The following is a 57671-nucleotide window of genomic DNA, read 5'->3' on the forward strand; positions in this document are numbered from 1 at the left end:
CGTATCCTTATCCAATTTTTCGTTGGACTCCAACACTTTCCCACTCCATAAAACATTGTCGGCAATAATATACCCACCCGATGGTACCCGATCAATGATCATGGAATAATAATTCAGGTAATTTTCTTTATCGGCATCAATAAAAACCAGATCAGGATTAACAGACAAACCGGGAATTAATTTCATAGCATCGCCAATCATATATTCGATCTGAGCCGACCAATCCGATTCATCAAAATAACCACGAACTCTCTTCTCCAGTTCTGCATTTTTATCCAGCGTAATTAATTTACCATCTTTAGTTAAACCTTCAGCCAAACACAATGCCGAATAACCGGTATAGGTACCAATTTCCAAAATGGATTTTGGTTGAATCATTTTAGAAAGCATACTTAATACTCTTCCCTGAAAATGACCCGACAGCATCCGCGGCATTAACACTTTGAGATGAGTTTCCCTGTTGATTTTACGAAGTAAATCGCTTTCACCACTGGTGTGAGAACAACAATATTCGTCCAAAGCTTTACCAATAAATTCCATCAGGCTTTTGTAAAAATTAATTTACTAAGGTTCGATTCGGCATACACTTCATTGGCCACATGCAACACATCGCCCGAAGTGATTTTATCTATTTTTTTATAGACTTCCTTTAACGTTTGAATTTTGCCATAAACCAATAAACTTTTCCCGGCAGATAAAGTCCTGTTTAAACGGTTTTCATCCGACAATGCAATTTGACCCTTCAGCTGAATTTTTGCTTGTTGCAATTGAGTTGGACTAAGTCTGTTTTGCTTAAACTTTTTAATTTCAAGATTCACTAAATCCTCACATCGTTTTAGATTTTTATGATCCGTTCCGAAATAAATCATAAACAATCCTGTATCGGAATAGGGCAAATACGAAGCTTCTGTATTATAGGCAAATCCATTTTTTTCGCGGAGAATTAAATTTAACCTGCTGTTCATGGCATTCCCTCCCATTACATTATTCATTAAAATAAAAGCCGGACGCCATTTATTTTCCCTTTCATAAGCTTCACCGCCAATAATGTAATGATCCTGAAAAGTGGAATAATTTTTTTTCAGTTTAAAATTAGAAATGGTTTCAGGTCGTACTCTTCCTAAGCGTACAACACTCTTTTTAGTAACAGAAAAATATTTTTTTACCAGCGTTTTTACTTTGCTTTCAGATAATGCACCGGTAATGCTTAAGGTCATATTCTCTGGAATATAATTGCGCTCGAAAAAATCCAAAACAGTTTTTCTTTCAAACGATTTCAACGATTTTTCTGTACCAAGAATGTTATGTCCAAGCGGATGGCCCTTAAAAATATTTTCTTCAAACTCATCAAAAATCAATTCCGAAGGAGAATCCTGATACGATTTTATTTCATCTATAATCACCGTTTTTTCCTTCGTAATTTCCGCAGCCGGAAAAACCGAATTAAAAACTACATCAGAAATTAAATCCAATCCACGCTCCAGAAATTGCTGATCAAACGATCCGTAAACCACGGTTTCTTCCTTGGTGGTGTACGCATTTAATTCCCCGCCAACCGCATCGAGTCGACTAATGATTTCAAGACTCTTTTTCGATTTGGTCCCCTTAAATAAACAATGTTCAATATAATGGGCCATACCTTGTTCATGATTCAACTCATCACGCGTGCCGGCGCCAATGGTTAAACCGGCATGTACAATAGAAGAAGAGGTATCAGGTAGAAAAACGACTTTAAGGCCATTCTTTAATTCAAAAACGAGGGGAGCAGTATTCATGATGCAAAATAAATACAAAAAGGGGCCTGAGCCCCTTTTATTTTATAATTGTTTAGAAGAATTATTTTTTCAAAAGATCCCGGATTTCGGTCAGTAATTTTTCTTCATTGCTAGGCTCAGGTGCAGCAGCAGGTGCGGCAGCGGCTTCTTCTTCTTTCTTTTTAAGATTATTCACGCGGTTCATTGTTTTTATCATCATAAAAATGGCAAAAGCAATAATTAAAAAATCAACAATGTTCTGAATGAAATTTCCATAATTCATAAATACAGCTTCCTGGGTAACTTTTCCACTGGCATCAACAACCGCATCAGAAATCTGAAATTTTAGTTCTTTAAAATCCACTCCGCCTAATACATAACCAAGTGGAGGCATAATAACATCATTCACCAAAGAGGAAACAATTTTTCCAAAAGCTCCACCAATGATTACACCGACCGCAAGATCAACAACGTTTCCGCGCATCGCAAATTCTCTGAATTCTTTAAATAATCCCATAATGATTTGTTTAGCAAGTATTTAATTTAAAACATCTGCCAAAAATAACAAAAAGGAGGTTCTAAAAACGGGGAATAAAGGTTTTCTTTAAAAGATGAAAAAATCGTTGACTCAAAACGGCCTGACCAAAAATCAAACCTCCCACCGAATCCATTAAAACGATTAGTCCCAATAAAGTAACCCATAACATTACCGGATTCCAAATCCCTGAAACAATGTTATAAAATGAAAAATAGCACACCGTAACACCAAATAAGGTTCCCACCAGGTAAAAGAAATATTGAACCCAAACTGGAGGCACCCAGGTTATGGGCTGCTGATGCACCGAACGCGAAAAGGCCTCATTTTTCTTTCTACGTTCTGCCCGGCGTTCTTCGCGGCTATTGGGTATGGGAGAACTTTGTTGGTGACCTCCATTTAACTTTTGATCGTAATGAAAGCGTTTAACAGGGTCCGATAAAGTTTGGTAAGCATCGTTCAATACCTGAAAAAAAGCATGGGCATTTTCTTCCCGGTTTTTGTCCGGATGGAAACGCTTAGCCTTGATTCTGAAGGCTTTTTTCACCTCCAGATCACTAGCCCACTGATTAATACCAAGTATCTTATAGTAATCGTACTCCATCCTTCTAAAATTACTAAATTCACTAACACAATAAAAGTAACGGGCCATAAAAAGATATTTTCAATGCCTTGAACCTTTTATTGAATTAAGGGTACAGATACAAAAACAACAAGATGTTTAGTCATCCGAAAATATGGACCTTCATTTTCGCTCTTCTTTTCACCCTAACGGGTGATGAGGGATTCTGCCAGGTGAATCAGAATGAAAAGGAAAAGGAAAAGAAGGAAGAAAAGAGCAACATGCAGAATGCAGCAGGTAACAGCAATCCTGTTATGAATAATTCCATTCAGGAAAATAACGTGGTTTTACCTGCCATCAATGAACCCTCGCGCACTGCACAATCCAATGTGTTTTACAACAAGCAAAGCAATGCCTATAAATCAGCCGTAGAGTTCAACCAACTCGACGCGAAAGCCTGGTTGGGTTATTATGAATCGGAACGTTATTCATTTTACACAAAAACTTCTAACGACATCAATGCCGAAAACCAGGAAAAGCTGAATGAAATCATCAGCGAAATGGGAAAATATGTACCCAATTCGTTTGAATATAATTACGCCAAATACCTCAATGGAAATCACGATGTAAACCTCTTCGGTTTCCTTGCCAGAGCTTACGAACTCAATCCAAAAGCCAGCGAATTGTACGATCAGTTTATAGCTTATTACGAACTCACCGGTAATGCTTCAAAAAAATCAGAATGGTGTAAAAAGCTCAATGAAAGCGGAGAGTTTTCGAAAGAGGTAATGGAATTTAGCTATAATCTTTTGGCAGGATTACCAAGTAATGCGGTACTCATCACCCATGGTGAAATGGACACCTACCCTACTTTTATCTGGCAAACAGTAAAAAAATTCCGACCCGATGTTTTAGTGCTGTATATCGATCTTTTAGAAAAATCAGATTACAGAATAAAAAAATCGCAGGAATTAGGCTTTAGTTCCAGTATAGATCCGGTTTCAAATAAACCATCCTTTGTGCAGGACATTTGCCAGAAAATATCACCAAAGCGACCTGTATACCTTGCAACCACACTTGCGCCGGAATTATTAAAACCAATCAAAGAGCAACTGTTTAATACCGGACTTGCCTTTCGATATGCACCGGGTGGAATCGACAATCTTGCAGACCTGGAAACAAACTGGGAACGAAATTTTAAAACGGAAGAATTAAGAAAAAAAATAAGCCCTGGAACCATTGCATCTAAAATCAACATGAACTATGTACCGGGACTACTTTTATTAAGTGAATCATTAAAACAAAAAGGGATGAGCGATAAGGCAAAATTAGCGGAAGAATTAGCCTTAAAAATCGCAGCAGAAGGAGGAAAAGAACAACAAGTACGTACACTATTAAATAAAAAATAATCACATCACCGGGTGATGGGAATTTTCGGAAGGAACTATAAAACAAAGACCGATGAGGATCTGATGCAGGCTATTGTAAAAGGAGATAGTCTTGCCTTCGAGGAGCTGTACAACAGATACAGCAAGCCGATGGTAAACTTCTTTTGCCGTATGCTGTGGAAAGACAAAGAAAAGGCACAGGATTTTATGCAAGATCTTTTTACCAAGATTGTACATAAACCTGATTCCTATGATGCTTCGCGGTCATTTAAAACATGGATCTATTCCGTTGCAAACAACATGTGTAAAAACGAATACAGGAAACAAGAAGTACGGAAAAACACAGTGAACATGGGTCACGAAAATTTTTCTGTAATAGATGAGGCAGCAGATCAATCGAAAAAAGTTGACCATGCCGCATTCAACGAATTATTGCATAAAGAATTGGAAAATCTTGAAGAAATACAACGCACTACTTTTTTATTACGCTATAAAATGGATTTATCCATTAAAGAGATCGCAGAAATAACAGAAGCATCAGAAGGAACAGTAAAATCCAGGATTTTCTATACCATTAAAAAATTATCTGAAAAGCTCAGAATGTTTGATCCCAAATTGAGCAACGCCTATGAAAAATAATTACCCAACATATGATCCAAACGACATTGAATCGCTTCTTCACCATAAAGCATTCGATGAACTATCTTCTTCAGAACAAGATTTTGTTTTAAGTCTTGTTGAATCGAAAGAGGAATACGAACGTATGAGAAATACAATCGTAAACATTGAAAAAACATTTTCATTCGAAGATGTTATCGAACCTGAAGATTATGTTAAAACCCAATTACTGGATCGCTTTAAACAACAACATCAACATAAATCAACGTTTTGGTCAAGGATAGGTCAAACATTATTTCCATCAGGGAAAAATATTTTGCTCTCACCCGGATTTCAGCTTGCAGGATTAGCGCTCATTATTGCCGTTACTGTAATATGGTACCAACAATCAGGAAACATAGGAAACACTGAACTTGCCCAGCATAAATCCTCTGCAAATGATGAATATGATCTTGTTTCCAAAGACACTACAACAAATACCGAAATCCTTCAACCTACAGCACCCCTCGAGGATGAAAAGCTAATGGAAAGTCCGGCTATTGCAGAAGAATCCGTTATTGATAATCGCGTTACTTCAGGCGAAAGTGTGGAACTAAAACCAAATGGGCTTATAAGCAATGCAAAAATAGCTGAAGCTGAAATTGATAGAATGGACGTGAATCAAAACAGTGCTATCGAAGAAAAAAGTCTGGCAAAAACAATTAATGTCGCCAGAGAAGAAACAGTGACTGCAAATGATGATTTCATTTCAACCGAGAATGTTTCGGATGTTTCCACGTCAACGGAAAGAAGCAAATCATCCAAAAAATCAAAAGACGCAACTCCCGGTAAAAACGATAAAGCTAAAGAAACGGTGGGCTATGAAACCTATTCTTCAGGGAGCACCTCTAAAGATAATTTTGCTTCAGATAAAGAACAAAAAGGAACCAATGCAGGGAAAAATCCTGAGCTTTTAGAACTATTATTTACGGCGCTTTAATTCATAAATCTCCAGCGAATTCCAAAGAATAATGTTCGGCTGAGCATTGGATAAGCCGGTATTGAGAAATAATTTCTTCCAAATAATCCCTCAGTCACGTGTTGTACAGCAATGTAACTGGTCACCTTATAAATATCCGCTTCAAAAAACAATCCAAACAAGGGATAATTCCCTACTGAGACTTTATCCTGATAGTAAAATGAGGATAATGCAGGGTTATAGGCATTGGCATAATACTTAGAGAAATAATTAAAATCTAAACCGGTTTTATAACTCATACTCCAGGCTTTTCCCTTAAACATGAATTGAGATTTGGCTGCAAAACCTGGAACTCGAAACAAAGGCGAATTATCTGTTTTCTGAACCAATACCTGATTGCAAAATTCCCAGTGCTTACCTATAGCTAGACAATTTTTAATTCTTAAACCGGCATTAAAATTTAAGTCCGTCGATTGATTAAATACAGAAGCACTGTCGAGATAAACTCCATTCTGTACTGCCTGGCCAAAAACCGAAATTGCCAATGCATTTCCTTTTCGAAATACTATTTCAGATCTAAAGGTTGTAACAGGTGTAAATACATTGGCCCACTGATAGTGATTAGAAGAATAAAACAACGTATTTATGGAAGGATGATTCTTTACTATTGCCAATGAAAAATCAATGATGTTTTCTTTGGCCAATATTTTCCGGCTATAATTTCCTTTTAAATTAAAATCATCACTGTATTCTCCATAAAGAAAAACTTCTGCAGATAGATGTAGCTGTTGAATGGAGTCTGAATATTGAACATAAGAAAACAAAGCCTGATTGACCGACTTGCTATAAAACGTTAGATTATGATAATTGCTTTGATAATTTTTGCCAAGAATTCCACTACTCCACTTTTTGTTTTTTATAGTAAATCCCAAACCTGAATTTATTCCTTCTGTACTGGAGGCGTCGTCCGTTCGCAGGGAATCAATGAATATATCTGAAAAATAAGACTCAACTTTTTCATCCGAGAATTGATGCTTCATAAATTGATAATTTCCAAAAATTACCAATGAAAAAATGTTTTTCCCCTTATTTAACCGAATTGAATTATTAAAATCGATATTCCAATTGTATTGCTTACTGATAGCAGAATTTAATCCTGTTAAATAAAGTTTATCGTTTCGATATACATTGTCCATAAACAAAGTATCATCCACACCTCCATTTTCCTGGCGGTAAGCATTCTTATAGGATAGAATCACCTCCGATTTTAATGTTTGTTGCCCCCCCCCATACCTTAATCCGGAAATTAAATTCGAATTTTCCGAAAGCTGGTGATTATAATAGCCTTCAAATCTGTTTCTATTGAATTCAATAAATCCTCTTAGGTTGTTTCCTATTCTTTGTGAATGACGAATATAAAATGTTTGACTTTTATTGGTCCCGATATTAAAATGTGCTACAGTTTGGGGAATATCGCTTAATACAAATGTGTTTTGCGTTGTCGGAAGAAAAAATGAGGAACTGTTAATACGGAATTCGGGAACTTGGGCAATAAAATTTACAGAAGGTGAACCAGGATTACCCAAATTAGAGTATAAATTTGAATCGGATACCACTTGGAAGTATAATGAAGCCGTATCATGAATTATTTTTTTACCCTGCAAATAAATTCCGTTATCCCTAAATACTGCCGAAGAGTCGGTTTGGGAAAATCCGGAAGACATTAGAACAAAAATAAGTAGGAAAGAAAATCCAACTTTCATCATGGGACAAGTATAAAAAGAAAAACCCCGAACACCAATAAAGGTATTCGGGGTTTTAGAAAACCGGCGACGACATACTCTCCCAGGTGTTACCCTAGTACCATCTGCGCTATTGGGCTTAACTTCTCTGTTCGGAATGGGAAGAGGTGGACCCCAATGCAATAGTCACCGAAAATTGTAAATATCATAATATTGAAAGAGGATAAACTGAAAAGTCTGGAACTGAACAAAACGGAGATTAAAAGCTTACGGGTAATTAGTATTGCTCGACTTTGGCCTTTCAACCTTTACATCTGCAACCTATCAACGTCATCATCTTTGACGACCCTTAAAAGAAGTCTCATCTTGAGGCAAGTTTCGCGCTTAGATGCTTTCAGCGCTTATCTCAACCGAACATAGCTACCCTGCGATGCAGCTGGCGCCACAACAGGTACACCAGAGGTTCGTCCGACTCGGTCCTCTCGTACTAGAGTCAGGCCCCCTCAAACTTCTAACGCCCACATCAGATAGGGACCGAACTGTCTCACGACGTTCTGAACCCAGCTCGCGTGCCACTTTAATCGGCGAACAGCCGAACCCTTGGGACCTTCTCCAGCCCCAGGATGTGACGAGCCGACATCGAGGTGCCAAACCATTCCGTCGATGTGAGCTCTTGGGAATGATCAGCCTGTTATCCCCGGAGTACCTTTTATCCTTTGAGCGATGGCCCTTCCATGCGGAACCACCGGATCACTATACCCTAGTTTCCTACCTGCTCGACTTGTCGGTCTCACAGTCAAGCGCCCTTATGCTATTACACTCTACGCACGGTTACCAAGCGTGCTGAGGGCACCTTTGGAAGCCTCCGTTACTCTTTTGGAGGCGACCACCCCAGTCAAACTACCCACCACACACTGTTCCCGTTTCCGGGTTAGACATCGAATAATTAAAGGGTGGTATTTCAACGTTGACTCCACCACGCCTAGCGACGCAGCTTCAAAGTCTCCCACCTATCCTACACATCAATTACCCAACGTCAATGTGAAGCTATAGTAAAGGTTCACGGGGTCTTTCCGTCCCGATGCGGGTAAGCGGCATCTTCACCGCTGCTACAATTTCACCGAGCTCACGGCTGAGACAGTGCCCAGATCGTTACACCATTCGTGCAGGTCGGAACTTACCCGACAAGGAATTTCGCTACCTTAGGACCGTTATAGTTACGGCCGCCGTTTACTGGGGCTTCGATTCAATGCTTCTCTTACGATGACATCTCCTCTTAACCTTCCAGCACCGGGCAGGTGTCAGGCCATATACATCATCTTTCGATTTAGCATAGCCATGTGTTTTTGTTAAACAGTCGCCTGGGCCTATTCACTGCGGCCTCCTCTTGCGAGGGAGGCGCTCCTTATCCCGAAGTTACGGAGCTAATTTGCCGAGTTCCTTAGCCGTGAATCACTCGAGCACCTTAGGATTCTCTCCTAGACTACCTGTGTCGGTTTGAGGTACGGGCGGAAATGGTCTATAGTTTAGAAGTTTTTCTTGGAAGCATGTTTGGGGTCATTATCAACTCTCCACGAGGGATTGCTGTACTATCGAGTTTCAGACTCACTGCGGATTTGCCAACAGCAAGTAACCCTACGCTCTTCAACGTACTATTCCGTAAGTACGCAGACCTTACACTTCTCCGTCACTCCGTCACAACCATACCGGTACAGGAATATTAACCTGTTGTCCATCGACTACGCCGTTCGGCTTCGCCTTAGGTCCCGACTAACCCTGATCTGATTAACATGGACCAGGAAACCTTAGTCTATCGGTGAGCGGGTTTCTCGCCCGCTTTGTCGTTACTTATCCCTACATTTTCTTTTCCAGACGCTCCAGCATACCTCGCGATACACCTTCGACGCAGACTGGAATGCTCTCCTACCAATTTTTCAATTCCATAGCTTCGGTACTATGCTTAATGCCCGTTTATTATCCACGCCCGATCGCTCGACTAGTGAGCTGTTACGCACTCTTTAAATGAATTGCTGCTTCCAAGCAAACATCCTAGCTGTCAAAGCAATCGGACCACGTTAGATCAACTTAGCATAGATTTGGGGACCTTAGCTGATGGTCTGGGTTCTTTCCCTCTCGCCCACAGACCTTAGCACCCATGGGCTCACTGCCGAGTATATCATAAAGCATTCGGAGTTTGTCAGGGTTTGGTAGGCGGTGAAGCCCCCTAGCCCTATCAGTAGCTCTACCTCTTTATGACTCAACCTCGACGCTGCACCTAAATGCATTTCGGAGAGTACGAGCTATTTCTCAGTTTGATTAGCCTTTCACCCCTACCCACAGCTCATCCGGAAGCTTTTCAACGCTTATCGGTTCGGACCTCCATTAGGTGTTACCCTAACTTCATCCTGGCCATGGGTAGATCACAAAGTTTCGCGTCTACCCCCACTGACTATGCGCCCTATTCAGACTCGCTTTCGCTTCGGCTGCGCACCTGAAGTGCTTAACCTTGCCAGTGAGGAGTAACTCGTAGGGTCATTATGCAAAAGGCACGCCGTCACAACACGAAGTTGCTCCGACCGCTTGTAGGCGTACGGTTTCAGGATCTATTTCACTCCCCTGCTCGGGGTACTTTTCACCTTTCCTTCACAGTACTAGTTCACTATCGGTCTCTCAGGAGTATTTAGCCTTACCAGATGGTTCTGGTAGATTCAGACAGGATTACACATGTCCCGCCTTACTCAGGATACTACTAGGTAATATGTATATTTCGTATACGGGGCTATCACCCTCTATGGCAAAATTTTCCAAAATACTTCTACTATATACATATAGTCCATGACGTAGTCCTACAACCCCAAAATTGCCGAAACAATTTTGGTTTGGGCTAGTCCCCTTTCGCTCGCCGCTACTTAGGGAATCACTTTTGTTTTCTTTTCCACCGGGTACTTAGATGTTTCAGTTCTCCGGGTTAGCGCTATTGCGATACTGCAGCACAGTACCAGGTTGCCCCATTCGGAAATCTTCGGATCAAAGGTCGTTTGCACCTCCCCGAAGCTTATCGCAGCTTATCACGTCCTTCATCGCCTCTGAGAGCCAAGGCATCCACCATACGCCCTTAATTGCTTTTAATTACGTTATTAGTTTTGTTCGGTTCTCAAACTTTTCAGTTTATCATTTCAATATTTCAAAGAACTTTCCCTAGCATGAATCACTTCATCTAGAAATTGTGGAGAATAACGGATTCGAACCGTTGACCCCCTGCGTGCAAGGCAGGTGCTCTAGCCAGCTGAGCTAATTCCCCCAACATAATGTAGTCCCGAGCAGATTTGAACTGCTGACCCCTACATTATCAGTGTAGTGCTCTAACCAAGCTGAGCTACGGGACTAATTACTCAGACCCTCGTACCCAGTCATTTAGATTACACTCGTCTGAGTTGGGAAAGACAAAAAATTCGAAGAAAGTAAAGAGACAGAAAGCAGATCTACATTGTAGATCAGGAGAACATTACTCTAGAAAGGAGGTGTTCCAGCCGCACCTTCCGGTACGGCTACCTTGTTACGACTTAGCCCCAGTCACCGGTTTTACCCTAGGCCGCTCCTTTCGGTCACGGACTTTAGGCACCCCCAGCTCCCATGGCTTGACGGGCGGTGTGTACAAGGCCCGGGAACGTATTCACCGCGTCATGGCTGATACGCGATTACTAGCGATTCCAGCTTCACGAAGTCGGGTTGCAGACTTCGATCCGAACTGAGACAGACTTTAGAGATTAGCATCACGTTGCCGTGTAGCTGCCCTTTGTATCTGCCATTGTAGCACGTGTGTAGCCCAAGATGTAAGGGCCGTGATGACTTGACGTCATCCCCACCTTCCTCACCGCTTGCGCGGGCAGTTTCTTTAGAGTCCCCACCATTACGTGCTGGCAACTAAAGATAGGGGTTGCGCTCGTTGCGGGACTTAACCCAACACCTCACGGCACGAGCTGACGACAGCCATGCAGCACCTCGCAAATTGTCCGAAGAAGGGCTAGTTTCCTAGCCTGTCAACTTGCGTTCAAACCTTGGTAAGGTTCCTCGCGTACCATCGAATTAAACCACATGCTCCACCGCTTGTGCGGGCCCCCGTCAATTCCTTTGAGTTTCACCGTTGCCGGCGTACTCCCCAGGTGGATCACTAAACAATTTCTCTGGGACACTGACCGTATATCGCCAATGTCAAGTGATCAACGTTTACAGCGTGGACTACCAGGGTATCTAATCCTGTTTGATCCCCACGCTTTCGTGCCTGAGCGTCAATAATGGCTTCGTTAGCTGCCTTCGCGATCGGTGTTCTGTGTCATATCTAAGCATTTCACCGCTACATGACACATTCCGCCAACGTCAACCATATTCAAGAACTTCAGTATCAATGGCAGTTCCCTCGTTGAGCGAGGGGCTTTCACCACTGACTTAAAGCTCCGCCTGCGCACCCTTTAAACCCAATGAATCCGGATAACGCTTGGACCCTTCGTATTACCGCGGCTGCTGGCACGAAGTTAGCCGGTCCTTATTCCTAAAGTACCTTCAGCCCCCTACACGTAGGAGGGTTTATTCCCTTAGAAAAGAAGTTTACAACCCATAGGGCCTTCATCCTTCACGCGGCATGGCTGGTTCAGACTTGCGTCCATTGACCAATATTCCTCACTGCTGCCTCCCGTAGGAGTCTGGACCGTGTCTCAGTTCCAGTGTGGGGGATAACCCTCTCAGGCCCCCTACTGATCGTAGCCTTGGTGAGCCGTTACCTCACCAACAAGCTAATCAGCCGCATGTCTATCCTTAACCGCCGGAGCTTTAAGAACCAAGTGATGCCACTCAGTAATATTATGGAGTATTAATTCAGATTTCTCTGAGCTATCCTCCTGTTAAGGGTAAGTTACATACGTGTTACGCACCCGTGCGCCACTCGCCACCCAGTATTGCTACCTGTGCTGCCGTTCGACTTGCATGTGTTAGGCCTGCCGCTAGCGTTCATCCTGAGCCAGGATCAAACTCTCCATTGTAAAAGAATTTAATTGTCAACGAATGAACTCCTCAAAACTTGAATTGAATCAGGTTTGTGCTTTTTTCTGTCTCTTAACTTTACTTCAAATCTTCAAAGAACGTTAGATATATAAGAGCCTCACGGCTATATCTGACTTTCAGAACTAAATCCCTTGTTTCGAAAGGGGCTGCAAAGATATGCAGCTTTTTGTAATCTCCAAAAAAAAAGAAAAATATTTTCGATTTTTTTTTCGTTTTCGAATTCAGGATTTAAAGAACTTGCTTTCGTTTTCGAAAGGGGCTGCAAAGATAGTTACGTTTTCTATTTCTGCAAATTTTTTCTGCTTTTTTTTTCTGAAGCAGTGGCCTTTCGTTCAAAGCGGGTGCAAATGTAGCGTCTTGTTTCTAATTTGCAAAAAAAAGATTAAAAAAATATTAAGTCACTGTAAATCAGTCGCAACTTTATTGATTAGGGGGTTGAAACTGATACAGGTAGGGTTTTACCATTAAACAACTTATAATGGGTAAGTGCAAAGTCTACAATAAAAGGTGCGATTTCCTCCGGTTTATGGGGGGCTTTAAATTCAGGAAATGCCTGATTCTTCATGTCAGTCTCTACTGCCCCTAAGGCAAGCGAATTGCAATGGATGTTTTGATTCTGGTATTCTACCGCAAGACACTCAGTTAAACAAGATAATGCGGCCTTGGAACTACTATAAAATAACATACCCGGAAATTTTAATGCACCTGACACCCCTCCCATACTACCAATTGTTGTTACGGAAGCCCCGGGCAAAATCAATTGATCAATTGTACGTATTAAGTGAAAAACACCATATACATTCGTCTGATAGATGTGATGAAAGTCCTCTTCGGTTAGTAAATGGAAATCCTTCTTTATAAGTAATCCAGCTGTAACAATAATTGCGTCGAGTTTCTTTTCGTAAGATTCGAATTGTTGAACCATTTTTTCAACGGAATCCGCATTAGAAATATCACACTGAAGGGTGTATAGATTATTCTCCTTTAATTCAATAAGAGGATTCAAATTTCTGCTAGCTGCGAATACCCGGTTGCCTTTGCTCAATGCTACTTTCACTGTTTCAAATCCAATACCCTGACTACAGCCTACAACTAAAACGTTTTTCATACTTACCTAAAATTGAAGGCACTAAAATGTGAATATTTCCTGAGTTTTCAACAGTTCTATCGTTTTGTTCTAATCTGAACTATTTTTAGTTCCCAATTCAGATTTTTCGATGTTTTTAATATTTGATACCGAAACCACAGGTTTACCGCAGGATTACAATGCTCCGATTGAAAGGACAGAAAACTGGCCGCGTGTGGTTCAAATTGCCTGGCAGATTCATGATATAAAGGGGAAGCTCATAGAGGTAAAAAACTTTATTATTAAACCTGTTGGCTATTCGATTCCTTACAATGCAGAAAAGATTCATGGAATTTCTACGGAAAGAGCATTAAAATCGGGTGTTGATATTGAATTTGTATTCGAGGAGTTTAATCAGGCTATTGCCCATTGTGAGTTTATTGCTGGTCATAATATTGAATTTGATATTAAAGTTTGGGGTGCAGAATTCGTTCGAGCAGGTTTGCCTATTGGAATGCTTCAAAAAAAGTGGGTTGATACGAAGGATGAATCCACCGAGTTCTGTGCAATTCCAGGAGGAAAAGGCGGAAAATTTAAATGGCCTACATTAACTGAATTACACCAAAAGTTATTTCAATCCGGATTTAGCGAGGCGCACAATGCCAGTGCTGATGTGGAGGCAACTACTCGTTGCTTTTTAGAATTGATTCGATTAAATGTAATCACTCCTGCCCGTCTCGGATTTGGCAATGAATTTTTACATGAATTCAGAATTGAAAATCCGAATCCGATAGCGCTTATTGGTTTAAATATTCAACCCTATCAACCACTTAATTCTGAACAAAAGGAGAATACAGAAATTAATTTATTTGAAACGACAAGCTCGGAAGATCATAGCGAGCTTTTAAAAGATATTTCATTCTCTCATTTACACAATCACTCCCAATATTCCATTCTTCAATCGACTTCGGAAATTAATAAGTTGGTAAAAAAAGCAGCTCAATTAAAAATGCCGGGTATTGCACTTACCGATACCGGAAATATGATGGCTGCTTTTGAATTTGTTAAAGAAGTGTTCTCTTATAACAAAGGAGTAGATTCAAGAAGAAAGGAAGCGGAAGCAAAAGGCGAATCGTTTGACGAAATAAATTTAAAGCCAATCGTAGGTTGCGAGTTTAATATTTGCAGAAATCATCTCGACAAATCGACAAAGGATAATGGTTCTCAAGTGGTATTATTAGCCAAGAATGAAAAGGGATATCACAACCTGGCTAAAATGTCGTCGATCGCTTTTGTTTCAGGTTTTTATTATGTACCACGTATCGATAAAGAAGTTCTACTCCAATACAAGGAAAATTTAATTGCAACCACAGGTGGATTATATGGAGAAATCCCTAATCTGATTCTGAATGTTGGAGAGGAACAAGCGGAAACAGCTTTTTTGTGGTGGAAGGAACAATTCGGAGAAGATTTTTATGCTGAGTTGTTAAGGCATGGTCAGGATGAAGAAGAAAAAGTAAATGAAATTCTATTAAAATTTTGCCATAAACATGGTGTAAAATATTTTGCTGCTAACAATACCTACTACCTCAACCAAACGGATGCAAATGCGCACGATATTTTACTTTGTGTAAAGGATGGTGAAAAGAAAGAAACCCCTATTGGAAAAGGTAGAGGATTCAGGTACGGGTTTCCGAATGACCAGTATTATTTCAAGTCGCAAGAAGAAATGAAAAGCCTTTTTGCTGATCTTCCTGAAGCCATTATTACCACCAATGAGATTGTTGCAAAAGTAGAGCCCTATAAACTTGAAAGAAATGTATTGTTACCGAAGTTTGAGATTCCGGATGAATTTAAGTTTCCGGAAGACGATGAAGATGGGGGTAAACGAGGGGAAAATGCTTATTTAAAATTCCTCACCTATGAAGGTGCAAAAAAGCGATATACTGAAATAACACCGGAAATTCAGGAGCGTCTGGATTTTGAATTAGCAACCATTGAAAAAACCGGATACCCCGGGTATTTTTTGATTGTACAGGATTTTACAACCGAAGCCCGAAAAATGGGCGTAAGTGTGGGTCCGGGTCGTGGTTCTGCGGCGGGTAGTGCTGTTGCTTATTGTATAGGAATTACCAACGTAGATCCCATTAAATACGATCTACTCTTTGAGCGTTTTTTAAATCCGGAACGCGTATCACTCCCCGATATTGATATTGATTTTGATGATGAGGGTCGGGATAAGGTTATTGATTATGTAGTAAAAAAATATGGTGCCAATCAGGTGGCTCAAATTATTACCTATGGTACCATGGCTGCCAAATCTGCCATACGCGATACAGCCCGGGTGTTGGATTTACCTCTACCCGATGCCGATCGCATTGCGAAATTGATTCCTGATTTATCGCTGGGAAAAATCCTTGAATTGAATGAAACTGAACTGAAGGAAAAACTGAGTGGGGAAGATCTTGAGATGGCCCAACAACTCAGGAAAATTTCGACGGGTCAGGACCTCTCTGCTCAAACCGTTCAGCAAGCAAAAATGCTGGAAGGATCCTTACGGAATACCGGTATTCACGCCTGTGGTGTAATTATTACTCCGGAGGACATCACCCGTATTGTTCCTGTTGCTACAGCAAAGGATTCTGAATTATACGTAACCCAATTTGATAACTCGGTAGTAGAAAGTGCCGGTCTCTTAAAAATGGACTTTTTAGGCTTAAAAACCCTAACCATCATTAAAGATGCCTGCAAAATTATTAAGGAACGTCATGGTTTAGATCTTGATCCGGACAGTTTTCCGCTGGATGATACCAAAACCTACGAATTGTACCAGCGGGGAGAAACGAATGGTACGTTCCAGTTTGAAAGTCCCGGAATGCAAAAGTATTTGCGGGAATTAAAACCGGATACATTTGCCGACCTCATTGCGATGAATGCCTTATACCGTCCGGGTCCCTTGGAATACATTCCAAACTTTATCCGGAGAAAGCATGGTCAGGAACCCATCACTTACGATTTACCGGAGATGGAAGAATACCTGAAGGAAACCTACGGTATTACAGTATACCAGGAGCAGGTAATGCTTTTATCGCAGAGTCTTGCGGATTTCTCGAAAGGAAAAGCAGATGAGTTGCGTAAAGCAATGGGTAAAAAAATCAGAGCAAAGCTGGATGAATTAAAACCACTTTTCATTGAGAATGCAATGAAGAAAGGTCATCCGGAAGATCGTTTAAATAAAATCTGGACCGACTGGGAAGCGTTTGCATCTTATGCCTTTAACAAATCTCACTCTACTTGTTATGCCTATGTTGCCTACCAAACAGCATATTTAAAAGCTCATTATCCGGCAGAATACATGGCTTCTGTTCTCACTCATAACATGAGTGATATAAAAAAGGTAACCTTCTTTATGGAAGAATGCCGCAGAATGAAAATTCCGGTATTGGGTCCGAGTGTTAATGAGTCGGAATTAAAATTTACGGTTAACGACAGCGGTGCAATTCGTTTTGGATTGGGTGCGATTAAGGGGGTTGGAGAAAATGCCGTTGAAGCCATTGTGCAAACCAGAAAAACTGAGGGTAAATATTCGTCTATTTTTGATTTTACCCGAAGAATCGATTTGAGAGCTGCAAATAAGAAGACGTTGGAGAACCTTGCATTAGCAGGAGCATTTGATGATTTTGGAATTTCGCGTTCTGCTTTCTTTTTTGATGAGGGTGATAACAATACATTTTTATCCAAAGCCATTAAGTTTGGCAGTAATCACCAGGAGGGATTAAATTCTGCGCAGGTAAGTTTATTCGGAGAAGAAAGCTCTGAATCGATGCCAGAACCCAGTATTCCACGTGTTGAGCCATGGCCAACGCTTTATCAATTAAACCGCGAAAAAGAGGTGGTGGGAATTTATATTTCGGGTCACCCGCTTGATGATTTTCGCTATGATTTAAACCAACTATGCACTAAAGGATTTCATTGTGGAATGATTTCTTTGTTGAACAAAGATTCGCTTAATAAAGAATTAAAGCTGGCTGGTATAATAACAAAAGTGGAGCATCGCCAAACGAAAACAGGAAAGCCGTTCGGGTCCTTTGAAATTGAAGATTATGAAGGCAATGCACGCATGATGTTGTTTGGGGATGATTATTTAAAATTCCGGCCTTATTTAATTGAAAATACGTTTGTTTACATTAGAGGAAGGGTGCAAAACCGAAAATTTGGCAATGAAATCAAGGAAGATGAGTTTGAATTTAAAATCAACATGATTGATTTGCTTGCCAATGCACGTGAACGTTTTGTAAAAGGAATCAATTTTACAATTAATCCGTACAAAGTGAATGAGCGTTTTGTGGATGAACTGGAGCTCTTAATTCAAAAATACAAAGGCAAGACCAGAGTAAAAGTTACGCTCATGGATCATATTGAAAAGATTAAAATTGATATGCCGAGTAAAGGGAATGGTGTGGACTTGAGCAATGAATTATTGGAAGAACTGGAACAATTGGAAAATTTAGAATTCGAATTTATTTTTTAGATCGTATGAAAAAGGCTGTAGTATTTTTCCTTTTATTTTTCTCATCACTCGTTGCGAGTGCACAGGTGAGAAAAGTGGTTATTCGTCAGTATGCCAACGGGAATCCGGAAGTAATTTACTACCTGAAGGGAAAAGAAATGAATGCCGAAAAAATAAAGGAAGAAGTCTTTTATGAAAGTGGCAAAATGGAATATTCCGGTCAATATAAAAACGGCGTTGAGCACGGTGAGTGGGTTTACTATTATGAAAACGGCAATATTAAAGCCAAGGAATATTGGAAAGAAGGTGTGGAAAATGGTGTGTGGAAGGAATATCACCCCGACGGAAAACTTGCCCGCGAGATTATTTATAAGGACGGGGTGATAAAAGATAAAATTGTAAAGTAATCAGGCTGTTTCTAATTCAGCCTTGCGCAAGGCTTTCACCTTATCGTCATTTAGGTATTCGTCGTAGGTCAATTGCTTATCAATAATTCCAGACGGAGTAATTTCAATGATGCGATTGGCTACGGTTTGAACGAATTCGTGGTCATGCGATGTAAACATAACCATTCCTTTAAAATCGATTAGTGAATTATTGAATGCAGTGATAGCTTCGAGGTCGAGGTGATTCGTTGGTTCGTCGAGTAACAAGAAGTTTGCCTGTTGGAGCATCAGTCGCGAAATCATACAACGTACTTTTTCGCCTCCCGACAATACTTTAACGGATTTGAGTGCTTCTTGTCCGGAGAACAACATTTTCCCCAGGAATCCGCGCACATAATCCTCGTCTTTATTTACCGAATATTGACGTAACCAGTCGACCAATGAATTTTCTTCCGTAAAGTAAGCGCTGTTTTCATTAGGGAGAAATCCTTTTTTAATGGTTATCCCCCACTCGATGGTTCCCTGTGCTTCCCGTTCACCGGCTAGGGTTTCGAGCAGTGCTGTGATGGCCATTGAATTTTTAGAAATAACAGCGATTTTATCTCCTTTATTTACTTTAAATGAAATATTGTTGAGCAGTGTTTGATCTTCACTTTTAATAGTAAGATGTTCAACTTTTAAAATCTGATCTCCGGCTTCCCGTTCCATATTAAAAATGATGGCGGGATATTTTCTGGTGGAAGGTTTGATTTCGTCGATCTGGAGTTTTTCCAATAATTTTTTACGGGAGGTAGCCTGTTTACTTTTAGCTGCATTGGCACTGAAACGCGCAACGAATTCCTGAAGTTCTTTGCGTTTATCCTCCATTTTTTTGTTTTGATCGGCTCTTTGTTTCAATGCTAACTGCGATGCCTGGTACCAGAAGGAATAGTTACCGGTATAAAGTGTGATTTTCCCGAAATCGATATCGGCGATGTGGGTACAAACGGTGTCTAAAAAGTGACGGTCGTGCGATACAACGATAACGGTATTCTTAAACTCCGCCAGAAAATCTTCCAGCCAGGAAATGGTGTCCACATCCAAGTCGTTGGTTGGCTCATCGAGGATAAGGATATCCGGATTTCCGAATAATGCCTGTGCCAATAAAACCCTTACTTTTTGATTACCGGATAATTCGTTCAATTTTATTTCATGAAATTCTTCGGCAACACCAAGGTTGGAGAGCATTTCCGCTGCATTTGTTTCTGCATTCCATCCATCCATTTCCGCAAACTCCGCCTCTAATTCTGCCGCACGGTTTCCATCTGCCTCAGTCATTTCTTCCTTAGCGTAGATGGCATCTTTTTCCTGCATAATTTTATACAGGGGTTTATGTCCCATAATAACCGTATCGATAACACGGCATTCATCAAATTCAAAGTGATTCTGCTTTAAAACAGCCATCCGTTTACCCGGCAGGATGGATACTTGTCCTTTAGTAGGATCCACCTCTCCACTTAAAATCTTTAAAAACGTAGATTTTCCTGCCCCGTTTGCTCCGATTACGCCATAGCAATTGCCCTCCGTGAATTGGACATTCACTTCATCAAATAAGATTCTTTTGCCAAACTGGAGGGTAATGTTCTGGGTACTGATCATGGTAAAAAGTTTAAATTCCGGGCTGCAAAGGTAAGGTTTTATGCCCTAAAACCGCATTATACCCAGTTGTTTCCCGTATTTTATCAACACTTTCTTGGTTTGTATCGAAAAAGCATCGATATTTGCGCCCTGTAATCAAAAAAGAAAACCTAATAAAAACCAAAATGATGAAAATCAAAGTTTTAGCTCTTTCAGCAGTTGCTGCCTTTATGGTTGCCTGCGGTGGCGGATCTACTCCAGAAGATGTTGCCAAAAATTTCCATGAAGCTCTTACCGCTCAAGAGTGGGACAAAGCAAAAGATCTTGCTACTGAAAGTGGTAAGAAGAACATTGACCAAGCGAAGGAATTCTCTGAATCAATGGGTGCACTTGGTGGTGAAAAACCAGCTAAGCCTGAAATCGAAGAAGTAAAGTGTGATACTAAAGAAAATGAATCAACTTGTACTTGTAAAGAAAAAGGTGGAAAAGAAACTAAGTACACTTTGAAAAAAGAAGGTGACAAGTGGTTAGTAGACTACAGCAAGCTTGGTAACATGGGCGGAGAAACTCCAACTGAAGAAGCTGCTCCAGTTGAAGAGCCTGCTACTGACGAAACTGCTCCAGTTGAAGAAACAGAAGCTCCAGTTGAAGAATAAGATTATCTTATTACTGATATTAATTATCCCCGTTTCAGGTTGCCTGAGCGGGGATAATTCTTTACAGCAGGACCTAAGTTGTCCTGTTCCTGAAAACGTACTTTCCAGTCTTCAGGAAGGCGATTTTATCCTTCGTCAGGGTGGTGGGGCTTTTTCTGAAAAGATCATTGAATACATGGGCGAGGAAAAACACTTTTCACATGTAGGTATGGTTTGCAACATCAACGGAAAATTGAAAGTTGTGCATTCCGTTTCGGAAGAATTATCGGGAAGAGACGGAGTTCAAACCCAAGGCATAAAAGCGTTTTGTACCGATGTTGCTGATAGCAATATTTGTATTATGCGTCCGAAAATGACCAAGGAGGAAATTGCCAAAATGACCAAGCTGGCACGCCATTATCTCCGCGAAAAAATACCTTTTGATTATGATTACAATACGGAAGATTCGAGTCAACTGTATTGCATTGAACTTGCCTATTACACCTACGGAACAGTAATGGGAAAAAACCGTTTCGACATGAAAGATTGCGGCGACGGTATTTTTGTTCCTTTATTCGGTTCTTTTTTTAAATCCGAATACTTCGAGACAATTTTTTGTCTGAAGCAATATTAATCCATTTATTTCCCCGTTTCCAGTCCGATATGAAACACGGCATCACCCTGGTGCACGACCGGATTATTATTCATTCCAATGACATACCCTTCATATTTTGAAATGATTTTTACTTCGTAGTGTCCGAAGGGATCATTGATTACGCCAACGGGTTGATTTTTCATGACAGGATCTCCGCATTCTACGAATGATTTAAACATGCCTGCACGTGTAGCACGAAGCCAGGAGCTATCCAACAATAATTTGGAAGTTCGCTCTTCATATTTTTCATTGATCATTCCCAAATAGCAAAGCAAACGCTTGGTCCCATCGATCGCCTCTGAAATGGAGTTTTCGTCGAAACGCATGGACTCTCCTCCTTCGAATACAATCACCGGTTTACCCATTTTGGAGGCCTGGTGACGAATGGATTTTGCAATCAGGGAAGAATTCAATGTAAATGGTGCTGCAAATGCCTTTGCAATCAGTTCTGAGTTTTTATCGACCACCGAATAGCGCATTTGTGGATAGTTGGTTCGCTGGGCTCCACCGGTGTGAAAATCGACCCCATAATCGATAATGGGAAGTATATTTTTGGTGATGTGCCAGGCTACCCTACTTGCCAGTGATCCATTAGCGTCTCCGGGAAAACTTCTGTTGACATCTTTTCCATCGGGCACCTCACGTGAGTAATTTAAAAATCCAAATACATTTAAAACCGGAATAGCTATTACTGTTCCGCAAATGAGGTTGTTGAACCTGTTTTCGGAAATCATACGGCGGATGATTTCAATCCCATTCACTTCATCACCATGTAATCCTCCCGACAAGAGGAGCACGGGTCCGTCGGTCTTACTTCTGTAAACGAAAATGGGCATGTTAATCATCATCCCGGATGGGAGGCGGGCGATATCGTAATTGATGATTTTATGCTGACCCAGGGCTACTGATTCTTTACCGATGGTGATTAGTTCCGGCATAGTTTTTTTTTACTAAAATAATGAATGGACGCTTCACTCAATTATTTTTTTTGCGGCCTGAGAAGGATATCTTAAAATGATTTACATTGGTTGCAATTCTCCCGCACCATGATGCATCCGGACACTGAACTCCGATTTATAAGTCCTGAAATTGGACATGGAGTTTTCGCTTCTGCTTTTATTCCCAAAGGCAGCATTGTTTATATTAAAGATTTAATGGAGATCGTAATTCTGCCTGATGATCCATTACGGAAAGATCCGAGGTATGCTCCACTCATTGAAAAGTATTCGTATGAAGAACCCAATGGAAATTTAGTTTTCAGTTGGGATATTGGTCGTTTTGTAAATCACTGTTGTGCGTGCAACACCATTAGCACCGGATACGGATTTGAAATTGCCCTTCGCGATATTGAAGCGGGCGAAGAAATTACTGACGAATACGGATTATTCAACTCGGGCTGGGAAATGAAATTAAGCTGCAGTAAACCCGGTTGTAGAGGGAAATTATCACCGGGTGATATTGATGTGTACGCCGGAAAATGGGACGAACAAATTAAAGATGCGTTGAAGGTTTTTAATCTGGTACCGCAACCGCTGGAGGTATATATGGAAGAAATCACCAAAAAAAACCTGGATCTTTTTCTACAGAAAGGCGAAGGCTATGTATCGGTGTTAACCTTAAAAAAGAAATAAGTTATCGTTTTGCATCGAGCCATGATTGCAAAATGATAGCTGCAGAAACGGCATCGAGGGTTGATTTATCTTCTTTCTTTTTTTTCGAAGCTCCACCCAAAGCCATAGCCTGGGCTGCCATCGAGGAAGTAAAACGTTCATCGACCCGAACGAGTTCTAATTCGGGAAAGGTCCGTTTTAAATGCACGCAAAATTCATTGATCATTTTACTGGCATCGGTTTCTGTTCCGTTTAACCGCTTTGGTTCGCCAACTACCAGTGTCTTAATTTTAAGTTGAGGAATATTTTTTTTCAGCCAATCTGTTATTTCGGAGGAGTGAATGACTTTAAGCGGACTGGCAATCATTCCCAATGAATCGGTAATGGCTAATCCCACCCGCTTTGATCCATAATCTATTCCCAGTGCTACACTCATTTTTTGCTTTTAATGATTTCAATTAATTCATGGAGTAATTCCGATTTGGACTGATCGGCATTCACTTTTTCTTTTGCCAATAGATAATAGGGCATTCGTTCATTTAATTTCTGTGTTACGAAGGGCAATAAATCTTCGTCGGGAATATTTTTAAGCAATGGCCGGTGAACCTTGCGTGGAAGTAAACGTTGTGTAAGCTCTTTTGCTGTGGAAGAAAAATAAATGGTTAAGCCCGCCGCATTCATTCGTAATGCATTATCGGCAAAACAAGGTGTACCTCCCCCAACCGAAATTACTCCTGCTTCATTGGAATGAATGATTTGTATTAAGTTTTGATGTTCCACTTCTCTGAAATAGGCTTCTCCTTTGGCAGAAAAAATCTGTGCGATGGTTTGACCTTCTTCCATTTCAATTTTCTGATCGAGATCGATGAAATCGACATTCAGGTGTTGCGCCAGTTTTTTTCCTACACTGGTTTTACCTACTCCCATAAATCCCCAAAGAAATATTTGCATTTTAAAGCGAATGTCGATTAATTGAACCTGTCTATTCAACAATTGTTAATAGTTTTTCCCCAATTTTAAGTTTTTATTTTGCAAAAAAGAATATCCCTTTTATATTTGCACCCGCTTTCAGGGAAAAACTTCTCAAAAAGCCAATAAAACCAACGATTCCGTAGCTCAGCTGGTAGAGCACAACACTTTTAATGTTGGGGTCCTGGGTTCGAGCCCCAGCGGGATCACAAACCGTGAAGCAGATTCAATCTCTTCACGGTTTTTTTTTGCATTCAACTTTCCATCCCTCCATTTTATTTCCTTGAATTCCCCATCCTTCTGCATTTGCATTTGCCATCACCCGAAGGGTGAAGGTGATTTTGTAATTAGCCTGACTGCTTATTTTATTTTCTACTTCCCAATTTCGTTTGTTCTTATCCCAAGATGGGAAATATTTTTTGGCAGCACTCTTTATTAACAACTACAAATCAACACATTAACAAGCGTGGCAACATTCATGCTCTTTGGATACAAAACAATGTATCATGGGCGCAATTCAATCTTTCCGTTTAATCCTTCTTAACACAATGGTGTTGTTGATTGGATTTTCCAATATCTCTTATGGAGCTTATTGCTCTACTCCTTCTTCTACGGTTGCTATTACTCCGACCACTACTGCGCAACAAAGTGCGTCGTACAATTCAGGTAAACGTGCATTTAGCTTTACGGCTACTGCAGGGTGTACCTATTATTTCGAAACTTGTGGGTATTCCACTGCAGATACCTATTTGCGTTTGTACTCCGGATTGGGTACAACATTACTTGCAAGCGGCGATGATAATTGTGGTCTTCAGTCGGCCATTACCTGGACCTGCTCCAGCTCCGGGACCTATTCAGTTTTATTGACAAAAAGCTCTTGTGCGAACCTGAATTCGGCCACAAGACTGAATTATTATATTGCTTCATGCGTTGCTCCGTATGATCCTTGCGCTTCCATCACTTCTATTCCCACATGCGGTACCAGCGTAACAGCTTCGATGTCGGGAACCGGTGCCGGATGGTCGCCCTCTTCTTGCGGATATTCTACTCCCGGTCAGGAAAAACTTTTTTCATTTACACCATCTGCCAGTGGTAATTATTCCATTAATGTAACCGCCATTTCCGGTGGATATATTGACTTTTTCTGGAAAGATGCTTCATCGGGTTGCAATGCAACGGGGTGGAATTGTATTCAGGATATTGTTTCTACCGGGACTTACTATGGCGGTACTTCTATTTCACTTACTGCGGGTGTTACTTATTATTTTTTACTCGATCCGGAAGGAAGTGGATCTTATTCTGCTACCTTTTCGATTGGTTGTCCTGCTGCTGCCGTTAGCAATGATATCTGCTCTTCTGCAACACCCATCACCTGTGGCCAAACCTTAAGCGGAACTACCATTGGTGCCACTTCTACTGGTGAAACCACGTTGAATGGCGGAACATGCGGCACCTCGATTACTCAAGCAGGCGTATGGTATGTGGTTACAGGAACCGGTCAGGATGTTCTTGCCAGTTTATGCGGTACTTCGTGGGACAGTAAAATTTCTGTTTTTTCGGGATCATGCGGTGCATTAACCTGCATTGGAGGAATAGATGATAATGGTCCTGCCTGCACTGGACTTTCTGCCTCCTATTCTTTTTCTACCGTAGCAGGAACTGCTTATTACATTTTGGTTCATGGATATTCTTCGGATTCGAATTTCGATTTGACTTTGAGTTGTTCAACTCCGGATCCACTTTCAGCAGCAGTATCATCTCCTGCCTGTACGAATGGTTCCATTTCACTTAGTGTTACGGGTCAGGTAGGAACTGTTGACTGGTACACCGGATCATGCGGTGGCACCTACATCGGTAGCGGAAATCCCTTTTCCACTGTAATCACTGGTGCAACCACCTATTATGCCCGCAACAATGCAGGAAGCGTATTAAGCAGCGGTTGTGCGAGTGTCAGCGTATCTCCCAATGCAATTCCTTCTGCACCTATGGTGACGGGTTCAAGCATTTGTTATGGTGCTACAGGTCCTGTATCGAGCAGCAGCACTGTTTCGTGGTATAACGCGAGTTCAGGAGGAACTTTATTGGGAACAGGAACAAGTTATACCAGCGGAAGCTTAACCTCAACCACGACTATTTATGCGGAAGAAAATGTAGGCGGATGTTTGAGTTCAAGATCTGCTGCAGTGATTGCCGTAAATCCACTCCCCTCTTCTATTGCCAGCACGAATTGCAGTTCAACCGGTTGTTATATTGCCGATGCGAATAACTGGGTTTTAATGCCGAATCCTGCCAATGAACTTGTGGCTTCGGTTTACGATGCCAGCGGTGGAAATGCATTGGGTAATACCATGGCTGATGTATTGATTAATACCAGCGTTCAATCCTTTAACGGAATGCCTTACCTGCAACGTGTAATTACCATTACTCCAACATCGAATGGTCCTGCCCAGGTAAAACTTTATTTCACCAATGCTGAATTTGCTGCCTTGCAAGCTGCGGATCCTTCGTTGAATTCCATTTCTCAATTAGGTGTTACCAAATTTGCAGGTCCTGGTTTAAGCGGTGCATCTGTTTACGTTGCTCCTTCGCAGATTACAGCGAATACGCCATATGCCGGTGTAAATGAAATTACCATTACCGTGACTGGCTTTTCAACCTTTGTGATTCATCGAAATGTTAATGCAACTCCACTTGCCATTCACCTTGCTTCATTCGATGCTCGTCCCGTAACCGATCATGTTTCCATTGAGTGGGTAACTGCTTCTGAAGAAAACAATGATTTCTTTTTAATTGAGCGTTCGGAAGATGGTATTTCGTTTGAACGTATTCTGGAACATGATGGCGCGGGTAACAGCAATCACACACTACATTATGCCATGGATGACAATTCTCCTCTTACAGGATGGTCGTACTATCGTCTGCGCCAGGTGGATTATGATGGTCACAGTACCGTTTCTCAAGTGAAAGCTGTTTATTTTGATCCAAGTGAAAATGATATCACCGTGTATCCAAATCCTGCTATCAGCGGAAGTGTGGTTCAAATTAAAGGAAGCTACAGCGGATCCATCGAAATCTTCTCGATGAGTGGTCAATTAGTAAAATCCATTCAAAACAGCAGTTCTATTTCTACCGAAGATCTTACACCCGGGGTTTACTTTGTACGCTTCGGTGGAAATGGTGCCGCTAAAAAATTAATTATCGAATAATAAAACAGACCGAATCAGAGATTCCTTTCTATCGCCGCCCATGATTATTGCGGGTTTTTGAATCGGTTCTGTTTTTACATCTTTCCATCTCCGGCCGGTGAATTCATTCCCACCGCAGCCCAATTTTCGAAGAATTTGCCTCCGGAGATGGTTTAAAAATGACTATATAACCGAAAATATTTTTCTAACTAAATTCTTAGTTGATTATAATTCGAAATGATCCAGCCAATCCGGATCACTCATCTGGGCTTTGATGCGTTCCATATCGCCAAATGCAGAAACCAATTCATCTCGTCCCTTTTCATTGACCAAATCTTTTTTAAACCAGTTTCCTTTTTCGGGATGGTATTCGGGACAAATAAAATCGACCATGGCCTCGCCGATGTCTTTCATCAAATCAAATTTGGCCACCTCATCCAATCCTATTCCATCCAATTCTTCATTGCTGATATCCCATAACCATTCTGCTTTTATTCCTGCTACCTTCTTAATTTTCCGGTTAGGCATTTTACGTAAGGAGGACTGATCGAGCGATAGCTGAAAACGCCGGTAGTCGAGTCCGTTCATTAATCCACTCCGGATTAAATCGAGTTGCATATCGGATGCATCTGCGCTGGCTTCTTCCATTACGTAGTTTAACCAAAACGCGACATCGAGTCCTTTCGGATTAATGGTTTCTTCTGGCTTCACAAATTTTACGGATGTTCCTGTTCCGAGACTGAACACGGTTAATTTATCGGAAAAATATTTTCCTCTTCCACTATATCTCACTGCCTCCATAATGGCAGCCAGTGATGGATTATTGTAGGTAGTTGTCCCCCCATCCACAAATCGTTCTAATGGGGTAAAATAGGTGGGTGCCGACATGGTTGCTTCAAGTACGGCTCGGAGTAAAACAGATTTGTACATGCCATGGTATTCTTCTCCATTTCTGAAACAAGCGAAAAACGTTTCTTCGCTCGCGGCTAAATCTTTAGAAGTAATCAGCAAGTCGGTTTCTGTTTCTTCGCATACATTTTCTAAACTTACATTACCTAAAATTTCTTTTAATCGCTTCCGGTAATTGGCTTTGGAATAAAGCGGCGGATTTAAAAAGCGGTTGGCCAGCATTCCCTTTTTCAGGAATACTTCGGTGACCAGCTCCACGTATTTTTCTTCGATTTCGGTTGCCGTAAATCCTTTTGCAATGAGTCCTGCAATTATTCCTCCGGTGGATGTCCCCGCCACCATATCCACTAATTTATACAAGGGAATTCCTGCCAATTCTTCCATTTTTTTCAGAAGCTGGAGCGTCATAATTCCCCGTATTCCTCCTCCATCGAGGCAAAGGATAACCCGATTTCCTTCCGGAATATTCAGTCGTTCAAATGCTTGTTGACGTTCTGTACTCATGGTATGAAGTTTATATGAAACTAATCATTTTCCGGATATCGTGTTTATATTTATCCATGCATTCTTTTAATAGCAAACTATGAATTCGCAACGCTTCAAATTAATTAAGGACATGCTGGAAAATAATCCGGGTGATTCCTTTTTAAAATATGCCGCTGCACTGGAATATAAAAAGTCGGGCGACATTGAAAAAGCGATTCAACTTCTGGAAGAATTAAGAATTGAGCATCCCCATTACCTGGCTTGTTATTATCAGCTTGGTAAATTGCATGAGCAACATTTATCTCCACAGCGTGCACAATCCGTTTATGCAGAAGGCTTGGAAATTGCGAAAGCGGCCGGCGATCAAAAAGCGTTGAGTGAATTAAGGGAAGCGCTGCAACAGATTTCGGAGGACTGATTTCAAACAATCATTCAAGTGCAACACATAATGGTTCAGCCCACCGGGTGATAGGCCAATTATGTATTGTTGTTGTATGAAAAAAATCTGGTTGAAACGCATTATTGGGGCTTGCCTTGGATTTGCTTTGATTTTGCTGATTTTACTTTTTTATGCCAATCAGCGAATCATCTCCTCTTCGCAGGGAAAAATATACGCTGATGTGCATGAAATTCCTGCCAATGATTTCGGACTGGTCCTCGGAACCTCGAAATATCTTGGTCGCTATTTGAATCCCTATTTTAAACGAAGAATTGAAGCTGCTGCGGAGTTGTATCATGAAGGCAAAGTAAAGCACCTTGTGGTAAGTGGCGATAACTCTTCTGATGTTTATAATGAGCCGGAGGATATGAAACGCATGTTGATGGAAAAAGGAGTTCCTTCGGATGCCATCACCTGTGATTATGCCGGATTGAGAACCTTCGACTCGATGATTCGCATGAAGGAAATTTTCGGTTGTTCGAAATTCACCATTATTTCGCAACAATTCCACAATGAACGAGCATTGTATATTGCGGAATGTAATGCTTTGGATTGCATTGCGTTTAACGCCAAAGAAGTTTATCGTGGTCCCAAATCGCTCCTGCGCGAATATTTTGCACGGTTAAATGCTGTGTTAGATAATTGGTTCGGGACTCAACCCAAATACCTCGGAAAAAAGGAATTTATCGTGCTAAGGCATCAAAGATAAAATTCCCCGGTTATGCGCGAATACCATTCGGAACGCTGATTGGCTTCGGTGTAAATAAATTCATGTTGAATAAGTACTTCCGTTTTTTCTTTTTTGAAAGCAGCAACCAATCTCACAGGACTTGTATCGGAAAAAGAAGAAATACGAATGAATTGATCGGCGTACAATTGATTTTTTGTTGCAAGATCCTGCAAATGATTTTCACTTTCTGCCGGAACAATAACATAAAATTTTCCCGTGTTGCTAAGCAAAGTAAAAGCTGAAGCAAACAAATGTTCGAAAGGAAGAAACTGGTTATGCCGGGCTGCATCGCGTTGACGATTGCCGGATGAAAGTGCGTTTTTATAATATGGCGGATTGCAAACAATAAGATCAAATTGCTGCGCAGGGTGGTAGTCTTGCAAACTCACTTCTTGCAATTTAATTCTGTTTTGAAAAAGTGTCTGATTAAAATTCAATACCGCATCCGTACACGCATCTGTATCCGGTTCAATTGCATTTATCTGTGCATGCAGAAATCGTTGTGCAAGCATCATAGCGATTAATCCTGTTCCCGTTCCTATATCAAGAATAGAAGTCGGTTGATTTGCATCTGCCAAAGCACCCAATAATACGCCATCGGTTCCCACCTTCATGGCAGCATTGGATTGTGAAATAGAAAATTGTTTGAATTGAAAGGGACGATGATATTTATTTTCGGCCATTCGCTTTAAATATCTTTATCGCCGGAATTGATGTTCGGATCGAGGTACATCTCTACCAATCCTTCGGGTACATCCACAAAAACCTTTTTCTGCTGGCGGTCCACCAATGTGATGATCTGATCTGTAACCGGAATCAGAATTTCCTTTTTATCGCGCAGTACCTGCAATAATACTTGTGCAGCACCATCGAATACATCCTTAATTTCTCCGATTGTCCCCAGCGTTTTATCCTCTACCTCAAAGCCGATCACTTCGTGAAAATAAAATTTATTGCCGCTGAGTGGTGGTAAAAATGCGAGTGGCAACCAGAGTGATTTACCCACCATTTTTTTTGCTTCAGCTTCTCCTTCTACTCCTTCAAATTTCGCTACCACCTTTCCATTGTTTCCGGGAGAGTAGCGGTCGAACTGATACATTTTCAATTCGCCATTGATCTCCACATAAATTTCATCGAGATCATTATAATAAGAAGGGGAATCCACATCCAGAAAGATGTTGAATTCCCCTTTGAATCCGTGTAATTTGGCGATGTAGCCTACATTAAAACAGTCCTCTTTTTTCACAGGACCGCTTTTAATTAAGCTTCAGTATTTTCTGCTGATTCTTCTGCTGCCGGAGCTTCAGGAGCCTCAGGAGCCGCAACTGCTGCAGCTGCACGAGCTTGTTCTTTAGCAGCACGAACTTTGCTTTCTGCTTCTAAGCGCGCTTTAACGTCTGCTTTTTTCGCTGACTCAAGGTTATTGCGTTTAGATTGAATTTTACCTTCTTTTTCGCTCAGCCATTTTTCAAATTTAGCATCCGCTTGTGCTTGTGTTAAAGCTCCTTTTTTAACCCCTTTGTTCAAGTGACTTTTGTAAAGGATTCCTTTGTAAGAAAGGATAGCGCGGCAAGTTTCTGAAGGCTCTGCACCTTTTTCTACCCATGCTAATGCTGCATCAAAGTTAAGATCGATGGTAGCAGGATTTGAAGTTGGATTGTAAACACCGATTTTCTCGATGAAACGACCATCACGTGGTGAACGTGAATCTGCTACTACAATGTGGAAAAATGGTTTTCCTTTTTTACCGTGACGGGCAAGTCTGATCTTAGTTGCCATAGTTAATTGTTTTAAAAGGGTCCTAAACCCGGTTAATTAATAAGTGAATTGGGCTGCAAAAATAGATAAAAACAAGACACAAACAAGATTATCGCTTTAAAAAAGTGATCTGCGTTAAATATTATTTAAAATTTCATCGGTGTACCTATAAATGCACTAGGTTTACGCAAATGTTACGACTGTTTACAGTTTCCCTCTGGTTTGCCATTGCAGTGCTGAGCGGCTTTTCGGGCCAAAAGCAGGCAAGCGGAAAATCTGATTCCGGATTTACGCTGGACCAGTTCACCATTGTCCCAGGCGGACAATTCACCCGTGAGAATGCGTTTGAGCAATTTTCTGAAGAAATTCAGGCCTTAAGTCCCGGTTGCAGTTTTATTTCTGCGATCGATTTTGCCCCCATAAATCCCTCCTTTAAATTCCTCATCCCGGAACACGATTCGTTTGAGGAAGTCCCCCCGACCGGGCCACCCTTATTCCTTAAAAACAGAACGCTATTGATTTGATGTGCAATTGGTTATAAATAACTAATTGAATTATTCACATCAAATTTTAGTCATGAAAAAATTGATCATGTCGGCACTTTTTCTGTTGCCGGCAATAGCCGTGTTTGCAGGAAGCGGCCATGAAGTTCCTGCTTTATTCGGTATCCGTATTGAGTTTATCATTTTTGCCTTAACACTGGTTGGTGTTGCTCTGTTTCACCATTACACCATGCAAGTGGCGCTGGGCGGATTAACCGTGTTGCTCATTGCAAAATTTGCCTTCGACCCGGAGTTTAGTCTGGGCGGATTAATGCTGGGGAACGAACATCACGAAGGTGAATGGAAAACCTTGTTAAACCTGGTGGGATTACTCCTTGGATTTGGAATTCTGGCCCGGCATTTTGAGGACTCCGGATTACCCCAGATTCTACCGAATATTCTACCCGACGATTGGAAAGGCGGTTTTGTATTACTCGCCATCATTATGTTGATTTCATCGTTCCTCGACAACATTGCTGCAGCCATGATTGGCGGAACCGTTGCTCTGGTTGTTTTTAGAGGCAAAGTTCATATCGGATATATTGCCGCCATCATTGCAGCTTCCAATGCGGGAGGAGCTGGATCGGTTCTTGGCGATACCACCACTACGATTATGTGGATCGACGGGGTGAATCCATTTGATGTAATTCATGCTTATATCGCTTCGGTTGTTGCATTTTTAGTGTTCGGATTTATCGCTTCACGTCAACAACAAAAATTCCAACCCATTACCAAAGACGCTGATCCAAACGCAAAGATTATTCCGATGCGCCTGGTGATTGTGGTTCTCATTTTAGCCGGTGCCATTACTACCAATTATCTCATGGATTTTCCGGCAGTAGGTGTTTGGGTGGCCATTTTAATTGGCGCCTTGCTTGTGCCTACTCCATGGCATGAAATTAAGGATGCATTACCAGGAACAATTTTCCTTACCGCGTTAGTAACCTGCGCCAGTCTGATTCCGGTAGATGAACTTCCAGCTGCATCCTGGCAAACAGCCTTGTCGTTAGGATTTATTTCTTCCGTATTCGACAACATTCCCCTTACCAAGCTTTGTCTGGACCAAGGTGGTTACGACTGGGGCGTATTGGCCTATGCCGTTGGTTTTGGCGGATCCATGTTATGGTTCGGAAGTTCAGCAGGTGTTGCCATCACCTCGAAATTTCCGGAAGCAAGAAGCGTAGGCGCCTATTTACGTCACGGCTGGCATGTGATCCTTGGCTACCTGGCCGGATTTATGGCCCTGATCTTTATTATGGGCTGGCATCCCCATGCAACACATAAAAAGGCCGTTGAAACAGAAACACATCAAACCACTACTAACAACAAAACACATGGAAACTGAAAATGACACTCCCGAAAAAAAAGGGAATTATCTTCTCTTTTTATTGCTGATTTTTGGAATAATGACCATTCTTTCTCTGATATTCAGCAAACTAAATCCATAAATAAATAACACTTCCACTTTCTAAAGGAACCTTCGGGTTCCTTTTTTTTGTTTCGGGCCATTGGCAAAAGTGAAAAAAGACTATTTTCACCACCCGAAAACAAAACTCTTAAGAAGCCGATGGACATTTTCTCTATTTTGATGATTGTGGTATTCGTTGTAGGATACGCCGCAATTGCGCTGGAGCACCCGATTAAAGTTGACAAGGCAGCCTCTGCCCTGCTGACTGGTGTTCTGTGTTGGACATTTTACGTATTTGGAGGTTACCAGGATGCTCACCATGTTGAGTTAAGCCTTCTCCACCATGTGGCAGAAATTGCCAGTATCCTATTCTTCCTGATGGGGGCCATGACCATTGTAGAGTTAGTGGATGCTCACGAAGGATTTTCTGTAATTACGGATCGAATTTCAACTACCAACAAAACTTCTTTATTGTGGGTTGTTTCATTTATTACTTTTTTCCTTTCAGCAGCGTTGGATAACCTTACCACTGCTATTGTAATGATTTCTTTATTGAGAAAATTGATTAAAGATCAGGAAACACGCTGGTTATTTGGTGGCTTTGTAATTATTGCAGCCAATGCAGGTGGAGCCTGGAGTCCTATAGGTGACGTAACCACTACTATGTTATGGATTAAAGGTCAGTTACCTGACACGGGTGCGATGATCATCCACTTAATTGTACCTTCTTTGTTTACTATTATTCTTCCTTTATTATTCGTTTCGTTGTTTATGAAGGGCGGAAAAATTGAGCGTCCGATTCGAGTTGAAGAAGAAGGTCATTATACCAATCCTGTAACGAGTAAAGAAAAAAACCTTGTATTTGTATTGGGAATTGGAGGCTTGTTATTTGTTCCGATTTTTAAAACCGTTACTCACCTTCCACCATTTATGGGAATGATGTTATCTCTCGGAATTCTTTGGGTGGTAACTGAATTAATGCACGCTTCTAAAAACCGTGAAGAACGCAAATCACTTTCGGTAATTGGAGTACTTCAAAAAATCGATACTGCATCCGTTCTTTTCTTCTTAGGAATCTTATTAGCAGTAGGTGCATTGCAAGTGGTGGGTCACCTCGCAACAACAGCAAACTTCCTCGATACAGCATTAAACAAAAACATTTATTCCATCAATATTGCCATTGGTTTACTTTCTGCGATTGTTGACAACGTTCCACTTGTGGCAGCAGCACAAGGTATGTATGAAATTTTACCTAGCGGCGATTTTGCAGCCGGTGGTTCTTTCTGGGAATTCCTCGCTTATTGCGCCGGTACAGGCGGATCTTGTTTGATCATTGGTTCTGCTGCAGGTGTTGCGGTTATGGGACTTGAACACATCAGTTTTGGATGGTACCTTAAAAAGATTTCCCCACTTGCCTTTTTAGGTTATTTGGGTGGCGCAGGAGCTTATATTCTAATGCACGTTTTATAAACATTCTTACCCGTTGAAAAAAGGTCACTTAAACAGTGACCTTTTTTTTTATTCCTTCCTTAACTTTAAGGCATGATTTATTCTTTAAAAACTCCATTTGTTGTTGCATCACTCGGTGTATCAGTATGGATGATGGCGAGCATTGAAAATGGTTCTTCTCAACGTAATTCATTTCACGGTAAAAAACCTGTGTTAAATGCTCATCAGGTTCGCTCGCTCGGATTTCAATCGAACGCCTTGTTTTCTGCAGCAGGGATCTGTTATAATTGTCATGGTTATGATGCTAATCAATCTTCTTCTGTTGATGCTGCCGGAAATGATATTAATGTAATTGATGCCTGGGCCGGAACAATGATGGCCAATTCTGCCCGTGATCCATTTTGGCGCGCTAAGGTTAGTCACGAAGTGGATGTAAATCCTGCGCACCAATCTGCATTGGAAGGAACCTGCACCAAATGTCACGCACCATTGGGGAAATTTAATGCCATGCATTTGGGAACTCCTTATGGCATGACCGAACTGGCAGCTGATTCTGTTGGATTAGATGGTGTATCCTGCGGTGCTTGTCACCAACAAAAAGACACTTTAATGGGCAAGCGTTTTTCGGGAGAGTTGTATTATGACACTCTGAAAAATGTCTATGGTCCTTTCACCAATCCGATGGGTCCGATGGCAGGAAATATTGGTTATACACCCGTGTACAGTCCACACATCAATCACGCTGGTTTATGTGGTGGTTGCCATACGCTCATTACACAAGCGACGGATTTAAGCGGGAATTTAACAGGGACATCGTTTGTTGAGCAGGCTACCTATCATGAATGGCTGAACTCCAATTTCAACAACGAAACGTTCCCTACCACCGGAATAACCTGTCAGGGTTGTCACATTCCGCGCACCAATGATCAGGTGCGTTTGTCGACCGGTCCGCCTTTCGGTTTATACCGTTCTCCATTTGGAAAACATGAATTGGTAGGTGCCAATATTTTTATGTTGCGTTTACTTAAAAACAACCGGACGCTTTTGAATATTTATTCAACTGCTGTTCAACTGGATTCTTCCATCTTGCGTACACAACGCATGTTGCAGCAACAAACGTTGGATTTAAATTTAGCCTTAAGCAACCGGACAGCAGATACTGCATTTTATAGTTTGACGCTCCATAATAAAGCCGGACATAAATTCCCGAGTGGATATCCATCCCGCCGAGCTTATGTGGAATTTGTAGTGCGCGATGAAATGGGTGATACATTATTTAAATCCGGGATTCGAAGCAATAATGAACTTGTTGGACAAGATCCGGTTTTTGAACCTCACTATAATTTTATCCGCGACGAAAATGAAGTGCAGATTTATGAAATGGTGATGAGCGATATCAACGGCGATCCAACTTCCATATTAGAACGAGGTTATCAGGCATCGAAAGACAATCGCCTTGCTCCGGAAGGATTTACAGATGCACATATTGCTTACGACACGTGTAAAATTGTTGGCAATGCAACGCTTGATTCTGATTTTAACCGCAATGGTGCAACACAAGGTACGGGAAGTGATATTCTTCACTATAACATTCCATTGAATGGTTATTCCGGTTTATTGAATGTAAGTGCAAGGGTTTATTATGAGTCGGTTCCCGGCAGATTTGTACAGGAAATGTTTAGTCACTCCACTCCGGAAATTGATTTATTTGAAACACTTTTTAACAGTGCAGACCGGAGTCCGATTCTCGTTGCAGAAGCATTATTGCAAGAAGGATTTACAAATGTTGAGGAAAATAATTTACCTGATTTAATTATTTATCCGAATCCTTCTGCCGATGGATTATTCCGCTTTAGTTCAAGCACCATTTCCATTTCTACCATTGAGGTTTTTGATTTATCGGGACGAATGATTGCATCGTATCAACCGAATGGTCCGACCCAGCAATTTCAGATTTCTACCAGTCCGGGCATCTATCTTGTTCGTATTTGCACGCCATCCGGAAATTGTATCCGCAAAGTGGAAGTGCGATGATGACCAAGGAAGAATCCGCCATCATTGATAAAATCACACTGGTGATGGAGGAAAAATTTCGTGGCGAAGGAAGTGGTCACGATTGGCATCATATTTACCGCGTATTGACTATGGCCCGCAGAATTTGCGAGGAGGAAAAGGCCAATGAATTTATCGTTTCACTTGGTGCTTTGTTGCACGATATTGCAGATCATAAATTTCATCCTGATGATTTAGGCAAGGGTGAACGCGATGCTGATGCGTTGATGATTCAATTTTCTATTGAGGATTCCATTCGTGAAGCGGTGAAAGCTATCATTCGTGAAATCAGCTATAAAGGTGCAGGAGTACCCACACCGATGTCGAGCTTAGAAGGACAAATTGTGCAGGATGCGGATCGGTTGGATGCGATTGGTGCCATTGGAATTGCGCGGGCCTTTGCCTATGGCGGGAGCAAGCATCGTCCGCTTTGGGAACCAGACCGGGAACCTGAAATGCATCAGGATTTTGATTCGTACCGAAAATCGGAGGGGAATACAATAAATCACTTTTACGAGAAGTTATTGTTTCTCAGGGATAGAATGAATACCTCCACCGGAAAAAGATTAGCTGATGAACGTCATACTTTCATGGAAAGCTGGATGGCACGATTTTTCGATGAGTGGGAAGGCCGTTGTTGACACGGATTTTGACTATTTTTGAATAATGCATTTAGACATGAAACCATCTTTCCGATTTATAGCTCTCCTTTTCCTTTTTGTTTTTTTCAATCTGGAAATGAAAGCACAAAAGGACACTTCAAAATTTTCGATTAATAGTCCGCTCGTTCAATTTTCAGGAATCATTGTTTCTGCCGATTCATTGCGTCCCGTGCCCTTCGTAAATATTTACGACAAACATACCGGTAGAGGAACCATTTCGGATTATTATGGATTTTTCTCTTTTGTAGCGATGAAAGGTGACACCATTGTTTTTTCCTGTGTTGGTTTTAAAAAATCGAAATTTGTTATTCCGGATTCCTTAACGGAGGATCGTTATTCGCTGATTCAAATGATGCAGAATGATACCATTCTCCTTACATCTGTAGATATTTTTCCCTGGCCTTCGAAAGAACAATTTGCACAGGCCTTTGTGAACCTGGAACTTCCCGACGATTATATGGCCCGCGCCAATAAAAACATGGAAGATGCCCGTGTTCGGGAAGCCGCACTTGAAATGGGGAATGACGCACAAATGGCCTATTACCAGACCCTGCAAAAAGAGCGTTATCGCTTGTATTATGCGGGACAAGTTCCTCCGAATAATCTCCTGAATCCGATTGCCTGGTACAAGTTTGTGCAAGCATGGAAAAACGGCGATTTTAAACAGAAATAAATCTCATTATTGGTCCGGATTTCTCCTTTTCAATTGAGAAATGGTATTTCACCGTGTTTTAAAGACCGATTTTCCCGTTTTCCTCCAATGAAGCTGCAGTTATTACACAATATGTGGTTTATTCTGCGTTTTTTATGTGTTTTCACTACTTTTGGCCTCCATGTTCAGAATTGTCCTGATTAGTTTGTTGCTCTGCTGCAGCTCCGTTTCGAGCTGGGGACAAACGGCTACCCTAAAGGGAACGATTCGCGATGAATTGGGAACGATTCTTAAAGATGTAAATATTTACATCACGCCTCTTGCCAAGGGGACAGTTACCAATGAAAACGGCGAATATGAAATTGAACTTCCTGCCAATGAGAATCTGGTGGTTCATTTTTCCTATTCGGGCTATGAGCGAAAAACGGTCAACCTCAAACTAAAACCCGGAGAGGTAAAACGCATCGATGTAAAATTGATGTTTATTACGCTGATCGATGTGAACGTGGTTGGCGATCGTGTTCGTGAACCGATTGAAAAACTTCCGCATATTGATTATAAAGCAATGGCTTCCATTAACGGAAATGTGGAGGACATGATTAAATCTGCCGGTCTGGGCGTTTCTTCTAACAATGAAATGAGTGCTCAATATTCAGTACGCGGCGGAAATTTTGATGAGAATCTTATTTACGTTAACGACATTGAAATTTATCGTCCCTTTCTCGCACGGAGTGGTCAACAAGAAGGATTATCCTTTATCAATTCGGATTTAGTAGAAGATATTTATTTTTCCAGCGGTGGATTTGAAGCGAAGTATGGCGACAAACTTTCTTCGGTTCTGGATATTAAATACAAAGATCCGATTGAAAAAAAAGGAAGTGCATCTGCTTCTCTGATGGGAGGTACGGTTCACTTTGAAGGAAAACAAAATAAGTTTACTTATCTCACCGGTATACGTTATCGTTCCAATTCCTACATTTTAAATTCCTTACCCACCAAGGGTGATTACAAACCGGTATTTGCCGATGGACAAATGCTGTTGGGTTATACCATTCTTGAGAACTGGAAAGTTTCATTTTTAGGTCACTACTCCAACAACCTTTATCGATTTGTTCCCCAAACCCGCGAAACAGATTTCGGAACGGTAAACGAAGCTTTACGCTTAACGATTTATTTCGACGGACAGGAGATCACGCAATTTGAGACCATGACCGGTGCATTTACCAGTGAGCACACGGTGAATGATAAAACGAAATTGAAATTTATTGTTTCCGGTTTCAGAAGCAATGAATCGGAATCGTACGATGTGCAGGGTCAATATCGTTTATCGGAATTAGAGCGTGATTTGGGATCTGAAAATTTTGGTGATGAGAAATTTCTGAGAGGCGTTGGAACTTTTTTAGATCATGCCCGCAACCGGTTGAATGTTTCTGTTTTTAATTTTTATCATTTAGGCAACAGCAAAATTAATAAGCATGAAATCAATTGGGGAATTCGTGCTCAAACCGAAAAAATTAATGATGTTCTTTCCGAATGGGAAATGATTGATTCGTCCGGTTTTTCCATTCCACAAACACCTTCGGATCAAATCATTTTAAATTCTGTTTTAAAAGCAAAAATCAATCTTGGTTCCAATCGTTTGATGGGCCATTTTCAGGATAGCTGGTCGAAATTTATCACCGACACTATCCGCATTAACGATACTGTTTTTACCAGTACCAGTATTTGGGATTTTAATGTTGGTGTTCGCGGAAATTATTGGGACTTCAGCAATCAGGTGGTCGTTTCTCCCCGCGGTTCCATTAGTTATACGCCCAGCTGGTTTAAAGTAAAAAACGGAAAAATACAGCGTATTAACACCGTATTCCGTTTTAAATCGGGCGTGTATTATCAGCCACCGTTTTACCGTGAACTACGCGATTTAAGTGGTAATATCCACTATGATATTCGTGCACAACGTTCCATTCATTTTGTTTTGGGTGGCGATTTATTTTTCGAATTGTGGGACAGAACTTTCAAGTTTACCACCGAGATGTATTATAAAAAACTCGATTATCTCATTCCTTATGAAGTGGACAATGTGCGCATTCGTTACCTGGCCACCAATAGTGCAAAAGGTTATGCAGCGGGTTGGGATTTTAAAGTAAATGGTCAGTTTATTAAAGGCGTTGAATCCTGGGCAACATTGAGCTTTCTGCGCACTTACGAAGATTTAAAAGACGATTATTTTTACACCTATTTTAACAGTGATGGCGATACCATTATTCAGGGATATACCTACAACAATATTGCAGTAGACTCCGTGAGAACTAATCCGGGATACATTCCTCGTCCGACCGACCAGTTGGTAACCTTCTCTATTTTCTTCCAGGATGAAATGCCTAAATGGCCTTCGTTCAAAGTTCACCTCAATGTTCTTTTCGGTTCTCCACTACCCTATGGTCCGCCCGGTCCGGAACGCTACAACGACATTTTGCGAACACCACCTTACCGTCGTGTTGATATTGGATTTTCCAAACAATTCCTCACGCATCGTGATCGTTTAAAACCGAATTCGTTTTTACACAAAATCGACGATATGTATTTATCGCTCGAGATTTTTAATCTTTTAGGAATCAACAATACGATTTCCTATCAATGGGTAGAAGATGTGAATGGTCGCCAGTATGCCGTTCCGAATTACCTCACATCACGACGTGTAAATCTGAAATTAGTGGTTCGCTTTTAGCAGATCCCTTTTCAAGGCAAACATAGCAGCCACAGCCACCCCTGCCGTTTCCGTCCGCAAGCGCGATTCTCCCAATGAAACGGGTTTAAAGTGATGTTGAAATGCCTGCTCAATTTCGCGTGCCGAAAAATCTCCTTCCGGACCTATCATCACCAAGGTGTTTTGCTGAACATTTAATCCATCGTACAGATGATTTTTTTCTCCCTCTGCACAATGTGCAATCCATCGCTCTTGTTCCGGAATTTCAGCCATCAATAGTTTAAACGAAACAGCTTCGCACAGCAAGGGTAAATGCGTATGATTGGATTGTTTCATGGCCGCCAGAAGAATTTTATTGAGTCGGTCAGTTCTAACCTCTTTTCGCTCGGAACGGTCGCAAATCAGCGGGGTTATTTTTCCTATTCCCAGTTCAACCGATTTTTCTAAAAACCATTCGAAACGATCGATGTTTTTGGTTGGAGCAATGGCAATATGAAGTTTGTTTTTTTCATCTTTTCCTTTACTCACGTTTTCAATCTGTGCCGCAATTTCTTTTTTTCCGATATGCGCAATACGACATTGAAAAATTTCTCCTTCACCATTGGTGACAAAAACCTCATCGCCTTCTTTTAACCGCATCACTCTGGTGGCATGGGCTGATTCTTCTTCGTCGAGAAGAACCATATTATCATTTCTGCGATTGGAAAAATAGAGTTGCATTCCCAAATTTAATTATTTGGGCGATATAAGAAGTCGACCCACCGGAGGGACCCCTTGTTGCGCAAATTAAACCCCATCCGGCAGGTGACTTTCCTACTGGATGCAGTTTTTTTATTTTTCCATAAATCAACTGTAAACATAAATGAGGGCCATTACGATATAGCGGACAATTTTACCTGTAAAACTTAAAATAGCAACCCACCAGACATTTACTCGAAACACGCCAAGTGCCAGCGTTAATGGATCTCCCAGCACGGGCAACCAGGAAATCAGAGCGGTCCACACTCCATATCGATTCACCCAATTCCTGAATTTTTCCAGTTTAGCGGGATTGAGTTTAAACCATTTTTCTAAATGATGAAAATCGAGCAGCACGCCTAATCCATAATTGGTCATACCCCCCAGCCAATTGCCTAAACCGGCCACCAATACCACCATCCAGGGATCGAATCCCCCAAGAAACATAGCAATAACAAATGCTTCTGATGCAAAGGGAATAATGGTTGCCGAAAGAAAACAACCTGCAAATAAACCGATATAGCTTAATTCGTCACCCACGGGGTGAAAATAAGGAATAGTGTTGAACTATGTTTTTATTCACGAAAAAGATGATTTTTAGCAGTTATCGTTCTCACTTGTGTAAAAGGTGGTAATTTTAGACGATGAAATATATTTTCATTGGATTGGTTCGTTTTTATCAAATGGCAATTTCGCCTTTGACGGGTCCAACCTGCCGGCACACGCCCACTTGTTCGGGTTACACCATTGAAGCAATTCGCGAATGGGGTGCTTTTCGCGGTGTTTGGCTTGGGATGAAACGACTATCTAAATGTCACCCTTGGGGAACACATGGTCATGATCCGGTTCCTCAGCGTAAAAAAGGTCAATGGAAATTTTAATAAACAAGGTAAAACGATGTTAATACGCCCAAGAAGAAATCGTAAGAGTGAAGTGGTTCGCTCTATGGTACGTGAAACCAGACTTGAATTGGATAATTTAATTTATCCGTTGTTTTTAGTGGATGGTAAAAACAAAAAATCTGAGATAAAATCCTTGCCCGGCAATTTCAGGTTATCCGGAGATTTAATTCTGAAGGAGATTGAAACATGCATGAACCTTGGTTTAAATTCTTTTATTCTTTTTCCTGCAGTTGAGGATAGTTTAAAAGATAAAACGGCGACTTACAGTTACAGCAAAAAGAATTTTTATCTGAAGACCATTGCAGAAATAAAAAAACGCTTTCCGGAATGCGTATTGATTTCAGATGTGGCCATGGATCCCTATTCGAGTGATGGTCATGATGGTCTTGTAAAAAACGATCGCATTGTAAATGACGAAACGCTTCCGATTCTGGCAAAGATGGCAATAGCACAAGCAGAAGCCGGCATTGATATGGTTGGTCCGAGCGACATGATGGATGGTCGCGTAGGATACATTCGTGAAAGTCTGGACGACGAAGGTTTTTCTGAAGTCTCCATTATGAGCTACACCGCAAAATACGCCTCAGCCTTTTATGGTCCCTTCCGCGATGCCCTGGATTCAGCTCCCAAAAAAGGAGATAAAAAGACCTACCAAATGGATCCTTCCAATAAACGTGAGGCTTTAAAAGAAGCGATGCTTGATGAAAGCGAAGGCGCTGATTTTTTAATGGTAAAACCTGCGTTGAATTATCTGGACATTATTCATCTTCTTCATGAACAAAGCACATTACCCATTGCTGCCTATCATGTAAGTGGTGAATGTGCCATGCTAACTGCCGCATGTAAAAATGGATGGCTCGATTATAAAAAAGCAATGCCCGAAACCCTACTGAGTATTCGTCGCGCCGGTGCCGATGCCATTCTCACTTATTTTGCGAAAGATTACGCTTTACTTATCAACGGAAAACTGAAATAAGATGCGTCCCGATACCGATGAATATCCCGGATACTACGAACCGTTTATTGGTCTTGTAAAAACCAGCGAGATTGTTGCCGAGCTGCGGGAATCGGGCGATCAGATTGTTGAATTTTTAAGTTCGATTTCCGAAGAGCAAGGCAATTACAACTACGCGCCAGATAAGTGGAGCATTAAAGCAGTAATCCTGCACATGATTGACACGGAACGTATTTACACTTACCGTGCATTGCGCTTTGCGAGAAATGATTCCGAAGAATTGCCAGGTTTTGATGAAAATCAATTTGCCAATAATTCCTTCGCGGAAAAACGCAGTATGGAAACTATCATTGCCGAATTTAAAGCCGTTCGAAATTCTACCATTGCACTTTTTGAAAATCTGGATTCTTCTACACTTACTAAAAAAGGTAAGGCTAACGGACATTTAATTTCTGTCCGGGCCATTGCTCATATACTTGCCGGACATGCCTTGCATCATTGCAACATCATCCGGGAACGATATCTCTGATACCATGAAACAACAACTTGCCCTTATCACCATTCTGGTGACGTTTTTTTCTTTTACGCTTCAAGCTCAGGTGGATTTGATTACCCAATCGCGGATGAATGGGGCCATTACTAAAATTGAATATTCGCCGCAGGGAAATTATATTGCATCGGTGAATGAGGGCGACAATGCCATTCGGGTTTGGGATGTTAGAAGCGGAAAAATTATCGGTTCTTTATTTGGACATGAAAGTAAAATCCGTGCCCTTGCCTTTGTCCCCTCAGGCGACCGCATTATTAGCGCCGATAAATCCGGAACCATTATATCGTGGGATTTGAATACCTGGATTCCTTCAGACAGCAGCTCTGCCGGTGAAGAAATTAATTGTTTAAGGGTGATCAATCAACAACAATTTGTAATTGGAACTGCTAAGGGAAATCTGGTTTATAAAAACATCAGTGATTTAAAAACAACACAATCGATTGCCTGTGGTAAAAGCGAAATCAGCGATTTAACCATTCATCCGAACAATACGCAACTAGCAATTATTGTTAAGGGAAAAGAAATACAGGTTTATGATGCCGGCGGAAAAAAACTGCAAGTTATCCCATGTAAAGATCCCATCCATTCTCTCCTGTACGGAAGTGATGCGCAACTGATAACAGCCGGAGCCGAAGGAAAATTGGCTTTATGGGATATTAAATCCAAAAAGAAAACAGCAGAAATCAGCGCACATGGCGGACAAATAAACACCATGGCGATACGGAAAGACTTTAGCTATTTAGCCACTGCAGGAAGCGATAAATCGTTAAAAATCTGGAAAGCGGGCGATTTATCTGTAGAAAAAATAATAGAAGAATCTGCCGGAACACCTATTGGAGCATTGAGTTTTAGTCCCGACGGCACCTCACTGGCCACATCGGGTTTTAAGAAAAACATGATTACCGGTATTGCTAAAAGTGAAAACACCATTCGCATTTTTAATCTCAATACAGGTAAAGTTTACAAAGAATTAAAGGGTAGTGTTAAACCTGTAATTACGTTTAGCTTTTTTCCGAACGACAATAAAATTGCCATATTACATGAAGACCAGGAATTAAGTTTCTGGGATTTTGATCTGGGCGAAAAAACCGGATCCTTCACTCTACCCGATGCAAAACGCGAATATTATCCTTCGGCCGATAAAGTGAAAGATAATGCAGTGGGAACCATTAATTCCGGTGTAAATACTGCACAGGATATAATGAATGGAAACTTCCAGCTGAATAAGAAAAAAACGGCAAAAACGGTGGGACTGGCCACCCAAAAAAATCTCGATAAAATCATCGATTTTGATCCTGTGATTTTATTTTCCTCGAAAGGTAATTTTATGGTTACCCAATTGCCCAAAGATGAAATTCGCGTTTATCAGATCATTGATGGAAAACCTGTTTATCGTTTTTATCTGAAACATCGCTTACAAAAAGTCAACGCCATTGCCATTTCTCCGGATGAAAATTTTGTAGTGTGTGGTGGAATTGGTGATGAATATGTAACCGTGTGCGATTTAAAAACGGGAGAATTCAGCGGCTCATTTTATTACAACATCCCCAATCAAACAGCTGCTATTTCAGAAATCCTTGACGTGAGTTTTAGTCCCGACGGAAAACTTTTTGCTGCTGTTTTTAACACCGGAAAACTTTTTGTTTCGGACTTCGGTAAGCGTTCGGTGATTTTCGAAAATCTTCTTCCCGTTAACCTATCTGCCTTACAAGGCGGATTTGTGAATTTCAGCAGAGATGCCAAATACATTTTATATAATTCGGTAGATGGTTTTCGCAAACTTTCCATTGCCGGATTTACCGATGAGATTGCAGCCAGCATTCATTTAAAAGGCCGGATTCTCCCCATGTACGATCCGCAGGATTTTGCCGTGAGCAAGACCAAAGATGGTATTTCCGTGTTCAATATTCTCAACGGAAACACAGTGGATATTCCCTGCCCTACCCGCGAAATCACCAATGTAGGTATCAGCTCCGGCGGTAGAATCGCCATCAGTTTTAAATCGGGAGAGATCCGGATTTTTAATGTGGAGAATGGGAAAAATATTGCCACGATGGTGACCGAGGGCGATAATGCCATTATTAAAACTTCCGACAACTTTTACAAGGTGAACAAGGAAGGTTATTCGCTGGTGACCTTCCGTGTGGGAAAAAATGCCTATCCCTTTGAGCAATTCGATTTATTTTTTAACCGTCCCTCCCGCGTTTTGGAAGCGTTGGGTTCATCCAATAAAAACCTGGTGAAACTTTATGAATCGGCCTATGAAAAAAGGCTGCAAAAAAACGGTCAGCAAAGCCAGATTTTGTCCATTTCCAACTTACCGGGCATCGAAATCACGAACCGTGCGGAGATCGGATTAAGCACAAAGGAAAAAAGCATCCGTATCGCCGTAAAAGCCCAGGCCAGTCATTCGAAAATTACGGGACTTCAATTCCGTGTTAACAATGTTCCGGTTTTTGGCATTCAGGGTATTCGTTTTGCTGCCCGAAATTCGATAGATACAACAGTTGTCATACCCCTTTTAAGCGGAACCAATGAAATCCGTGTTGCCAGTTATGCTGCCGACGGGACAGAAAGCTTAAATGAGGCTTTTCAAATAGAAGCGGATTATAAAGCCAGCAGCAATTTGTATTTGGTTACCATTGGGACATCGGCTTACAAGGACAAAAAATTCTCTTTAAAATATGCCGCCAAAGATGCCAAAGATATGGCCGCCGCATTTGGAGCTTCAGGCGGATTTAGCAGTGTAAAAACCAAGTCGCTCACCGATGCTGAAGTAACGAAGAAAAACATTCTTGCATTAAAAGATTTTCTCCTGCAGGCGGATGTCAACGACGTGGTGATGATCTTTGTTGCGGGTCACGGTGTGCTCGACAAAAACTTCAATTATTTCTACGCTCCTTTTACGATGGATTTTAATAATCCCGCCAAAGAAGGCATCTCTTATGATTTACTGGAAAGCCTGCTCAACGGTTTAAAAGCCATCCGTAAAATTCTGATTATGGATACCTGTCACAGTGGTGAATTGGAAAAAGAAGATGTTCAAGGTTCAACCTCCAACAATGCAAACGTGGAAAGCGGCGATGTTGAGTTCCGTGCCGTGGGTGAGGGTGCTGAATACAAGGACGCTCAAATGGCAGGTGCCAGTAAAATGGTGAAGGAATTATTTGCCGATTTACGCAAAGGAACGGGTGCAATTGCTATTTCAAGTGCCGGTGGAACTGAATATGCCATGGAATCGGAAACCTGGAAAAACGGATTGTTTACCTATTGCCTTTTGGAAGGATTAAAATCGAAAAAGGCCGACCTCAACAGCGATGGAACCATCACCTTACAGGAGGTGCAAAAATACGTTGTAGAACAGGTCAGCAACATCAGTTCCGGAAAGCAGGTTCCCACCACCCGTGTGGATAATTTTATGCTGGATTTTCCATTGTGGAAATAGCTGCTCTAGATTGCTGAAGTAAATCCCGAAAATTGCGCTTTTCAGTCAACTTTCAACAAATACAAGTCTTTTTTCAACACATACTCATTTCCCGTTAGTATGTGTATGCTTTCTTAGTACTTTCGGCCACTGAATATTTAGGAAAATGGCCGATAAAAAGATTAAAAGTGCTCTGATTTCCGTTTTTTACAAGGACGGACTCGATGATATTGTAAAGGAACTTCACAAAAATGGTGTTATCATCTACTCTACCGGTGGTACGCAGGATTTTATTGAAAAATTGGGTATTCCCGTTGTTGCGGTAGAGGATTTAACTTCCTATCCTTCCATTTTGGGCGGACGTGTAAAAACCCTTCACCCGAAAGTTTTTGGAGGGATTTTGGGTCGACGTGAAAACGACGGTGACCTTGCACAGCTGGAGCAATATGAAATTCCTGAGATCGACCTGGTGATTGTGGATTTATATCCCTTCGAAGAAACCGTTGCATCGGGTGCCGGGGAATTGGACATCATTGAGAAAATCGATATAGGCGGAATTTCCCTGATTCGTGCCGCAGCCAAAAATTTTAAGGATGTGGTGATTGTTTCGTCCAGAGATTTATATCCCGATTTTTTACAATTACTTCAGTCGAAAAACGGCAGTACTTCATTGGAAGACCGCAGAAAATACATGGCTTACGCCTTTCATATTTCATCGCATTACGACACGGCTATTTTCAACCATTTCAATACCGGTTTCGATTTTCTGAAGATTAGTGTTGACCAATCGCAAGTTTTGCGCTATGGTGAAAACCCGCATCAAAAAGGCAGTTTTTATGGTCAACTTAATGCTCTTTTTGATCAGCTCAACGGCAAGGAATTATCCTACAACAATCTGTTGGATGTAGATGCAGCTGTGAATCTGATGGACGATCTGGATAATGGACAACCTGCATTCGCTATTTTAAAACACAATAATGCCTGTGGAGCAGCCATCCGCTCTACCCTGTTCGATGCCTGGACTGCAGCCCTTGCGGGTGATCCGGTTTCTGCTTTTGGCGGAATATTGATTGCCAATCAGGAAATCGACATTGCTACAGCGAGTGAAATTGACAAGTTGTTTTTTGAAGTCCTGATTGCTCCTTCTTTTTCGGAAGATGCCATGCAGGTATTAAAAGGCAAAAAGAACCGCATTTTATTGCGCCGTAAAAAAACACAGATGCCAAAACAATTGGTTCGTACTGCTTTAAATGGCTTTCTGGTACAGGATAAGGACCAAATCCGCGATAAAAAAGAGGATTATAAACTGGCCACTACCAAAGCTCCAACATCTGCCGAATTGAATGATTTGGAGTTTGCGGGTGTATTGGTAAAACATACCAAATCCAACACCATTGTATTGGCAAAAAACAACACACTTCTTGCCAGCGGTACGGGTCAAACGAGTCGTGTTGACTCTCTCCGCCAGGCCATTGCAAAAGCACAGGCCTTTGGTTTTTCACTAGAGGGAGCTGTAATGGCAAGTGATGCTTTTTTCCCTTTCCCTGATTGCGTAGAAATTGCAAAAAATGCCGGTATCACCGCTGTGGTACAACCTGGTGGATCGATTAAGGATCAGGAATCGGTGGATTATTGCAACAAGAATGGAATGGCGATGGTAATGACCGGTGTTCGTCACTTTAAACACTAATGGTTTTTACCTTGACATTCGCTTATTAATTGATTATTTTTAGAGACTCAACAAACCGGAGGATACATGGGGCTTTTTGATTTTTTTACGCAAGAGATTGCGATTGACTTAGGAACGGCGAATACGCTGATTATACATAACGACAAAGTAGTAGTGGATGAACCCTCCATTGTTGCGGTTGATCGTTCCACCAATAAAATTATTGGCGTTGGACGTAAAGCGCAAATGATGCACGGTAAGACCCACGAAAACATCAAAACGATTCGTCCCCTGAAAGACGGTGTAATTGCCGACTTCCATGCTGCGGAGCACATGATTCGTGAGATGATAAAAATGATTCACCCGAAGAAGCGATTGTTTAATCCTTCTCTTCGAATGGTGATTTGTATTCCGAGTGGTATTACCGAAGTAGAAAAACGTGCAGTACGCGACAGTGCGGAACATGCCGGAGCTAAAGAAGTTTACCTCATTCACGAACCGATGGCTGCTGCTATTGGTATTGGAATTGACGTAGAAGAACCGATGGGTAATATGATTATCGACATCGGAGGTGGTACTTCTGAGATTGCGGTAATTGCATTGGGCGGAATTGTTTGTGATAAATCCATTCGTGTTGCCGGTGATGAATTCACTTCCGACATTGAAGAATACATGCGTCGCCAGCACAACATTCTGGTTGGTGAACGTACTGCAGAGCGTATTAAAATTGAAGTCGGCGCTGCATTACCCGAACTAGAGGATGGTCCCGAAGACTATGCCGTAAGCGGAAGAGACTTAATGACCGGTATTCCGAAAGAAATTACCGTATCCTACAGCGAGATTGCGCATGCGTTGGATAAATCCATTTCGAAAGTGGAAGAAGCGATTTTAAGCGCATTGGAAATGACGCCACCTGAATTATCGGCCGATATTTACAAAACCGGTATTTACCTTGCCGGTGGTGGTGCATTATTACGCGGTTTGGACAAACGTATTTCGATGAAGACGAAATTACCGGTTCACATTGCAGATGATCCACTCCGTGCCGTTGCGCGTGGTACAGGTATTGCGCTTAAAAACATCGACCGCTTCCAGTTTCTTATCCGCGATTAAACCTGTGCTGAATGAGGAACCTGAGGCTGTTCATCGTCAAGAATTACTTCTTTTTCCTCTTCCTGGTCTTTGAGATCATGAGCATATCCTTATTGGTATCGTATAACGATTATCAACGAAGCACATTCATGAATTCTTCATCGACCATGGTTGGTTACATGATGGAAAAAAAATCGGAGTTCACCGAGTATTTCCATTTAAAAGATGCCAATCTGCAATTGATGGAAGAGAATGCCAAACTTCGTTCGATGCTGAATGAATCGCAATACGAAAAAATAAAATCGAACGAATACGTTCTCGACTCCAACAAAATTCCCCAATACACCTATCGCGCTGCTAAAGTGATAAACTCTACGGTTCAACTTCAGGATAATTTCATGACCATCAACCGCGGAAGTAATGATGGCATTCGCAAGGATATGGGTGTAACCAACGGAACTTCCATTGTAGGATTTGTAAAAGATGTTTCGCCACACTACGCAACAATTATTTCGGTACTCAATAAAAATTTCGTTTTATCAGTTAAACTTCAAAAGACCAACGATCACGGTTTGATCAACTGGGAAGGAATCGATGATAAAACCGTAGTGCTGAAAGGCATAACCGTAGATGCTCCCGTTGAACCCGGCGATACCGTGGTTACCAAAGGAAGTTCCGCCCGTTTTCCGGAAGGTGTTTTGGTGGGAACCGTAAAAGAAGTGTATCAAAAACCCGGATCGATGCACCACACCATCATTGTGAATTTAGCGACCGATTTCAGTGCTGTTTTCCATGTGTATGTAATCGAAAATCATTTACGTGATGAACAAATGGAACTGGAAGCTTCCATTAAAAACGAGGTAATAAAACCATGATCGGAGAAATTATACTCAATATTATCCGCTTTGTTTTTCTGCTACTGCTTCAGGGACTGGTATTGAACAACATCAATCTTGGTCCTTATTTTCAACCGTATATTTATATTCTCTTCATCATTGCCCTTCCTTTTGAAACGCCTTTATGGTTGTTAATTCCACTCGGATTTGTTTACGGATTATTCATGGATTCATTTACAAATACATTGGGACTACACACCTCTGCCTGCGTTTTTCTTGCATGGGTTCGTCCGCGTATTCTCCGCCTCTATTCACCACGTGAAGGCTATGATTTTAACATGCAACCTCATTTACAATCCTTAGGTTTTACCTGGTTTGCTTATTATGCGGGGACCATGATTCTACTTCATCATACGGTCTTTTTCTTTCTTGAAGCATTTCGTTTCGACGGATTTTTTCACACGCTCTTGCGAATTGTTGCTAGTGGAGCGCTCAGTCTGCTGGTAATGACAATTGCTCAATTATTGAATTTTCGAGCCACTAACCGTTAAGTCATGAGGAATTACGAAAACCGGCAATTCGTTCTTCTGCTCATTTACATTACAGTGGCAGTTATTTTCATTATTCGTTTGCTGTTTATGCAAGTGTTAACGGATAAATGGTCGGACCGTGCTGCTGAAATTTCTGAGTACAAATTATACACCTACGCCCCGCGTGGAATTATTTACGATCGTGCCGGTGAGAAATTAGTAGAGAACAAAACCTTTTACGATTTAATGGTGACCCCCCGCAAAATGAAAGAGATGGACACGCTCGCATTTTGCAAATTGGTTGGCATCAGCAAAGAAGATTTCGATAAAAAAATTGAAGCCGCAAAAAATTATTCCTTCAACATCCCATCTGAATTTGAAAAACAAATTTCTTCGGATCAGTTTGAAGTCATCTCTGAAGAACTTTATAAATACCCCGGATTTTTCGCTCAGGACAGAACCATGCGTGGATACCGGAGAGAAATTGGTGCACACGTTTTCGGTTATATCAGCGAGGTGAGTCCGGAAGACATTGAGAAAAACCCCTATTATCGTCCGCGCGATTACATTGGAAAAAAAGGCCTTGAGCAATCCTACGAAGAAATTCTGCGTGGAGAACGTGGGGTTCGTTATTTGTTGAAGGACGCCATTGGTAAAGAAAGCGGCAGTTATGAAAACGGGAAATACGATACGATGTCGGTCCCCGGAAAAAACATTTACTGCACCATTGATGCAAAGCTGCAGGAATATGGCGAATTGCTGATGCAAAATAAAAAAGGAAGTATTGTTGCCATAGAACCAAAAACGGGTGAAATCATTGCCATGGTCTCTTCACCGACCTATGCACCTTCATTAATGACGGGTCGCGAAAAAGGAAAAAACTATTATGGACTACTCAATAACGATTCTTTAAAACCACTTTACAATCGCGCCATCCAGGCGATGTATCCTCCCGGCTCCATTTTTAAAATGGCTCAGGCATTGATTGGCTTGCAGGAAGGTGTGATCGATTTTAATACCGGATTTCCCTGCGATAAAAGTTTAGTGGGTTGTCACAATCACCCCGGTGCAAGTTCGTTGAGTAAAGCCGTGCAGTATTCCTGTAATCCGTATTTTTTCCGTGCTACACAACGCATTATTCAACAGGGAAAATCGCGCAGTATTTTTAAAGATGCCGAAATGGGATTGCGGCGTTGGACTGAATACATGTATGATCTAGGTTTCGGTGTTCAGCTTGAAGTGGATATTCCTTCATTGAAAAAAGGATTTATTCCCAATGTAGAATTTTACGATAAATACTACGGAAAAGGACGCTGGGCTTTCTCCACTATTTATTCCATTTCCATCGGTCAGGGAGAAGTTTTGGTGGTCCCCATGCAAATGGCCAATTTCACTGCCATTATTGCGAACAGAGGATTTTATATCACGCCACATTTTATCCGTGGTATTGGCAAACCGGGAGAGATTCCCGAAAAATATAAAACACCGCATAAAACCAAAATCAACACCGAATATTTTGAACCCCTGGTAGAAGCCATGCGTGCGGTGGTAGAAGAACCGGGAGGAACCGCATCCAGTGCCAAGCTTCCGAACATCACCGTGTGCGGAAAAACAGGAACAGCGCAGAATCCACATGGTGAAGACCACTCTGTATTTATTGCTTTTGCTCCAAAGGATGATCCGAAAATTGCGATTTCCGTTTATGTGGAGAATGCAGGATTCGGCGGACAATGGGCTGCTCCGATTGCGAGTTTAATGATTGAAAAATACCTCACCGGAACGGTGACGGATACCATCAAAGAAAAACGCATGATTGATGCCGTAATTCTGGATGTGAAAAAGGAGAAGGCCACCACCAATGCCAAGAGTAAAAAGAGAAAAGGACTATGAGGCAAGGTGAACGTCAGTTAAGGAAAATTGACCGGGGACTCCTGGCTTTGTATCTGATTTTGGCGGTGCTAGGCATTATCAATATTTATTCATCGGCCTACAATCCGGAACATGCATTTATTCTGGATCAGAAAATGGAATATGGCAAACAAATTTTGTGGTTTGGCATTTCACTGGTGCTGGGTGGAATTATTTTTCTTCTCGAAGGAAGTTTTATCCGAAAATATTCCTTTGAATTTTACGGCGCCATGTGTGTTTTACTGGTTGCTGTTTTAATTGTTGGAGAAGAAAAAAACGGTGCTAAAGCCTGGTTTGGTATTGGTTCTTTTGGAATACAACCTTCGGAATTTGCCAAGATTGGTGTGGCGTTGGCGCTTTCTAAATATTTATCTACCGCTCAAATTCGTTTCGAAGATTTTAAAACGCGTTTGTACACGGCGATGTTTATCGGTTTCCCTGCCATGTTGATTTTATTGCAACCGGATGCCGGAACAGTTATTGTTTTCGTTTCGTTTATTCTGGTGCTTTACCGTGAGGGGATGTCGGGTAACCTTTTACTCTTTGGATTATTTGTTCTGGTATTGGGTGTATTGAGTTTAATGCTGAAAGAAAGCATTATTGAACTTCCGGTTATTCAACAAGAAGTTTCGGGTCAAACCGGTCTTATAATTATCCTATCCATCATATCTCTTTTGGTGTTTTTACTCATTCGCCAAATGATTATGAAACGAAATCGCCGTTCGGCCATCACGATTTTAATTTTAGCGTATGTGGCTTCCATTGTGATTGTGGTTGGAACCAATTATGCCTTTTACCATGTGTTACAAAAACACCAGCGTGAACGGATCGATATTACTCTGGGTCTCATTAACGATCCCGATGGTAAAGAATACAACATCAACCGTTCCATGGCGGCGATTGGTTCAGGTGGCGTTGGCGGAAAAGGTTATATGAAATCGACCCTTGCCAATAGCGGACAAAAACACGTACCGATGCAAAGTACCGACTTCATTTTTTGCACCCTGAGTGAGGAATGGGGATTTTTCGGTTCGGTTACCATTCTGTTCCTCTTCGTTTTTTTACTTATCCGTATCACCCTCATTGCGGAGCGACAGCGTTCTGCCTTTACCCGGATTTTTGCCTACTGTGTTTCCGGAATTATTTTTTTTCATATGCTCATCAACATCGGAATGGCCATCGGATTAGCGCCCGTAATTGGAATTCCACTTCCATTTTTCAGCTACGGCGGATCTTCCCTCATGGCATTTTCCATTCTAATTTTCCTCTTGCTTAAACTTGACAGTGAGCGTTTGGATGTGTTGCGTTAATTTTTTTTTCCATTTTAAACTATTTTACCGGTTCATTCGACTTAATAGCTAAACGCGTTTTATGGATTCATTAACCCAGATTGTTTTAGGCGCCGGGGTCGGCGAATTGGTACTTGGCAAAAAGGCCGGAAATAAGGCCATGCTCTGGGGTGCCATTGCAGGAACCGTTCCCGATCTGGATGTTTTTGGCGCCTTATTCACCGATCCGCTTCATGCTATGTTGAATCACCGCGGATTTATGCATTCCATTGTCTTTTGCGCGCTCTTTGCTCCTTTAATGGGTTGGTTTATTCACCGGGTGAGTAAAAACAAAAACATTAGCGCAAGAGAATGGTCCTGGCTGGCCTGGTGGTCGCTGGTAACTCATCCTCTACTGGATGCATTTACTACCTGGGGAACGCAATTGTTCTGGCCGTTCGAATACAGAGTAACCTGGAATGGCGTATTTGTAATTGATCCACTTTATACCTTGCCTTATATCGTCTTTTTAATTCTCGCTATGCGCAAAAAGAAGGATGATCCTAAGCGATTCCGTTACGCCAAACTTGGATTCTATCTTTCAACCGGATATTTGTTTTTCGGACTCGGAATGCGTCTTTACAGCACTTCGGTTTTCGAGTCATCACTCCGTGAACAAGGCATTGCATTTGATCGCAGCGATGTAAAACCAATGCCTTTTACCACTTTCTATTGGGAATGTACCGCCGAAGGGAAAGATGTATTTTATACCGGTGCCTGGAGTGTTTTCGGAAATGCTTCTGCCATTCAATACCGCTCAATTCCCAAACAGCATGAATTGGCGGATGTTATTGGATTAAGTCAACATCCCGATTATAAAGCACTGCAGCGAAATGCCCGTGGATTTTATGCATTGGAATTAAAAGGCGATACCCTCGAATTTCACGATTTGCGTTTTGGACAAACCGATGCCATAAGTTCTCACATTGAGAAGCGATCGAATTTTGTGTATCTGCTTCAACTGAAAGAAGGAAAAATCATCTTCCATCGCAAGGCTCCTGCCATTGCACAAGGATTTTCGTTTCTGGGAGAATATTTCGGAAAAGTATTCGGAAACTGATTATTTGAGTTTGTCCTTAAACACCTTTCTGAATTTGTCCATTTTCGGCGCAATTACATACCTGCAATAACCCTGATTGGGATTATTGATATAATAATTGCGATGGTATTCCTCGGCCGGATAAAATGTGGTGGCGGGACTTATCTCCGTAATAATGGGTTTATCCCATGCTCCACTTTCATTTAATTTTTTCTTATACAATTCGGCTTTTTGCTTTTGTTCTTCGCCATGGTAAAAAATAGCCGAACGGTATTGGGTTCCCACATCATTTCCCTGACGGTTCATGGTGGTAGGATCATGCGTTTGCCAAAAGACCTCCAGCAATTCGTCGAAACTAACCACCTTCGGATCGAACACTATGCGTGCTACTTCAGCGTGCCCCGTATTGCCACGACACACTTCTTCGTAGGTGGGATTTTGGGTTTGTCCACCGCAATACCCGGGCATAACGGATTTCACTCCTTTCAGTTCCTGAAACACGGCCTCTACACACCAAAAACAGCCTGCTCCAAAAACTGCCACTTCCAGGCCCTGCGCTTTCAGTGTATCTGCATTTTCCATATCCATTGCATTTAAATTTTCGTTATAATCAAACCGACAAGATACAGCTGTTAAGGGCAGAATAAGCATCAGCAATAAAAGTGAATAAAAGCTTTTCATAAATTCTATTTTGATGAATAAACGCAGAACAGACTGCTTTTGGTTTTTATTTCACTTTATTTAACAATCCGGAGCTTTTTTGGTTCAGGTTGAACCTTTGATGATGATTTTTGTACAGTTCTCCAATGTAATTGCCAACAATTGGCTTTGTATTTGCATTTTAGTTTAATTTTGAGTCTCAGTCTCTGGATATGAAAAAACTAACCATACCTTTTCTCTTTTTGTGCACCTTTTTGCATGCGCAGCAAGATGAAATCCAAGTGAAATCTACCGTTAAGGAGGTCACCCTCTACCTCAGCGGCGTACAAGAAGTTCGTCAAGCCAAAGTAAGCATTCCGCAAGGTAGCAGTGTGCTGCGTTTTACGGGACTACCCTCGGGTGTTAATCCCTCGAGCATTCAATTGCGGGGCGTTAACGAATTTGCCATTCTTTCGGTGAATTATCGTCAAAACCACCTCAGCCAGGAAGGTGCTGATCCGGAAACGGAGTCTTTACGCGACAGTTTAAATAAACTGATGTATCAACTTGAAGTTTTAAATGCAGAGAAGCTGGCCTTATCGGAAGAACGCTCCATGTTTCAGTCGAACCGGAAACTGGCCAATAACAACGGATTGATCATTGATGACCTTCATGAAATTTCTGATTTTGCATCTGAACGTATACGGGCCATTGATTTGAAACTGATGGATCACCGTAAAACGGAAACCAAACTCAATGCTTCCATTCAACGCATCAATGCAGAAATTAATCAGGTGATTAGTGGCCGACAAAAAGCTACCGGTGAAATTCTGGTTAACGTGAGTGCAAAAAAAGCAATCAGCGGTCAGGTGCAACTCACCTATTTCACCCAGGGAGCGGGTTGGTCGCCCTTTTACGATTTGCGTGCAGAGGAGGTGGGCGGACCGGTAAGTCTGGCCTACAAAGCACATGTATCTCAAATTACTGGCAGCGATTGGGAAAATGTAAAACTGACGCTT

47 protein-coding genes, 3 tRNA genes and 3 rRNA genes (1 of these 53 running past the window's edge) are annotated in these 57671 nt (G+C 41.4%); 31 read left to right on the forward strand and 22 right to left on the reverse strand.

Features of this window, described 5'->3' with window-relative positions; translation table 11 throughout:
* The 4 genes from K1X56_06695 to K1X56_06710 all read right to left on the reverse strand — a co-directional run.
* On the reverse strand, positions 1 to 540 hold a 540-nt coding region (locus K1X56_06695), incomplete at its 3' end, for an O-methyltransferase (GenBank protein MBX7094393.1).
* A complete protein-coding gene (locus K1X56_06700; GenBank protein ID MBX7094394.1) occupies positions 540 to 1775 on the reverse strand; it encodes an insulinase family protein in 1236 nt (411 codons plus the stop codon). The genes K1X56_06695 and K1X56_06700, both read right to left, overlap by 1 nt.
* 61 nt (positions 1776 to 1836) lie before the next feature.
* Complete coding sequence (gene mscL / locus K1X56_06705; GenBank protein ID MBX7094395.1) at positions 1837 to 2271, reverse strand: large-conductance mechanosensitive channel protein MscL; 435 nt, start codon at positions 2269 to 2271, stop codon at positions 1837 to 1839.
* Between the two features lie 61 nt (positions 2272 to 2332).
* On the reverse strand, positions 2333 to 2893 hold the full coding sequence (locus K1X56_06710) for a J domain-containing protein (GenBank protein ID MBX7094396.1): 561 nt from the start codon (positions 2891 to 2893) through the stop codon (positions 2333 to 2335).
* 113 nt (positions 2894 to 3006) lie between these two features.
* Between K1X56_06710 and K1X56_06715 the strand changes: the two genes are divergently transcribed.
* Genes K1X56_06715 through K1X56_06725 form a run of 3 tightly spaced genes read left to right on the forward strand, consistent with a single transcriptional unit; the run spans position 3007 to position 5836 of the window.
* Positions 3007 to 4260, forward strand: coding sequence for a hypothetical protein (locus K1X56_06715; protein ID MBX7094397.1), 1254 nt, complete (start codon positions 3007 to 3009; stop codon positions 4258 to 4260).
* Positions 4261 to 4275: 15 nt separating this feature from the next.
* Positions 4276 to 4878 carry a sigma-70 family RNA polymerase sigma factor gene (locus K1X56_06720; protein ID MBX7094398.1) on the forward strand — a complete coding sequence of 201 codons (603 nt, stop codon included), beginning with the start codon at positions 4276 to 4278 and terminating at the stop codon, positions 4876 to 4878.
* Positions 4868 to 5836, forward strand: coding sequence for a hypothetical protein (locus K1X56_06725; GenBank protein ID MBX7094399.1), 969 nt, complete (start codon positions 4868 to 4870; stop codon positions 5834 to 5836). The genes K1X56_06720 and K1X56_06725 overlap by 11 nt, the downstream gene beginning before the upstream one ends.
* On the opposite strand, the gene K1X56_06730 is transcribed toward K1X56_06725, so the two are convergent.
* The 7 genes from K1X56_06730 to K1X56_06760 all read right to left on the reverse strand — a co-directional run bounded on the left by K1X56_06730 (position 5833) and on the right by K1X56_06760 (position 13723).
* Positions 5833 to 7539, reverse strand: coding sequence for a putative porin (locus K1X56_06730; protein MBX7094400.1), 1707 nt, complete (start codon positions 7537 to 7539; stop codon positions 5833 to 5835). The genes K1X56_06725 and K1X56_06730 overlap by 4 nt on opposite strands.
* Before the next feature lie 100 nt (positions 7540 to 7639).
* Positions 7640 to 7751: ribosomal RNA gene (gene rrf / locus K1X56_06735) — 5S ribosomal RNA — on the reverse strand.
* Positions 7752 to 7814: 63 nt separating this feature from the next.
* A 23S ribosomal RNA gene (locus K1X56_06740) occupies positions 7815 to 10686 on the reverse strand.
* Between the two features lie 98 nt (positions 10687 to 10784).
* Positions 10785 to 10858 (reverse strand) — tRNA-Ala (locus K1X56_06745).
* 10 nt (positions 10859 to 10868) lie between these two features.
* Positions 10869 to 10943: transfer RNA gene (locus K1X56_06750), tRNA-Ile, on the reverse strand.
* A 128-nt stretch (positions 10944 to 11071) separates the two neighbouring features.
* Positions 11072 to 12593, reverse strand: a 16S ribosomal RNA gene (locus K1X56_06755).
* The 16S, 23S and 5S rRNA genes sit together here with 2 tRNA genes alongside, the layout of an rRNA operon.
* A 449-nt stretch (positions 12594 to 13042) precedes the next feature.
* Positions 13043 to 13723 carry an SDR family oxidoreductase gene (locus K1X56_06760; GenBank protein MBX7094401.1) on the reverse strand — a complete coding sequence of 227 codons (681 nt, stop codon included), beginning with the start codon at positions 13721 to 13723 and terminating at the stop codon, positions 13043 to 13045.
* Between the two features lie 109 nt (positions 13724 to 13832).
* Here K1X56_06760 and dnaE point away from each other — a divergent pair, with 109 nt between their 5' ends.
* The gene (dnaE, locus tag K1X56_06765; GenBank protein ID MBX7094402.1) at positions 13833 to 18212 is read left to right on the forward strand and encodes a DNA polymerase III subunit alpha; all 4380 of its coding nucleotides are present in this window, start codon (positions 13833 to 13835) and stop codon (positions 18210 to 18212) included.
* A 5-nt stretch (positions 18213 to 18217) separates the two neighbouring features.
* Positions 18218 to 18598 carry a hypothetical protein gene (locus K1X56_06770; protein ID MBX7094403.1) on the forward strand — a complete coding sequence of 127 codons (381 nt, stop codon included), beginning with the start codon at positions 18218 to 18220 and terminating at the stop codon, positions 18596 to 18598.
* Here K1X56_06770 and K1X56_06775 read toward each other — a convergent pair whose 3' ends face one another.
* Positions 18599 to 20215 carry an ATP-binding cassette domain-containing protein gene (locus K1X56_06775; protein ID MBX7094404.1) on the reverse strand — a complete coding sequence of 539 codons (1617 nt, stop codon included), beginning with the start codon at positions 20213 to 20215 and terminating at the stop codon, positions 18599 to 18601. It abuts the gene before it with no gap.
* A 167-nt stretch (positions 20216 to 20382) separates the two neighbouring features.
* Between K1X56_06775 and K1X56_06780 the strand changes: the two genes are divergently transcribed.
* Positions 20383 to 20850: a DUF4878 domain-containing protein gene (locus tag K1X56_06780; GenBank protein ID MBX7094405.1), complete on the forward strand. Its 468-nt coding sequence runs from the start codon at positions 20383 to 20385 to the stop codon at positions 20848 to 20850.
* Positions 20840 to 21463, forward strand: a complete 624-nt coding sequence (locus K1X56_06785) for a hypothetical protein (protein ID MBX7094406.1) — start codon at positions 20840 to 20842, stop codon at positions 21461 to 21463. The genes K1X56_06780 and K1X56_06785 overlap by 11 nt, the downstream gene beginning before the upstream one ends.
* 5 nt (positions 21464 to 21468) lie before the next feature.
* Here the strand turns inward: K1X56_06785 and K1X56_06790 are convergent, their stop codons facing one another.
* Positions 21469 to 22422, reverse strand: coding sequence for a succinylglutamate desuccinylase/aspartoacylase family protein (locus tag K1X56_06790; protein ID MBX7094407.1), 954 nt, complete (start codon positions 22420 to 22422; stop codon positions 21469 to 21471).
* A 108-nt stretch (positions 22423 to 22530) separates the two neighbouring features.
* On the opposite strand from K1X56_06790, the gene K1X56_06795 reads away from it, so the two are divergent.
* Positions 22531 to 23115, forward strand: coding sequence for an SET domain-containing protein (locus tag K1X56_06795; protein ID MBX7094408.1), 585 nt, complete (start codon positions 22531 to 22533; stop codon positions 23113 to 23115).
* Position 23116: 1 nt separating this feature from the next.
* Here the strand turns inward: K1X56_06795 and ruvX are convergent, their stop codons facing one another.
* Together ruvX and K1X56_06805 are read right to left on the reverse strand one after the other, a co-directional pair.
* Entirely contained in the window at positions 23117 to 23530 is a 414-nt protein-coding gene (gene ruvX / locus K1X56_06800) for a Holliday junction resolvase RuvX (protein MBX7094409.1), read from the reverse strand.
* Positions 23527 to 24045 carry an AAA family ATPase gene (locus K1X56_06805; GenBank protein MBX7094410.1) on the reverse strand — a complete coding sequence of 173 codons (519 nt, stop codon included), beginning with the start codon at positions 24043 to 24045 and terminating at the stop codon, positions 23527 to 23529. Before K1X56_06805 ends, ruvX begins: the two co-directional genes overlap by 4 nt.
* Before the next feature lie 154 nt (positions 24046 to 24199).
* On the opposite strand from K1X56_06805, the gene K1X56_06810 reads away from it, so the two are divergent.
* Together K1X56_06810 and K1X56_06815 are read left to right on the forward strand one after the other, a co-directional pair.
* A tRNA-Lys gene (locus K1X56_06810) sits at positions 24200 to 24272 on the forward strand.
* A 297-nt stretch (positions 24273 to 24569) separates the two neighbouring features.
* Positions 24570 to 27269, forward strand: a complete 2700-nt coding sequence (locus tag K1X56_06815) for a T9SS type A sorting domain-containing protein (GenBank protein MBX7094411.1) — start codon at positions 24570 to 24572, stop codon at positions 27267 to 27269.
* A 204-nt stretch (positions 27270 to 27473) separates the two neighbouring features.
* Here the strand turns inward: K1X56_06815 and K1X56_06820 are convergent, their stop codons facing one another.
* Positions 27474 to 28661 carry a patatin-like phospholipase family protein gene (locus tag K1X56_06820; protein ID MBX7094412.1) on the reverse strand — a complete coding sequence of 396 codons (1188 nt, stop codon included), beginning with the start codon at positions 28659 to 28661 and terminating at the stop codon, positions 27474 to 27476.
* Positions 28662 to 28740: 79 nt separating this feature from the next.
* Here K1X56_06820 and K1X56_06825 point away from each other — a divergent pair, with 79 nt between their 5' ends.
* Together K1X56_06825 and K1X56_06830 are read left to right on the forward strand one after the other, a co-directional pair.
* Positions 28741 to 29061, forward strand: a complete 321-nt coding sequence (locus K1X56_06825) for a hypothetical protein (GenBank protein ID MBX7094413.1) — start codon at positions 28741 to 28743, stop codon at positions 29059 to 29061.
* Between the two features lie 76 nt (positions 29062 to 29137).
* Entirely contained in the window at positions 29138 to 29791 is a 654-nt protein-coding gene (locus K1X56_06830) for a YdcF family protein (GenBank protein ID MBX7094414.1), read from the forward strand.
* On the opposite strand, the gene K1X56_06835 is transcribed toward K1X56_06830, so the two are convergent.
* From K1X56_06835 to K1X56_06845, 3 genes are read right to left on the reverse strand one after another with little or no spacing between them, the layout of a single operon-like run.
* A complete protein-coding gene (locus tag K1X56_06835) occupies positions 29782 to 30495 on the reverse strand; it encodes a methyltransferase (protein ID MBX7094415.1) in 714 nt (237 codons plus the stop codon). The two genes, K1X56_06830 and K1X56_06835, sit on opposite strands and share 10 nt — an antisense overlap.
* A 5-nt stretch (positions 30496 to 30500) precedes the next feature.
* Positions 30501 to 31058 (reverse strand): ribosome maturation factor RimM, encoded by a 558-nt coding sequence (rimM, locus tag K1X56_06840; protein ID MBX7094416.1) that lies wholly within the window; start codon positions 31056 to 31058, stop codon positions 30501 to 30503.
* A 14-nt stretch (positions 31059 to 31072) separates the two neighbouring features.
* Entirely contained in the window at positions 31073 to 31591 is a 519-nt protein-coding gene (locus K1X56_06845) for a 30S ribosomal protein S16 (GenBank protein MBX7094417.1), read from the reverse strand.
* A 170-nt stretch (positions 31592 to 31761) separates the two neighbouring features.
* Between K1X56_06845 and K1X56_06850 the strand changes: the two genes are divergently transcribed.
* The 7 genes from K1X56_06850 (at position 31762) to K1X56_06880 (ending at position 41063) form a co-directional block, all read left to right on the forward strand.
* Positions 31762 to 32094 (forward strand): hypothetical protein, encoded by a 333-nt coding sequence (locus K1X56_06850; protein MBX7094418.1) that lies wholly within the window; start codon positions 31762 to 31764, stop codon positions 32092 to 32094.
* A gap of 52 nt (positions 32095 to 32146) precedes the next feature.
* Entirely contained in the window at positions 32147 to 33457 is a 1311-nt protein-coding gene (locus K1X56_06855) for a hypothetical protein (GenBank protein MBX7094419.1), read from the forward strand.
* 222 nt (positions 33458 to 33679) lie between these two features.
* Positions 33680 to 34990 (forward strand): sodium:proton antiporter NhaD, encoded by a 1311-nt coding sequence (gene nhaD, locus K1X56_06860; protein ID MBX7094420.1) that lies wholly within the window; start codon positions 33680 to 33682, stop codon positions 34988 to 34990.
* Between the two features lie 72 nt (positions 34991 to 35062).
* Positions 35063 to 37003, forward strand: a complete 1941-nt coding sequence (locus K1X56_06865; protein MBX7094421.1) for a T9SS type A sorting domain-containing protein — start codon at positions 35063 to 35065, stop codon at positions 37001 to 37003.
* 44 nt (positions 37004 to 37047) lie between these two features.
* Complete coding sequence (locus K1X56_06870; GenBank protein MBX7094422.1) at positions 37048 to 37662, forward strand: HD domain-containing protein; 615 nt, start codon at positions 37048 to 37050, stop codon at positions 37660 to 37662.
* 97 nt (positions 37663 to 37759) lie between these two features.
* Positions 37760 to 38356, forward strand: coding sequence for a carboxypeptidase-like regulatory domain-containing protein (locus K1X56_06875; protein MBX7094423.1), 597 nt, complete (start codon positions 37760 to 37762; stop codon positions 38354 to 38356).
* A gap of 160 nt (positions 38357 to 38516) precedes the next feature.
* Entirely contained in the window at positions 38517 to 41063 is a 2547-nt protein-coding gene (locus K1X56_06880) for a TonB-dependent receptor (protein MBX7094424.1), read from the forward strand.
* Here K1X56_06880 and K1X56_06885 read toward each other — a convergent pair.
* Together K1X56_06885 and K1X56_06890 are read right to left on the reverse strand one after the other, a co-directional pair.
* The gene (locus K1X56_06885; protein MBX7094425.1) at positions 41046 to 41762 is read right to left on the reverse strand and encodes a 16S rRNA (uracil(1498)-N(3))-methyltransferase; all 717 of its coding nucleotides are present in this window, start codon (positions 41760 to 41762) and stop codon (positions 41046 to 41048) included. The two genes, K1X56_06880 and K1X56_06885, sit on opposite strands and share 18 nt — an antisense overlap.
* Positions 41763 to 41888: 126 nt before the next feature.
* Positions 41889 to 42320 carry a DedA family protein gene (locus tag K1X56_06890; GenBank protein ID MBX7094426.1) on the reverse strand — a complete coding sequence of 144 codons (432 nt, stop codon included), beginning with the start codon at positions 42318 to 42320 and terminating at the stop codon, positions 41889 to 41891.
* Between the two features lie 104 nt (positions 42321 to 42424).
* Here K1X56_06890 and yidD point away from each other — a divergent pair, with 104 nt between their 5' ends.
* The 11 genes from yidD (at position 42425) to K1X56_06945 (ending at position 56034) form a co-directional block, all read left to right on the forward strand.
* On the forward strand, positions 42425 to 42661 hold the full coding sequence (gene yidD / locus K1X56_06895; GenBank protein MBX7094427.1) for a membrane protein insertion efficiency factor YidD: 237 nt from the start codon (positions 42425 to 42427) through the stop codon (positions 42659 to 42661).
* Between the two features lie 16 nt (positions 42662 to 42677).
* Complete coding sequence (gene hemB / locus K1X56_06900) at positions 42678 to 43658, forward strand: porphobilinogen synthase (protein ID MBX7094428.1); 981 nt, start codon at positions 42678 to 42680, stop codon at positions 43656 to 43658.
* Between the two features lies 1 nt (position 43659).
* Positions 43660 to 44166 (forward strand): DinB family protein, encoded by a 507-nt coding sequence (locus K1X56_06905; GenBank protein ID MBX7094429.1) that lies wholly within the window; start codon positions 43660 to 43662, stop codon positions 44164 to 44166.
* A complete protein-coding gene (locus tag K1X56_06910; protein ID MBX7094430.1) occupies positions 44123 to 47632 on the forward strand; it encodes a caspase family protein in 3510 nt (1169 codons plus the stop codon). Before K1X56_06905 ends, K1X56_06910 begins: the two co-directional genes overlap by 44 nt.
* Positions 47633 to 47777: 145 nt before the next feature.
* Positions 47778 to 49301, forward strand: a complete 1524-nt coding sequence (gene purH / locus K1X56_06915) for a bifunctional phosphoribosylaminoimidazolecarboxamide formyltransferase/IMP cyclohydrolase (protein ID MBX7094431.1) — start codon at positions 47778 to 47780, stop codon at positions 49299 to 49301.
* A gap of 66 nt (positions 49302 to 49367) precedes the next feature.
* Positions 49368 to 50393, forward strand: coding sequence for a rod shape-determining protein (locus K1X56_06920; GenBank protein ID MBX7094432.1), 1026 nt, complete (start codon positions 49368 to 49370; stop codon positions 50391 to 50393).
* Positions 50394 to 50404: 11 nt separating this feature from the next.
* Positions 50405 to 51247: a rod shape-determining protein MreC gene (gene mreC / locus K1X56_06925; protein ID MBX7094433.1), complete on the forward strand. Its 843-nt coding sequence runs from the start codon at positions 50405 to 50407 to the stop codon at positions 51245 to 51247.
* Positions 51244 to 51759: a rod shape-determining protein MreD gene (locus K1X56_06930; protein ID MBX7094434.1), complete on the forward strand. Its 516-nt coding sequence runs from the start codon at positions 51244 to 51246 to the stop codon at positions 51757 to 51759. Before mreC ends, K1X56_06930 begins: the two co-directional genes overlap by 4 nt.
* Positions 51760 to 51762: 3 nt before the next feature.
* The gene (gene mrdA / locus K1X56_06935) at positions 51763 to 53628 is read left to right on the forward strand and encodes a penicillin-binding protein 2 (GenBank protein ID MBX7094435.1); all 1866 of its coding nucleotides are present in this window, start codon (positions 51763 to 51765) and stop codon (positions 53626 to 53628) included.
* A complete protein-coding gene (rodA, locus tag K1X56_06940) occupies positions 53625 to 54956 on the forward strand; it encodes a rod shape-determining protein RodA (GenBank protein ID MBX7094436.1) in 1332 nt (443 codons plus the stop codon). Before mrdA ends, rodA begins: the two co-directional genes overlap by 4 nt.
* A 61-nt stretch (positions 54957 to 55017) precedes the next feature.
* Positions 55018 to 56034, forward strand: coding sequence for a metal-dependent hydrolase (locus tag K1X56_06945; GenBank protein ID MBX7094437.1), 1017 nt, complete (start codon positions 55018 to 55020; stop codon positions 56032 to 56034).
* Here the strand turns inward: K1X56_06945 and msrA are convergent, their stop codons facing one another.
* Positions 56035 to 56694, reverse strand: a complete 660-nt coding sequence (gene msrA / locus K1X56_06950) for a peptide-methionine (S)-S-oxide reductase MsrA (GenBank protein ID MBX7094438.1) — start codon at positions 56692 to 56694, stop codon at positions 56035 to 56037. It abuts the gene before it with no gap.
* A 191-nt stretch (positions 56695 to 56885) separates the two neighbouring features.
* On the opposite strand from msrA, the gene K1X56_06955 reads away from it, so the two are divergent.
* Positions 56886 to 57671, forward strand: partial view of a DUF4139 domain-containing protein gene (locus K1X56_06955; GenBank protein MBX7094439.1) — the 5' end (the start) only. It continues 807 nt past the right edge of the window; 786 of the gene's 1593 nt are visible here — the first part of the coding sequence; it begins with the start codon at positions 56886 to 56888; its stop codon lies beyond the right edge, outside the window.

Source organism: Flavobacteriales bacterium (assembly GCA_019694795.1).
Taxonomy (GTDB): domain Bacteria; phylum Bacteroidota; class Bacteroidia; order Flavobacteriales_D; family UBA2798; genus UBA2798.

Coding starts and splice junctions, on each gene's coding strand:
- K1X56_06700 (MBX7094394.1), bottom strand. CDS start 1,775: ATGAATACTGCTCCCCTCGTTTTTGAATTAAAGAATGGCCTTAAAGTC.
- mscL (MBX7094395.1), bottom strand. CDS start 2,271: ATGGGATTATTTAAAGAATTCAGAGAATTTGCGATGCGCGGAAACGTT.
- K1X56_06710 (MBX7094396.1), bottom strand. CDS start 2,893: ATGGAGTACGATTACTATAAGATACTTGGTATTAATCAGTGGGCTAGT.
- K1X56_06715 (MBX7094397.1), top strand. CDS start 3,007: ATGTTTAGTCATCCGAAAATATGGACCTTCATTTTCGCTCTTCTTTTC.
- K1X56_06720 (MBX7094398.1), top strand. CDS start 4,276: ATGGGAATTTTCGGAAGGAACTATAAAACAAAGACCGATGAGGATCTG.
- K1X56_06725 (MBX7094399.1), top strand. CDS start 4,868: ATGAAAAATAATTACCCAACATATGATCCAAACGACATTGAATCGCTT.
- K1X56_06730 (MBX7094400.1), bottom strand. CDS start 7,539: ATGTCTTCCGGATTTTCCCAAACCGACTCTTCGGCAGTATTTAGGGAT.
- K1X56_06760 (MBX7094401.1), bottom strand. CDS start 13,723: ATGAAAAACGTTTTAGTTGTAGGCTGTAGTCAGGGTATTGGATTTGAA.
- dnaE (MBX7094402.1), top strand. CDS start 13,833: ATGTTTTTAATATTTGATACCGAAACCACAGGTTTACCGCAGGATTAC.
- K1X56_06770 (MBX7094403.1), top strand. CDS start 18,218: ATGAAAAAGGCTGTAGTATTTTTCCTTTTATTTTTCTCATCACTCGTT.
- K1X56_06775 (MBX7094404.1), bottom strand. CDS start 20,215: ATGATCAGTACCCAGAACATTACCCTCCAGTTTGGCAAAAGAATCTTA.
- K1X56_06780 (MBX7094405.1), top strand. CDS start 20,383: ATGAAAATCAAAGTTTTAGCTCTTTCAGCAGTTGCTGCCTTTATGGTT.
- K1X56_06790 (MBX7094407.1), bottom strand. CDS start 22,422: ATGCCGGAACTAATCACCATCGGTAAAGAATCAGTAGCCCTGGGTCAG.
- K1X56_06795 (MBX7094408.1), top strand. CDS start 22,531: ATGATGCATCCGGACACTGAACTCCGATTTATAAGTCCTGAAATTGGA.
- ruvX (MBX7094409.1), bottom strand. CDS start 23,530: ATGAGTGTAGCACTGGGAATAGATTATGGATCAAAGCGGGTGGGATTA.
- K1X56_06805 (MBX7094410.1), bottom strand. CDS start 24,045: ATGCAAATATTTCTTTGGGGATTTATGGGAGTAGGTAAAACCAGTGTA.
- K1X56_06815 (MBX7094411.1), top strand. CDS start 24,570: ATGGGCGCAATTCAATCTTTCCGTTTAATCCTTCTTAACACAATGGTG.
- K1X56_06820 (MBX7094412.1), bottom strand. CDS start 28,661: ATGAGTACAGAACGTCAACAAGCATTTGAACGACTGAATATTCCGGAA.
- K1X56_06825 (MBX7094413.1), top strand. CDS start 28,741: ATGAATTCGCAACGCTTCAAATTAATTAAGGACATGCTGGAAAATAAT.
- K1X56_06830 (MBX7094414.1), top strand. CDS start 29,138: ATGAAAAAAATCTGGTTGAAACGCATTATTGGGGCTTGCCTTGGATTT.
- K1X56_06835 (MBX7094415.1), bottom strand. CDS start 30,495: ATGGCCGAAAATAAATATCATCGTCCCTTTCAATTCAAACAATTTTCT.
- K1X56_06845 (MBX7094417.1), bottom strand. CDS start 31,591: ATGGCAACTAAGATCAGACTTGCCCGTCACGGTAAAAAAGGAAAACCA.
- K1X56_06850 (MBX7094418.1), top strand. CDS start 31,762: ATGTTACGACTGTTTACAGTTTCCCTCTGGTTTGCCATTGCAGTGCTG.
- K1X56_06855 (MBX7094419.1), top strand. CDS start 32,147: ATGAAAAAATTGATCATGTCGGCACTTTTTCTGTTGCCGGCAATAGCC.
- nhaD (MBX7094420.1), top strand. CDS start 33,680: ATGGACATTTTCTCTATTTTGATGATTGTGGTATTCGTTGTAGGATAC.
- K1X56_06865 (MBX7094421.1), top strand. CDS start 35,063: ATGATTTATTCTTTAAAAACTCCATTTGTTGTTGCATCACTCGGTGTA.
- K1X56_06870 (MBX7094422.1), top strand. CDS start 37,048: ATGGAGGAAAAATTTCGTGGCGAAGGAAGTGGTCACGATTGGCATCAT.
- K1X56_06875 (MBX7094423.1), top strand. CDS start 37,760: ATGAAAGCACAAAAGGACACTTCAAAATTTTCGATTAATAGTCCGCTC.
- K1X56_06880 (MBX7094424.1), top strand. CDS start 38,517: ATGTTCAGAATTGTCCTGATTAGTTTGTTGCTCTGCTGCAGCTCCGTT.
- K1X56_06885 (MBX7094425.1), bottom strand. CDS start 41,762: ATGCAACTCTATTTTTCCAATCGCAGAAATGATAATATGGTTCTTCTC.
- yidD (MBX7094427.1), top strand. CDS start 42,425: ATGAAATATATTTTCATTGGATTGGTTCGTTTTTATCAAATGGCAATT.
- hemB (MBX7094428.1), top strand. CDS start 42,678: ATGTTAATACGCCCAAGAAGAAATCGTAAGAGTGAAGTGGTTCGCTCT.
- K1X56_06905 (MBX7094429.1), top strand. CDS start 43,660: ATGCGTCCCGATACCGATGAATATCCCGGATACTACGAACCGTTTATT.
- K1X56_06910 (MBX7094430.1), top strand. CDS start 44,123: ATGCCTTGCATCATTGCAACATCATCCGGGAACGATATCTCTGATACC.
- purH (MBX7094431.1), top strand. CDS start 47,778: ATGGCCGATAAAAAGATTAAAAGTGCTCTGATTTCCGTTTTTTACAAG.
- K1X56_06920 (MBX7094432.1), top strand. CDS start 49,368: ATGGGGCTTTTTGATTTTTTTACGCAAGAGATTGCGATTGACTTAGGA.
- mreC (MBX7094433.1), top strand. CDS start 50,405: ATGAGGAACCTGAGGCTGTTCATCGTCAAGAATTACTTCTTTTTCCTC.
- K1X56_06930 (MBX7094434.1), top strand. CDS start 51,244: ATGATCGGAGAAATTATACTCAATATTATCCGCTTTGTTTTTCTGCTA.
- mrdA (MBX7094435.1), top strand. CDS start 51,763: ATGAGGAATTACGAAAACCGGCAATTCGTTCTTCTGCTCATTTACATT.
- rodA (MBX7094436.1), top strand. CDS start 53,625: ATGAGGCAAGGTGAACGTCAGTTAAGGAAAATTGACCGGGGACTCCTG.
- K1X56_06945 (MBX7094437.1), top strand. CDS start 55,018: ATGGATTCATTAACCCAGATTGTTTTAGGCGCCGGGGTCGGCGAATTG.
- msrA (MBX7094438.1), bottom strand. CDS start 56,694: ATGAAAAGCTTTTATTCACTTTTATTGCTGATGCTTATTCTGCCCTTA.